The organism is Burkholderia sp. KJ006, assembly GCF_000262695.1.
Taxonomy (GTDB): Bacteria; Pseudomonadota; Gammaproteobacteria; order Burkholderiales; family Burkholderiaceae; genus Burkholderia; species Burkholderia vietnamiensis.
On the sequence record NC_017920.1, the window covers coordinates 2,845,947 to 2,903,186 of the forward strand.

The 57,240-nt window shown below is 69.2% G+C and carries 50 protein-coding genes and 1 pseudogene (2 of these 51 running past the window's edge); 24 read left to right on the forward strand and 27 right to left on the reverse strand.

The features are described 5' to 3' along the window. Together MYA_RS12845 and MYA_RS12850 are read right to left on the reverse strand one after the other, a co-directional pair. Positions 1-728: the 5' portion of an acyl-CoA dehydrogenase family protein gene (locus tag MYA_RS12845; RefSeq protein WP_014723714.1), read on the reverse strand. Its footprint begins 469 nt before the window's first position; 728 of the gene's 1,197 nt are visible here — the first part of the coding sequence; the start codon lies at positions 726-728; the stop codon falls past the left edge of the window. A gap of 29 nt (positions 729-757) precedes the next feature. After that, complete coding sequence (locus MYA_RS12850) at positions 758-2,893, reverse strand: 3-hydroxyacyl-CoA dehydrogenase NAD-binding domain-containing protein (protein ID WP_014723715.1); 2,136 nt, start codon at positions 2,891-2,893, stop codon at positions 758-760. Positions 2,894-3,153: 260 nt separating this feature from the next. On the opposite strand from MYA_RS12850, the gene MYA_RS12855 reads away from it, so the two are divergent. Continuing rightward, positions 3,154-4,116: a LysR family transcriptional regulator gene (locus MYA_RS12855; protein WP_014723717.1), complete on the forward strand. Its 963-nt coding sequence runs from the start codon at positions 3,154-3,156 to the stop codon at positions 4,114-4,116. A gap of 270 nt (positions 4,117-4,386) precedes the next feature. After that, a complete protein-coding gene (gene ggt, locus MYA_RS12860; protein ID WP_014723718.1) occupies positions 4,387-6,279 on the forward strand; it encodes a gamma-glutamyltransferase in 1,893 nt (630 codons plus the stop codon). Between the two features lie 60 nt (positions 6,280-6,339). Here ggt and MYA_RS12865 read toward each other — a convergent pair whose 3' ends face one another. The 7 genes from MYA_RS12865 to MYA_RS12895 all read right to left on the reverse strand — a co-directional run bounded on the left by MYA_RS12865 (position 6,340) and on the right by MYA_RS12895 (position 12,402). Further along, positions 6,340-7,068 carry a UPF0149 family protein gene (locus MYA_RS12865; protein WP_230945382.1) on the reverse strand — a complete coding sequence of 243 codons (729 nt, stop codon included), beginning with the start codon at positions 7,066-7,068 and terminating at the stop codon, positions 6,340-6,342. A gap of 96 nt (positions 7,069-7,164) precedes the next feature. Then, the gene (locus tag MYA_RS12870) at positions 7,165-8,115 is read right to left on the reverse strand and encodes an ABC transporter permease subunit (protein ID WP_041493897.1); all 951 of its coding nucleotides are present in this window, start codon (positions 8,113-8,115) and stop codon (positions 7,165-7,167) included. Then, the gene (locus MYA_RS12875; protein WP_011886135.1) at positions 8,115-8,912 is read right to left on the reverse strand and encodes a taurine ABC transporter ATP-binding protein; all 798 of its coding nucleotides are present in this window, start codon (positions 8,910-8,912) and stop codon (positions 8,115-8,117) included. Before MYA_RS12875 ends, MYA_RS12870 begins: the two co-directional genes overlap by 1 nt. 39 nt (positions 8,913-8,951) lie before the next feature. Continuing rightward, positions 8,952-9,968: a taurine ABC transporter substrate-binding protein gene (gene tauA, locus MYA_RS12880; protein WP_011886136.1), complete on the reverse strand. Its 1,017-nt coding sequence runs from the start codon at positions 9,966-9,968 to the stop codon at positions 8,952-8,954. A 283-nt stretch (positions 9,969-10,251) separates the two neighbouring features. Then, positions 10,252-11,244 carry a lipoyl synthase gene (gene lipA / locus MYA_RS12885; RefSeq protein ID WP_011886137.1) on the reverse strand — a complete coding sequence of 331 codons (993 nt, stop codon included), beginning with the start codon at positions 11,242-11,244 and terminating at the stop codon, positions 10,252-10,254. After that, positions 11,237-11,992 (reverse strand): lipoyl(octanoyl) transferase LipB, encoded by a 756-nt coding sequence (lipB, locus tag MYA_RS12890; protein WP_011886138.1) that lies wholly within the window; start codon positions 11,990-11,992, stop codon positions 11,237-11,239. The genes lipA and lipB overlap by 8 nt, the downstream gene beginning before the upstream one ends. 83 nt (positions 11,993-12,075) lie before the next feature. Beyond that, a complete protein-coding gene (locus MYA_RS12895; protein WP_011886139.1) occupies positions 12,076-12,402 on the reverse strand; it encodes a DUF2917 domain-containing protein in 327 nt (108 codons plus the stop codon). A gap of 102 nt (positions 12,403-12,504) precedes the next feature. On the opposite strand from MYA_RS12895, the gene MYA_RS12900 reads away from it, so the two are divergent. Beyond that, positions 12,505-13,476, forward strand: coding sequence for a transcriptional regulator GcvA (locus MYA_RS12900; protein WP_011886140.1), 972 nt, complete (start codon positions 12,505-12,507; stop codon positions 13,474-13,476). Positions 13,477-13,507: 31 nt separating this feature from the next. Here the strand turns inward: MYA_RS12900 and MYA_RS12905 are convergent, their stop codons facing one another. From MYA_RS12905 to MYA_RS12950, 10 genes are all read right to left on the reverse strand, one after another. Continuing rightward, a complete protein-coding gene (locus MYA_RS12905; protein WP_011886141.1) occupies positions 13,508-13,816 on the reverse strand; it encodes an HP0495 family protein in 309 nt (102 codons plus the stop codon). Beyond that, the gene (locus MYA_RS12910; RefSeq protein ID WP_014723723.1) at positions 13,816-14,742 is read right to left on the reverse strand and encodes a D-amino acid aminotransferase; all 927 of its coding nucleotides are present in this window, start codon (positions 14,740-14,742) and stop codon (positions 13,816-13,818) included. Before MYA_RS12910 ends, MYA_RS12905 begins: the two co-directional genes overlap by 1 nt. Before the next feature lie 48 nt (positions 14,743-14,790). Further along, on the reverse strand, positions 14,791-16,113 hold the full coding sequence (locus MYA_RS12915; protein ID WP_041493898.1) for a D-alanyl-D-alanine carboxypeptidase family protein: 1,323 nt from the start codon (positions 16,111-16,113) through the stop codon (positions 14,791-14,793). A gap of 708 nt (positions 16,114-16,821) precedes the next feature. Next, positions 16,822-17,466, reverse strand: a complete 645-nt coding sequence (locus MYA_RS12920; RefSeq protein WP_014723726.1) for an alpha/beta hydrolase — start codon at positions 17,464-17,466, stop codon at positions 16,822-16,824. 13 nt (positions 17,467-17,479) lie between these two features. Further along, a complete protein-coding gene (locus MYA_RS12925) occupies positions 17,480-17,797 on the reverse strand; it encodes a (2Fe-2S) ferredoxin domain-containing protein (protein ID WP_011886145.1) in 318 nt (105 codons plus the stop codon). Positions 17,798-18,027: 230 nt separating this feature from the next. Next, positions 18,028-19,179: a VanZ family protein gene (locus MYA_RS12930; RefSeq protein ID WP_034192530.1), complete on the reverse strand. Its 1,152-nt coding sequence runs from the start codon at positions 19,177-19,179 to the stop codon at positions 18,028-18,030. Between the two features lie 19 nt (positions 19,180-19,198). Then, positions 19,199-19,822, reverse strand: coding sequence for an ABC-type transport auxiliary lipoprotein family protein (locus MYA_RS12935; protein ID WP_011886147.1), 624 nt, complete (start codon positions 19,820-19,822; stop codon positions 19,199-19,201). Positions 19,823-19,940: 118 nt separating this feature from the next. Beyond that, positions 19,941-20,870: an MlaD family protein gene (locus tag MYA_RS12940; RefSeq protein WP_011886148.1), complete on the reverse strand. Its 930-nt coding sequence runs from the start codon at positions 20,868-20,870 to the stop codon at positions 19,941-19,943. A gap of 28 nt (positions 20,871-20,898) precedes the next feature. Next, positions 20,899-21,807, reverse strand: a complete 909-nt coding sequence (locus tag MYA_RS12945) for an ABC transporter ATP-binding protein (protein ID WP_014723727.1) — start codon at positions 21,805-21,807, stop codon at positions 20,899-20,901. Next, positions 21,804-22,928 (reverse strand): MlaE family lipid ABC transporter permease subunit, encoded by a 1,125-nt coding sequence (locus MYA_RS12950; protein WP_011886150.1) that lies wholly within the window; start codon positions 22,926-22,928, stop codon positions 21,804-21,806. Before MYA_RS12950 ends, MYA_RS12945 begins: the two co-directional genes overlap by 4 nt. Positions 22,929-23,195: 267 nt before the next feature. Here MYA_RS12950 and MYA_RS12955 point away from each other — a divergent pair, with 267 nt between their 5' ends. From MYA_RS12955 to MYA_RS12975, 5 genes are all read left to right on the forward strand, one after another. After that, positions 23,196-25,262, forward strand: coding sequence for a bifunctional 2',3'-cyclic-nucleotide 2'-phosphodiesterase/3'-nucleotidase (locus MYA_RS12955; protein WP_034192528.1), 2,067 nt, complete (start codon positions 23,196-23,198; stop codon positions 25,260-25,262). Positions 25,263-25,276: 14 nt separating this feature from the next. Then, a complete protein-coding gene (locus tag MYA_RS12960) occupies positions 25,277-26,122 on the forward strand; it encodes a tetratricopeptide repeat protein (protein WP_034192575.1) in 846 nt (281 codons plus the stop codon). 94 nt (positions 26,123-26,216) lie between these two features. Continuing rightward, positions 26,217-27,137, forward strand: coding sequence for a biotin--[acetyl-CoA-carboxylase] ligase (locus tag MYA_RS12965; protein ID WP_014723731.1), 921 nt, complete (start codon positions 26,217-26,219; stop codon positions 27,135-27,137). Continuing rightward, complete coding sequence (locus MYA_RS12970) at positions 27,134-27,922, forward strand: type III pantothenate kinase (RefSeq protein WP_014723732.1); 789 nt, start codon at positions 27,134-27,136, stop codon at positions 27,920-27,922. The genes MYA_RS12965 and MYA_RS12970 overlap by 4 nt, the downstream gene beginning before the upstream one ends. Before the next feature lie 63 nt (positions 27,923-27,985). Next, complete coding sequence (locus tag MYA_RS12975) at positions 27,986-28,228, forward strand: hypothetical protein (RefSeq protein ID WP_011886155.1); 243 nt, start codon at positions 27,986-27,988, stop codon at positions 28,226-28,228. Between the two features lie 19 nt (positions 28,229-28,247). On the opposite strand, the gene rfaE2 is transcribed toward MYA_RS12975, so the two are convergent. The 6 genes and pseudogenes from rfaE2 to MYA_RS13005 all read right to left on the reverse strand — a co-directional run bounded on the left by rfaE2 (position 28,248) and on the right by MYA_RS13005 (position 34,333). Further along, positions 28,248-28,733 carry a D-glycero-beta-D-manno-heptose 1-phosphate adenylyltransferase gene (gene rfaE2, locus MYA_RS12980; protein WP_011886156.1) on the reverse strand — a complete coding sequence of 162 codons (486 nt, stop codon included), beginning with the start codon at positions 28,731-28,733 and terminating at the stop codon, positions 28,248-28,250. Positions 28,734-28,892: 159 nt separating this feature from the next. Then, a complete protein-coding gene (locus MYA_RS12985; RefSeq protein ID WP_011886157.1) occupies positions 28,893-29,771 on the reverse strand; it encodes a ferritin in 879 nt (292 codons plus the stop codon). Between the two features lie 558 nt (positions 29,772-30,329). Continuing rightward, positions 30,330-31,556, reverse strand: coding sequence for a patatin-like phospholipase family protein (locus MYA_RS12990; protein WP_011886158.1), 1,227 nt, complete (start codon positions 31,554-31,556; stop codon positions 30,330-30,332). A 28-nt stretch (positions 31,557-31,584) separates the two neighbouring features. After that, a pseudogene (locus tag MYA_RS12995) lies at positions 31,585-32,299 on the reverse strand (PhaM family polyhydroxyalkanoate granule multifunctional regulatory protein). 76 nt (positions 32,300-32,375) lie between these two features. Beyond that, complete coding sequence (locus MYA_RS13000) at positions 32,376-33,203, reverse strand: enoyl-CoA hydratase/isomerase family protein (RefSeq protein ID WP_014723738.1); 828 nt, start codon at positions 33,201-33,203, stop codon at positions 32,376-32,378. A gap of 137 nt (positions 33,204-33,340) precedes the next feature. Then, positions 33,341-34,333, reverse strand: coding sequence for a fumarylacetoacetate hydrolase family protein (locus tag MYA_RS13005; RefSeq protein WP_014723739.1), 993 nt, complete (start codon positions 34,331-34,333; stop codon positions 33,341-33,343). 125 nt (positions 34,334-34,458) lie between these two features. Here MYA_RS13005 and MYA_RS13010 point away from each other — a divergent pair, with 125 nt between their 5' ends. From MYA_RS13010 to metH, 5 genes are all read left to right on the forward strand, one after another. Next, on the forward strand, positions 34,459-35,334 hold the full coding sequence (locus MYA_RS13010) for an IclR family transcriptional regulator (RefSeq protein ID WP_041493899.1): 876 nt from the start codon (positions 34,459-34,461) through the stop codon (positions 35,332-35,334). A gap of 117 nt (positions 35,335-35,451) precedes the next feature. Further along, on the forward strand, positions 35,452-36,762 hold the full coding sequence (locus MYA_RS13015) for a DUF3108 domain-containing protein (RefSeq protein WP_041493900.1): 1,311 nt from the start codon (positions 35,452-35,454) through the stop codon (positions 36,760-36,762). A gap of 245 nt (positions 36,763-37,007) precedes the next feature. Beyond that, on the forward strand, positions 37,008-37,265 hold the full coding sequence (locus MYA_RS13020) for a BTH_I0359 family protein (RefSeq protein WP_006477667.1): 258 nt from the start codon (positions 37,008-37,010) through the stop codon (positions 37,263-37,265). A 225-nt stretch (positions 37,266-37,490) separates the two neighbouring features. After that, entirely contained in the window at positions 37,491-38,558 is a 1,068-nt protein-coding gene (locus tag MYA_RS13025) for a homocysteine S-methyltransferase family protein (RefSeq protein WP_014723742.1), read from the forward strand. 46 nt (positions 38,559-38,604) lie between these two features. Then, positions 38,605-41,322 (forward strand): methionine synthase, encoded by a 2,718-nt coding sequence (metH, locus tag MYA_RS13030; protein ID WP_041493901.1) that lies wholly within the window; start codon positions 38,605-38,607, stop codon positions 41,320-41,322. 145 nt (positions 41,323-41,467) lie between these two features. Here the strand turns inward: metH and MYA_RS13035 are convergent, their stop codons facing one another. After that, entirely contained in the window at positions 41,468-41,791 is a 324-nt protein-coding gene (locus MYA_RS13035) for a DUF1840 domain-containing protein (RefSeq protein ID WP_011886166.1), read from the reverse strand. 201 nt (positions 41,792-41,992) lie between these two features. On the opposite strand from MYA_RS13035, the gene argS reads away from it, so the two are divergent. The 5 genes from argS to MYA_RS13060 all read left to right on the forward strand — a co-directional run bounded on the left by argS (position 41,993) and on the right by MYA_RS13060 (position 48,548). Then, positions 41,993-43,774, forward strand: a complete 1,782-nt coding sequence (gene argS, locus MYA_RS13040; RefSeq protein ID WP_014723744.1) for an arginine--tRNA ligase — start codon at positions 41,993-41,995, stop codon at positions 43,772-43,774. Positions 43,775-43,873: 99 nt separating this feature from the next. After that, positions 43,874-44,779 (forward strand): SPOR domain-containing protein, encoded by a 906-nt coding sequence (locus MYA_RS13045; RefSeq protein WP_011886168.1) that lies wholly within the window; start codon positions 43,874-43,876, stop codon positions 44,777-44,779. Positions 44,780-44,845: 66 nt separating this feature from the next. Next, a complete protein-coding gene (locus tag MYA_RS13050) occupies positions 44,846-45,484 on the forward strand; it encodes a thiol:disulfide interchange protein DsbA/DsbL (RefSeq protein ID WP_011886169.1) in 639 nt (212 codons plus the stop codon). 19 nt (positions 45,485-45,503) lie between these two features. Further along, complete coding sequence (locus MYA_RS13055) at positions 45,504-46,277, forward strand: SDR family oxidoreductase (protein WP_011886170.1); 774 nt, start codon at positions 45,504-45,506, stop codon at positions 46,275-46,277. A gap of 675 nt (positions 46,278-46,952) precedes the next feature. Then, positions 46,953-48,548, forward strand: coding sequence for an ABC transporter substrate-binding protein (locus tag MYA_RS13060; RefSeq protein WP_011886171.1), 1,596 nt, complete (start codon positions 46,953-46,955; stop codon positions 48,546-48,548). A 329-nt stretch (positions 48,549-48,877) separates the two neighbouring features. Here the strand turns inward: MYA_RS13060 and MYA_RS13065 are convergent, their stop codons facing one another. Continuing rightward, positions 48,878-49,957: an MBL fold metallo-hydrolase gene (locus MYA_RS13065; RefSeq protein ID WP_014723748.1), complete on the reverse strand. Its 1,080-nt coding sequence runs from the start codon at positions 49,955-49,957 to the stop codon at positions 48,878-48,880. Positions 49,958-50,372: 415 nt separating this feature from the next. On the opposite strand from MYA_RS13065, the gene aceK reads away from it, so the two are divergent. The 6 genes from aceK to bioA all read left to right on the forward strand — a co-directional run. Next, positions 50,373-52,193, forward strand: a complete 1,821-nt coding sequence (aceK, locus tag MYA_RS13070; RefSeq protein ID WP_041493902.1) for a bifunctional isocitrate dehydrogenase kinase/phosphatase — start codon at positions 50,373-50,375, stop codon at positions 52,191-52,193. Between the two features lie 66 nt (positions 52,194-52,259). Next, positions 52,260-53,027, forward strand: a complete 768-nt coding sequence (gene can, locus MYA_RS13075) for a carbonate dehydratase (protein WP_011886175.1) — start codon at positions 52,260-52,262, stop codon at positions 53,025-53,027. Positions 53,028-53,103: 76 nt separating this feature from the next. Beyond that, on the forward strand, positions 53,104-53,781 hold the full coding sequence (locus MYA_RS13080) for an SDR family oxidoreductase (protein ID WP_011886176.1): 678 nt from the start codon (positions 53,104-53,106) through the stop codon (positions 53,779-53,781). 39 nt (positions 53,782-53,820) lie between these two features. Next, positions 53,821-54,258 (forward strand): YchJ family protein, encoded by a 438-nt coding sequence (locus MYA_RS13085; protein WP_011886177.1) that lies wholly within the window; start codon positions 53,821-53,823, stop codon positions 54,256-54,258. A gap of 107 nt (positions 54,259-54,365) precedes the next feature. Beyond that, a complete protein-coding gene (locus tag MYA_RS13090; RefSeq protein ID WP_014723749.1) occupies positions 54,366-55,643 on the forward strand; it encodes a dienelactone hydrolase family protein in 1,278 nt (425 codons plus the stop codon). A 431-nt stretch (positions 55,644-56,074) separates the two neighbouring features. Then, positions 56,075-57,240, forward strand: partial view of an adenosylmethionine--8-amino-7-oxononanoate transaminase gene (gene bioA, locus MYA_RS13095; RefSeq protein ID WP_011886179.1) — the 5' portion only. It continues 181 nt past the right edge of the window; 1,166 of the gene's 1,347 nt are visible here — the first part of the coding sequence; its start codon is at positions 56,075-56,077; the stop codon falls past the right edge of the window.

Sequence of the window (57,240 nt, forward strand, 5' to 3'; positions counted from 1 at the left end):
TAGGTGAGCAGGTATTTCGCGTAGGTCCAGCCGCGGTTCTCCTCACCGACGCGGTTTTCCACGGGCACGCGCACGTCGGTGAAGAACACCTCGTTCACCTCGTGCTCGCCGTCGAGCGTGATGATCGGACGCACGTCGACGCCCGGCGCGTTCATGTCGATCAGCAGGAAGCTGATGCCTTCCTGCTTGCGCACGTCGGTCGCGGTGCGCACCAGGCAGAAGATCATGTTCGCGTAGTGGCCGAGCGTGGTCCAGGTCTTCTGGCCGTTCACGACGTAGTGCGCGCCGTCGCGCACCGCGCTCGTCTTCACCGACGCGAGGTCGGATCCGGCGCCCGGCTCCGAATAGCCCTGGCACCACCAGTCGGTGCCGTCGAGAATGCGCGGCAGCCAGTGGCGCTTCTGCGCCTCGCTGCCGTACTTGATGAGCACCGGGCCGAGCATGTTCACGCCGAACGGCACGATGCGCGGCGCGCCGGCGAGCGCGCATTCGTTGTCGAACAGGAACTTCTGCGCGACGCTCCAGCCGGGGCCGCCGTATTCGCGCGGCCAGTGGCTCGCCAGCCAGCCGCGTGCGTTCAGTATCGCGTGCCATTCGCGCATGTCGTCGCGCGTCAGGTGCAGGCCGCCCTTCACCTTGCGCGCGAGGCGCGCCGGCAGCTCGGCTTGCAGGAAGCGCTGCACGTCCGTGCGGAAGGCTTCCTCTTCGGGCGTGAAATTGAGGTCCATGTTCGGTCCGTGGCAGATGCGGTGGGCGTTCAGTCGATGCGGTTCAGGCTCGCGAAATCCGCGCCGCGCTCGACCAGCTCGACGAGCAGCGGCGACGGCCTCCAGAACAGCGGATCCTCGTTCGCGAACGCGCGGATGTCGGCGAGCACGTTCGCGAGGCCGACCGTGTCCGCGTAGTGCATCGGGCCGCCGCGATGGCGCGGAAAGCCGTAGCCGTACAGGAACACCGCATCGACGTCGAGCGGGCGCAGCGCGATCCGCTCGTGCACGACGTTCGCGCCTTCGTTGATCATCGCGGCGAGGTAGCGGCGCAGGATCTCGTCGTCGCTGAAGCTGCGCGGCACGATGCCCTTCTTCGCGCGCTCGGCGGCGACGATCGCGTCGACCTCCGGGTCCGGCGTGCCGACGCGTGCGCCGTCGGGATACAGGTAATAGCCACGGCCGCTCTTCTGGCCGAACCAGCCGCGCTCGCACAGCCGGTCGGAGATCTCCACGTAGCGCGCGCGCGGATCGCGCGTCGCCGCGCGGCGCTTGCGCGTGGCCCAGCCGATGTCGCCGCCCGCGAGATCGACGACCTGGAACGGCCCCATCGGGAAGCCGAAATCGCGCACCGCGCGATCGATCTGGTACGGCGACGCGCCGTCCTCCATCAGGTAGTCGGCCGCGGTGCGGTAGACGGCGAGGATCCGGTTGCCGATGAAGCCGTCGCACACGCCGGCGCGCACCGGCGTCTTCTTCAGTTGCCTGGCCAGCGCGAACGCGGTCGCGACGACCTCCGCGCTGACGCGCTTCGGCACGACGATCTCGAGCAGCTTCATCACGTTGGCCGGCGAGAAGAAATGCAGGCCGATCACGTCGGCCGGCCGGTCGATGCCGGCGGCGAGCGCGTCGATGTCGAGATACGACGTGTTGGTCGCGAGCACCGCGCCGGGCTTGCACACGCGCGCAAGCTCGGCGAACACCGCCTGCTTCACGGCCATGTCCTCGAACACGGCCTCGATCACGACGTCGGCCTGCGCGAGCGCGTCGTAACGCGTGCTGCCGTCGAAGCGCGCGACGCGCGCCGCGCGTGCGTCCGGCGTCATGCGGCCCTTCGCGACGAGCGCGTCGTACACCTTTTCGACGTGCGCGCGCCCGCGTGCGAGCGACGCGTCGTCGCGTTCGATCATCGTCACCGGCAGGCCCGCGTCGAGCGCCGCGACCGCGATCCCGGCGCCCATCGTGCCGCCGCCGACCACGCCGACCCGCTCGACGGCACGCGCGCTCGCGCGGCGCGCCTCGGGCGCCTTCGCGGCCTCGCGTTCCGCGAAGAACGCATGCACGAGGCCCGCGCGCTGCGGGCTGTCGAGGCATTGCAGGAACAGGCTGCGCTCGAGCTTCATTCCCGCGTCGAACGACAGCGTGAGCGCGGCCTCGACCGCGTCGACGATCTTCGCCGGCGAGAACAGCCCGCGGGACTTCTTCGGCAGCTCGGCGCGCGCCGCAGCGAGCGCCGCCTGCGCGGCCGTGCGCTCGGCGAGCCCCTGCGCATCGCGCGTGCGCCGTACCGGCGCGCCGAGCGACACGAGCTCCTGCGCATACGCGAGACCTTCGGCGAGCGTTTGGTCGCTGCGCGCGACGCGATCGACGAGGCCGAGCGCGCGCGCTTCTTCCGCGCTTGCGTGGCGCCCGGTCAGCATCAGGTCGAGCGCGGCCTTCGCGCCGATCAGGCGCGGCGTGCGCTGCGTGCCGCCCGCGCCGGGCAGCAGGCCGAGCGTGACTTCGGGCAGCCCGAGCTTCGCGCCGGGCAATGCGAGCCGGTAATGCGCGGCGAGCGCGACCTCGAGGCCGCCGCCGAGCGTCGCGCCGTGCAGCGCGACCACCACCGGCTTCGCGCTCGACTCGATCCGCTCGCACACGTCGGGCAGCGACGGCGGCACGGGCGGCTTGCCGAATTCGCGGATGTCGGCGCCCGCGATGAAGTTGCGGCCGGCGCCGACGATCAGCACCGCGCGGACTGCGTGATCGGCCTGCGCGGCGTCGAGCGCATCGGCCAGGCCGCGCCGCACGTCGGCGGACAGCGCGTTGACGGGCGGATGGTCGATCGTGACGACGAGCAGCGCGTCGCGGCGCTCGTGCGTGACGCTCCCGGCGCGGGCCGGTGCGGGGGAAGCGGTTGAATTCATCGTGTCTCCGGTTCGGTGCGCGCGGTGTGCCGGAACGTTTCCCCGGGCCGGACGGCGGCGCAGGTTCGCGCGACGGGCATCGCGTGCATGCCGTTCATGCCGCGCAGCGCAAGCGATCCGCTGCGACGGCCGGGCATCACTGGATTCTCGATTGATCGAGATTCATTGACAATTCCCGCATGCCTTTACAAGCTGTCAAGTCCGACTTGACATTGAATGCGTTCGAACCGTCGCACGGGACGGACCGGGAGACCTCGCGGATGGACCTGAATGCGCTGACGCTGCTCGTCGAGATCCTCGACGCGGGCAACCTGAGCAAGGCCGCGCAGCGGCTCAAGATGAGCCGCGCGAACGTCAGCTACCGGCTGAACCAGCTCGAACGCTCGATCGGCCAGCAGCTCGTGCGCCGCACGACGCGCCGCATCGAGCCGACCGAGATCGGCTTGAAGCTGTACGAGCACGGCCGGCGCATCCGCAACGAGTTGCTGGCCGCGCAGGAATCGGTGACGACGCTCGGCCAGGACCTGCAGGGCCGCGTGCGGCTGTCGGTGCCGAGCGGCTATGGGCAGATGGTGATGTCCGACTGGCTGCTCGCGTTCAAGCGGCTGCATCCCGGCATCGTGCTGGACGTGGTGTTCGAGAATCGCGTCGAGGATCTGATGCGCGACGAGGTCGACATCGCGATCCGCGTGATGTCCGAGCCGCCGCAGAACCTCGTCGCGCGCGACATGGGCGCCGTGCGCTACGTCGCCTGCGCATCGCCCGCGTTCGCCGCTGCGCACGGGATGCCGGCGAGCCTCGACGCGCTGAGCGCCGCGCCGGTCGTCACCGCGACGGTGCTCGGGCGGCAACTGCGGATCGCCGCGTATCTCGGCGACGAGCGCCACGAGGTGCTGCTCGAACCTACGCTGATCTCCGAGAACTTCCTGTTCCTGCGCCAGGCGATCCTCGCGGGGATCGGCGTCGGCATCGTGCCCGACTACGTGGTGCAGGACGACCTGCGGCGCGGCGCGGTAGTCACGTCGCTCGACGCGTACCGCTTGAGCATCTTCGGCACGCACATGTACATGCTGTACATGCCGAACCGCCACCACACGCGCGCGACCGCGACCTTCATAGAGTTCATCCTCGAACAGGCCGGCAAGGCCGGCCGGCGCGGGCCCGGCGCGATTCGTCAGGGTTTCCTGTCTGATGACAAGCGGCCGGGCGCGCGGCGAAAATAGCGCGCCGTTCAGTGTGGGATGGGCGCACGCGTGTCGGATGTCGCATGCGCTTGGCATGCTGGATGCGTTTCGCGTGTGTGCTGTGTGCGCCGTGCGGCGCATTGCAGCGCGCGTGCCGTGTGCCGTGTGCCGTGTGCCGTGTGCCGTGTGCCGTGTGCCGTGTGCCGTGTGCCGTGTGCCGTGTGCCGTGCGCCGTGCGCCGTGCGCCGTGCCCCGCGTGCATGCCCCCACACCCACACGTCCTTCGAATTCAACGTTGCCGAGGGTTCAATGTCCGACCCGATTCGTCCGCCTTCGCGTCCCCGGACGCCCGTTGCCGCGCTCGCGGGCCTCGCCTTCGTCGCGCTGGTCGCGTTCAGCGCCGGCTGCACGTCGCCGTCCGCATCGTCGGGCGCGGTCGTCCCGGTCGCCGCGGCGTCGGGCGGCGCGGTGCCGCTGCCGGGCGTCCAGGCACCCGAGCCGTCGTCCGGCTGGACCGACAAGCCGGGCTGGACCGCGCAGCACTTCATGATCGCGGCCGCGAACCCGCTCGCGGCGCAAGCCGGCTACGACATGCTGAAGGCCGGCGGCACCGCGATCGACGCGGCGATCGCGACGCAGATGGTGCTCGGGCTCGTCGAGCCGCAGTCGTCCGGGCTCGGCGGCGGCGCCTTCATGCTGTACTTCGACGGCAACGCGACGCAGGCGTACGACGGCCGCGAGACCGCGCCGGCCGCCGCGACCGAGCGGCTGTTCTACGGCCCGACGGGCCAGCCGCTGAGCTTCTACGACGGTGTCGTCGGCGGGCGCTCGGTCGGCACGCCGGGCGTGCTGCGGATGCTCGACGCCGCGCACCGCGCGCACGGCAAGCTGCCGTGGCGGCGGCTGTTCCAGCCCGCGATCCGGCTCGCGGAGCGCGGCTTCACGATCAGCCCGCGCCTCGCGATGCTGATCGCGAATGACAAGTACCTGATGAACGACCCGGTCGCACGCGCGTACTTCTACAACCCGGACGGCACGCCGAAGGCGGCCGGCACCGTGCTGAAGAATCCGGCGCTCGCGGCCGTGCTGCGCCAGATCGCCGAGCGCGGCGCGAACGCGTTCTACACCGGGCCGATCGCGCGCGACATCGTCGCGAAGGTACGCCGGCATCCGACCAACCCCGGCCTGCTGACGCTGCAGGATCTCGCGCGCTACAAGGCGAAGGTGCGTGCGCCGCTGTGTACCGACTACCGGCGCTCGGTGGTGTGCGGGATGCCGCCACCGTCGTCGGGCGGCCTCGCGATCGCGCAGATGCTGGGCATCCTGGAAGCAATGCCCGACTGGCAGCAGATCGGCGCGCAGAAGCCGGTGCGCAACGACGTCGGCTACGAGCCGACGCCGTTCGCCGCGCATCTGTTCAGCGAAGCCGGGCGCCTCGCGTACGCGGATCGCGCGCGCTACGTCGCCGATCCCGATTTCGCGCCGCTACCGGGCGGCAACTGGGCGAGCCTCACCGACAAGGCGTATCTCGCGCAGCGCGCGCGGCTGGTCGGCGAGACCAGCATGGGCGTCGCGCAGCCCGGCACGCCGCAGGGCGCGACGCTCGCGCTCGCCGACGATCGAAGCGCCGAACTGCCGTCCACGTCCGACATCGCGATCATCGACCGCTACGGCCACGCGCTGTCGATGACGACCAGCGTCGAAGATGCGTTCGGTTCGCGGCTGATGGTGCGCGGCTTCATGCTGAACAACCAGCTGACCGACTTCTCGTTCGTGCCGAGCGAGCACGGGCGCCCGGTCGCGAACCGCGTGCAGCCGGGCAAGCGGCCGCGCTCGGCGATGTCGCCGGAGCTCGTGTTCGACCGGAAGACCAGGCAGGTGACGATGATCGTCGGTTCGGCCGGCGGCCCCGCGATCATCAATCACGTCGCGAAGACGCTGATCGGCGTGATGGACTGGGGAATGACGATGCAGCAGGCGATCGCGCTGCCGAACTTCGGGTCGATGAACGGGCCGACGCAGCTGGAGCGCGGCCGCGTGTCGGACGCGCTCGTCGACGGGCTGAAAGGGCGCGGCCACGACGTGCGCGTCGTCGAGATGAACTCGGGGCTGCAGGGCATCCAGCGGCTGAACGTGCAGGGGCAGACGGTGTGGTTCGGCGGCGCCGACCCACGGCGCGAAGGCGTCGCGCTGGGGGAATGACGGCTGACGCCGGTCAGCGCCTGCCGTCGGCTGCGTGGATGCGTGAAGTAAGGCGCGCCCTCAGTGCAGCGTGGTGGCCGCGCCGCAGCATTTCTTGAACTTCTTGCCGCTGCCGCACGGACAGGGATCGTTGCGCCCGATTTTCGGTTCCGAACGCTGCGCTGTCGCGGCAACGCGCCGCTCCTGCACGGCGCGGCGATACGGCAACCAGTAACGATAGATGCCGGCGACGGCTGCGGGAATCCGGTCGGCCAGGGTTTCCCGCCCGGACGGATCGAGCATCAGCTGCGCGTCGTCGGGCGCAACTTCGTCGGCGGCCGCTTCGTCCCCGCCGAGCAGGCGAAGCGGCCGCATCCATGCCTGGCCTTGCGGATCGTCGAAGAGCGGCTGCCAGTATTCCTGGGACAGAGCGATCGCCTGCATGAAGCCGAATGCCCAGGCCTCGGCATCGCGATATTCACGCGCGTCGTCGGCATAGACGACCGTGTCGAACACCGGCCGAAATGCGTCGGCATTGCGCTCCAGGCTGCCGATAATGCCGTTGTAATGTCGCATCAGCAGACCCAGCACGCGCTGCGCCTGCTCCATCGTATCGAAAGCCGGTGCGTCGTCGTCCGTCGGCCCCCATACGCCGGCCAGCCATTGGCTCGGCAGCAGCGTGACAGGCCCGGCCGCGATCGCGGTCAAGTAGCCGTCGAGGCCGGCGAGAGTCAGCGTTTCTTCCGACGCGACATCGGAGATCAGGAATGTGCCGAGTTCGTCGAGTTCGGCTGGCGTGAGGGATTTCATCATGTCGGCATCGTATGACAGCAAGCGGCGACGGGCAACCTGCCCCGCCCGCTCATCATGCTCGCGAAGGCGGCTCCGGCACGGCCGTGCGACGCCTCACCCGCGCCCCTTCCACGGCACCGCACGCCGCTCGACCCACCGCATCGCGAGATCGAACAGCCACGCGATCGCGCCGATGATCAGGATGCCCATCACGACGATATCGGTGCGCAGAAAGCTCGACGCGTTGAGCACCATCTGCCCGAGCCCGGCCGTCGCGGCGACCATCTCGGCGGCGACGAGCGTCGTCCAGCCGAAACCGATCGCGATCCGCAGCCCGGTGAGGATCTCCGGCAGCGCGGCGGGCAGCACGACGTGGCGCACGATCTGCGCAAAGCTGCCGCCGAGCGAATACGCGGCGTTGATCTGCTCGACCGTCGCGGCGCGCACGCCCGCACGGGCGGCCATCGCGATCGGCGCGAAGCAGGCGAGGAAGATCACGACGAGCTTCGCCGTCTCGTCGATGCCGAACCAGATCACGACGAGCGGCAGATAAGCCAGCGGCGGCAGCGGCCGGTAGAACTCCAGCAGTGGATCCAGCACGCCGCGCGCGATCCGGCTCACGCCCATCAGGATGCCGGCCGGCACGCCGATCGCCGTCGCGAACGCGAACGCGCCGAACACGCGCGCGGCGCTCCACATCAGATGCTCGGACAACGGCAACCCGCCCTGGATGCGGCCGTGCGCCGCGTCGACGAACGCGCGCCACACCGCCTCCGGCGCCGGCAGGAACAGCGGCGGCAGCCATTGCCGATGCGTCGCGATCCACCACAGTGCGGCCAGCGCAGCGAGCGTCGCAGCGCTCAGCGCCGACGTGTTGCCTTGCCCCGGCAGCCGGTAGCGATGCGACGCGCGCACGCGCCGCTGCGGCGCCGGCCGGTTCCCGTCGAAGTCGGCGGCCGCTCGATCGGCCGCCCACGAATCCTGCATACTCATGTCGTCCTGCCTGTCCAATGTGGCGATGCGCACGCGCCCGACGGACGCGCCGTGCCGCGCGAGCTCCTGCATCACGCGGCCGGCGCGACGGCGTCGTCGCGGTGCAGATAGGCGATCAGCCGCTCGCGCCATGCGATGAATTCCTGCGACGACTTCACCGCGCGCGCATCGCGCGACGCGACGTAACGTCGCGCGAACGGCAGCTCGAAGGTCTGCGCGATGCGGCCGGGGCCGGGCGTCATCACGACCAGGCGCGTCGCGAGGAACAGCGCCTCCTCGACGTCGTGCGTGATGAAGAACACCGTCTTGCCGGTGCGCGCCCACACGTCGAGCACGAGCGCCTGCATCGTGCCGCGCGTCATCGCGTCGAGCGCGCCCATCGGCTCGTCCATCAGCAGCACGCGCGGCTCGCTCGCGAGCGCCCGCGCGATGCCGACGCGCTGCTGCATGCCGCCCGACAGCTCGTAGACGCGCGCATGCGCATGGCGCTCGAGGCCGACGAGTGCGAGCATCTCGCGCGAGCGCGCTTCGCGCTCGGCCTTCGGCATGCGCGCGAAGCGCAGCCCGAGCGCGACGTTCCCGAGCACGTCGAGCCACGGCAGCAGCGCATATTTCTGGAACACGACGCCGCGATCGGCGCCGGGGCCGCTGACCGGCACGCCGTCGACGCGCACCTCGCCCGTCGTCGGCGCGACGAAACCGGCCATGCAGTTCAGCAGCGTCGTCTTTCCGCATCCGGACGCGCCGAGCGCGACGACGAATTCACCGCTGTCGATGTGCAGGTCGACGCGCGCAAGCGCGTGCGTGGTCGGCCGACCGCGTTCGCCCGGATAGGCGACCGACAGCTGCCGAACTTCCAGCGTGCTCATGATCGAAGCCTCCGCGAGGGTGCGCCGGCGCGGCGGCGCTCAGCGCGCCGCCTTCTGCACGAACTGCGGATCGACGCCGACCGAATAATCGGCCAGCACCGTCTGGATCGTGCCCTGCGTCTTGAGGAATGCGGCGGTGGCCGCGAGCGACTTCGCGGCGCCCGACTGCGCGCCGCCGCCGAGCCACGTCGGCGACGCCTGCTCGGCGGGCGTCGGGAACGCGTACAGCGCGAGGCTGGCCGGCACGTCCTGCGCGTTCGCGCCCGACACCTTGGCGACGGCCGCAACCTGCGGCGAGCCGACCTTCCACGCGGCCGCATGGGCGCGGTAATCGGCATCGGCGGCGGCGAGCACCTTCACGAAACGCGCGACGAACTCGGGGTTCTCGCGCGCGAACTTGCGGCTCACGACGAAGCCGTCGAAGGTCGCCTTGCCGCTTTGCTTCGCGACCTGGCCCGAGGTCGTCAGCACGGTGCCCGACTGCTTGACCTTCGCGAGCACCGGATCCCAGATGTAGGTCGCGTCGATGTCGCCGCGCGCCCACGCGGCCGCGACTTCCGGCGGACGCAGGTTGACGATCTTCACGTCGTTCGGGTTCACGCCGGCGGCCTGCAGCGCGACCAGCGTATGAAAGTGCGACGTCGACACGAACGGCACGCCGATCTTCCGGCCCTTCAGCGCGGCGATGCTGGTCACGCCGGAGCCGTTGCGCGCGACCAGCGCCTCGGCGTCGTTGATGTTGTCGAGCACCCAGAACAACGAAATGTCGAGCCCTTGCGACAGACCGGCCGCAATCGGGCTCGAGCCGGCCTCGCCGAGCTGCACCGAGCCCGACGCAAGCGCGCGGATCACGTCGGCGCCGCTGTCGAGCTTGCGGAACGTGACCTTGTAGCCGGTCGCCTTCTCGACTTCACCGCTCGCCTGCGCGTAGCGCCACGGCACGACCATGTCCTGGTACGCGATCACGACTTCGCGCGATTCGGCGTGCGCCGCGCCGAGCGCGGCAAAGGCGGTCAGCGCGACGACGGCGCGGCGGATGAAGCTGAAACGGGACATGCGGCTCTCCTTCGAATACGGGCATTGCTGCGGGAGAGCCGACTTTACGAGCTTTGCGCGCGGCGGGAGCGAACTTATCCTGCGAAGCTATCGACGGCGTTTCAGCTTTGCTTTGCACGTTCGATTGGATCGCGCATCCGCACGGGCGACGATCGGCGTGCGCGGACAGCCGGTGCCTGTAACGCACCCCAAAACGAACAAGCCCGCATCGCTGCGGGCTTGGTTTGACTGCATGACGGGCGGCGCACACCTGCGGCGCCCGCATGATGCGAAGACGCGACGCTCAGACCACGCCGGCCCCATGCGCCTGCAGATCGGCGTGATAGCTCGAGCGCACCATCGCGCCGACGGCCGCGTGCGTGAAGCCCATCTTGTACGCTTCTTCCTCGTACATCTTGAAGGTATCCGGATGCACGTATGCACGCACCGGCAGATGGTGCTCCGACGGCTGCAGATACTGGCCGATCGTCAGCATGTCGACGTCGTGCGCGCGCAGGTCGCGCATCACCTGCAGGATTTCCTCTTCGGTCTCGCCGAGGCCGACCATCAGGCCCGACTTGGTCGCGACGTCCGGATGCAGCGCCTTGAAGTCCTTCAGCAGCTTCAGCGAATGCGCGTAGTCCGAACCCGGGCGCGCTTCCTTGTACAGGCGCGGCACCGTTTCGAGGTTGTGGTTCATCACGTCGGGCGGTGCGGCGTTCAGGATCGAGATCGCGCGATCGAGACGGCCGCGGAAGTCCGGCGTCAGGATCTCGATGCGCGTGTCCGGCGACTGCGCACGCGTTTCGCGGATGCACTCGACGAAGTGGGCGGCGCCGCCGTCGCGCAGGTCGTCGCGGTCGACGCTCGTGATCACCACGTACTTGAGCTTGAGCGCGGCGATCGTGCGGGCGAGGTTCTTCGGTTCATCCGCGTCGAGCGGATCGGGACGGCCGTGGCCGACGTCGCAGAACGGGCAGCGGCGCGTGCACTTGTCGCCCATGATCATGAACGTCGCGGTGCCCTTGCCGAAGCATTCGCCGATGTTCGGGCAGCTCGCTTCCTCGCACACGGTATGCAGGTTGTGCTCGCGCAGGATCGTCTTGATCTCGTTGAAGCGCGAGCTGCCGGTGGCCGCCTTCACGCGGATCCACTCGGGCTTCTTCAGCTTCTCGATCGGAATGACCTTGATCGGGATGCGCGCCGTCTTCGCCTGCGCCTTCTGCTTGGCGGTGGGATCGTAGGCAGGGGTCGCGGCCGGATCGGCCGGGGCGGGGGAAGCGGTAACGTCAGTCATTCGAATGTTCCAGTGCGTGCGGCTTGTCGGCGGCCGCGGATGCGCCGTCGAGGTTGGCGATCAGGCGCCCGACCAGCGTGCGGGCGACGTCGTTCCAGTCGGCGGCAACCTCGAGGCTCGCCATGTCGACGGTTTCCAGTCCGGCATAGCCGCACGGGTTGATCGCGAGAAACGGGCGCAGATCCATCTTCACGTTCAGGCTCAGCCCGTGGTAGCTGCAGCCGTTGCGGATCTTCAGGCCGAGGGCCGCGATCTTCGCGCCCCCGTGCACGCCGGATGCCACGTAGATGCCGGGCGCGCCCGCCTTGCGGACCGAAGCGAGATTATACGCCGCGAGGGTTTCGATCACGGCCTCTTCGATCCGCGTCACCAGCGTGCGGACCATCAGCTTGCGCCGGCGCAAGTCGAGCAGCAGGTAGGCGACGATCTGGCCGGGGCCGTGATAGGTGATTTGCCCGCCGCGGTCGACCTTCACGAGCGGCACGCCGCTGTCGGCCACCAGCAGATGGGCCGGGTCGCCGGCCTGGCCGAGCGTGTAGACGGGCGGATGCTCGACGATCCAGATCTCGTCGGGGGTCTCGGCGGTGCGTGCATCGGTGAACGCGCGCATCGCGTCGAAGCTGGTCTGGTATGCCTCGGTGCCGCGCCAGCGCACGGTGAGCGGCGCGTCGTGCTGAGCCGGCGAGCCGGCGGGCGATGCGGAAACAGCGACGGGCGTGGACACGATGGCAACCGGCGAGACGGACATGGACGGTAGTTTACCGAAAACCCACCGGTCCCGCCGGCAGCGGAAGGGGACGGATCGCACGCATCCGTCCGACGAAAGCCGCGTCAGACGGTGCGCCAGCCGTCGTGGAGCAACGCGCTCACGCGCTCGCGCAGCCGCGCGAGCGCACCGCGCGCGACCTCGGCCGCCGGGCGCGACACCGAGAACGCGACGTACGCGCCCTGCGCGCTTTCCGCGCTCAGCCACAGGCGCTCGCCGCGGCGCAGCCGCAGCGTCTCGCCGTCCACCAGGAAGTAGTCTTCGACGTCGTTGCTGCGCGTCGCCCACAACGGCCCGCGCTGCACCGTCAGGCGCGTGCTGCGTTGCACCTTCATCGGCACGGTTTCGCCCGCGGGGATTTCGAACGTGATGCTTGAGGAAATTTCTTGCATGATCGTCTCCGCCAATAAATGCTTCGATGGCTACAATCGTAGTCATCCAGGGGCGCCCGACCAAACGACCAATTTTCACGTCGATGTGAGGAAAATTAGCAAATGGACCTCCGCCAGCTGCCCGCGCTGAACGCGATCCGCGCGTTCGAAGCCGCCGCCCGTCACGAGAATTTCTCCCGCGCCGCCGACGAGCTGTACGTCACGCACGGCGCGGTCAGCCACCAGGTGCGCGCGCTCGAGGACGAGCTCGGCGTGCAGCTGTTCACGCGCAACGGCAAGCGGCTGTGCCTGACCGACGCCGGGATGCGCTATGCGCAGCAGGTGCGCGCCGCGCTGATGGTGATCGCCGACGCGACCCGCGACGTGCGCGCGAGCGACCGCGGACGGCGGCTGGTGGTGTCGATGCTGTCGTCGTTCGCCGCGCGCTTCATCACGCCGCGCATCGGCACGTTCATCGAGCGGCATCCGGAAATCGACGTCGAGCTGCAGTCGACCAACTCGCTGACCGATTTCGCGCGCGACGACGTCGATCTCGCGATCCGCTTCGGCTCCGGCAACTATCCGGGGTTGCATGTCGAGCCGCTGTTCGAAGAGGTGTTTTTTCCCGCATGCTCGCCGACGCTGAACGGCGGCAAGCTGCCGCAGACGCCCGCCGATCTCGCGCACTACCGGCTGCTGCGCTCGGACGACGAGCTGTGGCGGCCGTGGTTCAACGCGGCCGGGCTCGATACGCTGACCGAGCCGAAGCGGGGAATTCTGTATCAGGATTCGTCGAACCTGCTGCTGGCCGCGATCGAGGGCCAGGGCATCGCGCTGGTGCGCCGTTCGCTCGCGGTGGACGATCTGCTCGCCGGGCGGCTGGTGCGGCTGTTCGACATCGCCGGGCCGAGCCCGTGGCACTACTTTTTCGTGTGTCCGCCGCCGCTGATCGCCACGCCGCGCGTGCAGGCGTTCAGGGCGTGGCTGCTGCAGGAAGTCGCCGAATACCGGCGGCGCTGCGACGAACTGGACGCGCGGCACGCGGCGAGTGCGCTTCCCGCCGCGCGCGCACAGGAAAGGACGGGAAGCGCTTAGGGCGCGCGAACGAGAACGCGCACGCGCATCGTCACAGCACGACCTTGACCATCGGATGGCCGGTCAGCGCGCGATAGATGTCGTCGAGTTGCGCCTGGCTCGTGGCGCGCACGGTGATCGTCAGGCCCGTGTAGTTGCCGCCGCTCGATGCGCGCTCCTCGATCTTCTCGACGTCGATCTCGTTGTCATGCACGGACACGACCTTGAAGATCGTGTCCTTGAACTCCGGGTGCGCCTTGCCCATGATCTTGATCGGGAAATCGCACGGAAACTCGAGCAGCGACTCCTTCCGCGCATCGATCGCGCCGGTTACCTCGATGGTTTTGGTCGGTTCGCTCATCACTTTCTCCGGGTTAGGTCAAACTGTTCAAACTCGCGCGCCTTCGCGCGCTGGTACGCGTCGTACAACGCCGCGAATACCGGCCCAGGCGTGCCGCCGTGGACCGGCAGGTCGTCGAGCGACGTGACGGGCAGGATTTCCTTCGTGGCCGACGTGAGCATGATCTCGTCCGCCGCGCGCAACTCGACCTCGCTGATCTCGCGCGCGACGAACCGCACCTCGCATTCGCCGGCCAGCTGCTCGAGCAGCGCGTAGCGGATGCCTTCGAGAATCCTGTTGCTGCGCGGCGGCGCGAACAGCTCGCCGTTCTTCACGATCCAGACGTTCGACGACGATCCTTCGGTCACGTTGCCGTCGCGCAGCTGAATCGTCTCGAACGCGTCGCGCTCCGCCGCATGCTGCGCCATCAGCACGTTGCCGAGCAGCGAGATCGACTTGATGTCGCAATGCAGCCAGCGGCGATCCTCGGCCGTCACGCAGCGCACGCCGCGCGCGCGCTCGTCCGCCGACGGCAGGCGCAGCGGGCTCGTCATCGCGAACACGGTGGGCACCGCGTGCGCCGGGAACGCATGGCCGCGCTTCGCGACGCCGCGCGTGACCTGCAGGTAGACGAGCGCATGGCCGTCGCCGAGGCCGGGCGCGTTCGCCTCGACCACGCGCTCGATCAGCGCGCGCCAGCCGGGCGCGTCGTGCGGATCGTCGATGCCGATCTTCTTCAGGCTGCGCGCGAGCCGCTCCAGATGCTGATCGATCCGGAACGGCACGTGCGCGCCGTCGTGCGCGTAGACGGGCACGACTTCATACACGCCGTCGCCGAAGATGAACCCGCGGTCGAGCACCGGCACGCGCGCTTGCGACAGCGGCACCAGCTCCTCCTGCGACGACACGCTGAGGTACACGATCGGTTCGAATTCGGCTTGGCTCATGGCGATATCAGATGGGGATGAAGTCGTGGAAACAAAGGCCCGTCGCGCTTACTTCTTCTTGCTGAACATCAGCAGGATCGAGTCCCAGATGCGGCCGAAGATGCCGGCTTCCGGCACCGCCTGCAGCGCGACGACCGGGAATTCCGACAGCGCCTTGCCGTCGGCGACGATCTTCACCGTGCCGACCTGCTGGCCTTCGGCGAGCGGCGCGATGAGCGGCGCGTTGACGTCGACTTCCGTCTTCACCTTGTCGCCGAAGCCGCGCGGCACCGTCACCCACTGGTCGCCCTTCACGCCGACCTGCACGGTGTTGGCCTTGCCCTTGTAGATGCGCGGCGTCGACATCGCCTGGCCGCCCTTGAACAGACGCACCGAGTCGAACGCGCTATAGCCGTAGTTCAGCATCTTCATGCTGTCGGCGGTGCGGTCGCCCTCCTTCGGCTCGCCCATCATCACCGACACGAGGCGGCGCTGGCCGTCGACGCCCGGAATCGCGCGCTTGGCCGACGCGATCAGGCAGTAGCCGGCCGCTTGCGTATGGCCGGTCTTCAGGCCGTCGACGGTCGGATCGAGCCACAGCAGGCGGTTGCGGTTGCCCTGGCGGATGTTGTTGTACTTGAATTCCTTCTCCGAGAAGATCCCGTAGTACTGCGGAAAATCGCGGATCAGGTGTGCGGACAGCTTCGCGAGGTCGCCGGCCGTCGTGTAGTGGTTCGGGTCGGGCATGCCGTTCACGTCGGCGAAGTGCGTGCCCTTCATGCCGAGGCGCTGCGCCTCGTCGTTCATCAGCGTGACGAACTGCCCTTCGCTGCCGCCGACCAGTTCGGCCAGCGCGATCGCCGCGTCGTTGCCCGACTGGATGATCATCCCGTAGACGAGGTCGTGCACCGACACCGGCTTGTTCGCCTCGATGAACATGCGCGACTCGTCGCGGCCGACGCGGCGCACCGCCTCGCTCGGCGTGACGATCTGCTCCATCGAGATCTTCTTCTTGTCGAGCGCTTCGAACACGAGGTAGGCCGTCATCAGCTTGGTGAGCGATGCGGGCTCGACGCGTTCGTCGGCGTTGCCGGATGCCAGCACCGTGTTGCTGGTCGCATCGACGAGCACCCACGAGCGCGCGTTCACGCCCGGCGGCGGCACCGCGCCCGGCATGAAGGTCGCGGGCGCGCCGGTGGACTGCTCGGCGGCGGCCGGCGCGGCATGCGCGGCATGCGCGGCACGGGCCTTGGCGGCCGGCTTCGCCTCGGCGACGACGATCGTCGACGCGAGCGCGACGGGCAGCATCACGCCCAGCGCGACGTTGCGCGCGGCGGTGCCGAAGGCGATGGAAGAAGCGAGAGACTTGAGGCCGTGGGAAGACAGACGCATGATCGATTCAGGCTGATGGCAGAAAGTGCGGCGCGAAATGCGCACGGTTGAACGGCAAGGCGGCGGGCGTTCCGGGCATGCGCCCGACTGCGTCGGACGGCGCGAAACGCGGCGGTTGGACTCGTGCGGACGCGTTCGGTTCGCGGCCGCGCGCGAGCGGGCGCAGCGGCGGAGAAACGAGCGCCGCATGGGCCAGCCGGGCCGCCGGCGACGCGAAATGCGGCCATTATACGTGGCCGCGAACGGCGTTTTCGCGAACCGGGCGTCGAGTCGGGCGGCAAGTCGGCGCACATCGGCTCGCGCAGGATAGCGCGGCTGCGTAGCGGGCAAGCGTCGTCGAAGCCGCGCGAAAGGCGCGTGCAGGCGGCGTGCAAGTTGCGCGGCCGTTCGGATTTCGAAGCGTGGCGGCGGGGGTGGACGGTGGGGGGCGGGGGTGTGCGGGATGGGGATGTGCGGGGGCGGGCTCGTAGACGGGCGGTCGTTCTATTGCCCTGCCCGGCTGTCGCCCTGTCGCCCTGTCGCCCTGTCGATCCGTCGATCCGTCGAGCCATCGAGCCATCGAGCTATCGGACTCTCGCTCTGTACGGCTGTACGGCTGCCCATCGCTCTGTCGAGCCGCAAGACTACCGGGCAGTCGATCCGTCGGACGGCAACCCAAGAACCCGACAACCCAGCCGCGAGACATCGCGGCCGGTTCGGTTCAACCGCTCAACGCCACGCGTCGACGATGATGCGCTTGAGCACGTGCAGCTTGCGATGGAAGAAATGCTCGGCGCCGGGGATCACGACGACCGGCAGCTCCTGCGGCCGCGCCCAGTCGTAGACCGATCCGATCGGCACGGTGTCGTCGGTTTCGCCGTGGATCACGAGCGTGTTTTCCGGCACCTCGGCCACCTGCCAGCGGCTCGCCGCGGTGCCGACGAACACCATCCGCTCGATCGCCTCGCCCGCGTCGCGCAGCCGCTTGCCGACATGCGACAGCACGAAGGTGCCGAACGAGAACCCGGCGAGCACCAGCGGCAGCTCCGCGAGGCCCGGCTGCGCGCGCATGTGCGCGAGCACCGCGAGCAGGTCGTCGGCCTCGCCGATGCCGTTGTCGTGCACGCCCTCGGTCGCGCCGACGCCGCGGAAGTTCGACCGGTACACCACGTAGTTCAGCTGGACCAGCGTGCGCGCGAGCGTCTGCGCGACCTTGTTGTCCATCGTGCCGCCGAACAGCGGATGCGGGTGCGCGACGAGCGCGATGCCGCGCGGCGCGGCGCGGCGCTCGCGCACGGCGTCGGGCAGGTCGACCGCGATTTCGATCTGGCCGACCGGGCCGGCGATCAGCGACTTCTGCGTATGAACGTTCATCCGGGCCGCCCGCTCAGATCTTCAGGCGCTCGACGACCTTGCCGTCGCGCAGGTGCGATTCGACGATCTCGTCGATGTCCGCCTGATCGACGTACGTGTACCAGGTGCCTTCCGGATACACGACCATCACCGGCCCCTCCTCGCAGCGGTCGAGGCAGCCGGCCTTGTTGATGCGAACCTTGCCGGGCCCCGCGAGGCCCAGTTCCTTCACGCGCTTTTTCGCGTATTCCTGCATGGTCTGCGCGTCGCATTGCGCGCAGCTCGGACGCTCGGCGCCCGGTTCGCGCTGGTTCAGGCAGAAGAAGACGTGGTGCTGGTAGTAGGAATCCATGATGGTGACGAGCGGCCCGGCGCGATGCCGGACGCAAAGAGGGGCGAGAGCCGTCGCAGCTGCAACGGAGGTGCGCTCGATTATAGCGACCGGCGCGCGGCGGCGTCGGCGGCCGGAACGCCGGGCGGCGAGCCGGCGCCGCCCGGGCGCAGCACCAACCCGGCTCCGGTCAAGCTCCGGTCAGCACCGATCAGCTCCGGTCAGCTCCGGTCAGCTCCGGTCAGCTCCGGTCAGCGCCGCCCCCGCCCCGGCAGCCACGCATGCTCGACGCGCTGGCCGAGCCAGAGCAGCGCCGCGTACGGCCAGATCCATGCGAGCCAGCGCGCGAGGCTGTTGAAGTGCACGTAGCGGCCCTGCCGCCAGCCCGACAGCGTGAAGTCGAAGAACGGGTTCACCGGCAGCAGGTTCACGAGCGCGACGCCCGCCAGCAGCGCGACGGCCGCCAGCAGCGCCCGCCACGCGGGCGGCACGCGCAGCGCGACGAGCGCCGCCGCGAAGCCGAGCTCGATGCCGAGCCGCGCGCCGGGCGTCGCCCACACGACGACGAGGCCGGTGCTCGACTGCATGAAGGTCGCGGCCGCCTTCAGCGCGAGCGTGGCCGCGACGAACGCGATCAGCAGCCGCACGCGCGGCGCGCTCGCGCGCATCGGCAGCGATGCGATCGCGAGCGCCGCGAACAGCATCAGCGCGCCGAGCGCGGCTTCCCATCCGGAATCGGACAGCCAGCCGTCCACGCGCTCGGGCCATTCGCTCACGTGCCACGCGGCCGGCAGCCAGGCGAGCAGCGCGTCCTGCATCGACCGGTCCGCGCGCTCCCACAGCGCGGCCGGCCAGTCGCCGATGCCGAACAGGAACGGCGACGGAAACAGGATCGCGAACGGCCACAGCGCGCCGAGCAGCAGCGGCGTCGCGCCGTCGGCCTCGAACCACGCGAAGCGCAGCCGCCGCAACGCGCCGCGATCGAGCAGCGCGCCGGTGGCCGGCGCCGCGAGCGACGCGCCGAGCAGCGCGCCGAGCGCATTGGCGCCGAGATCGAGATTGGACGCGACGCGCGTCGGCAGATAGGTCTGCAGCGCCTCCATCGTTCCCGACAGCAGCACGCCGAGCCCCGTCACCACCAGCGTCGCGGCGACGCCGCGCCAGCGCGGATGCAGCGCGAGCACGCCGAGCGCGCCGAACGGCATGTAGCCGAGCACGTTGGTGGCCACGTCGAACACGGTCACGTAACGCTGCAGCGGCGCGAACAGATAGTCGAACGGCCCGATGCCGAGCGACACCCAGCCTTCGAACGGATACAGCGACGCATAGACGACGAGCGCCGCGTACGCGGCGAACGCCTGCAGCGCGAGCGACGAGGCGCGCGGCATGCGTATCGCGTTCATCGCGGCGGCGCGGCGCGCGTCACGGCGTGCCCGCGTACGCCTGCACGCCGACCCACGCGGCGATCTGCGCGACCAGCTCATCGCTCGCGGCGGCCAGCGCGCTCGCGCCGCCGGCCGCATCGGGCGTGCTCGACGGCGCGCGCGAGACGAACGTGTGCTGACCGAGCACCTTGCCGTCCTGCATCAACGTCGCGCGCGCGGTGACGGCGCCGTGACTCTGCGATTGCCCGTCGAACACCTGCTCGAACTCGGTGAGGTCGACCTTCAGCGTCGGCGCGCGCACGCCGTCGGAGCCTTCGAGCACCGCGCCGCGCGACGACAACGCCGCGCGCAGGCGCTGCGTGAGCAGTTGCGCGGGCGGCGCGGTCCAGCGGCTGTCGCGATAGACGGCCGTGCGCTGCGCGTCCGCATACGCGAGGCGGTAGACGAACTTGTCGGAGTCGAGCGCGTCGGGCGCGGCGATGTCGAGCACCTTCAGCGCCGAGCCCGTGCCGGTCGAGCCGACCGTCGCGGCCGGCCCGAGGTCGTAGCGGACGTTCGACAGCGCCGCACTGTTGCCGGCGCAGCCGGCGGCGAGGGCGAGCGTCAGCAGCGCGAGCGCGGTCGCGGCCGGGCGCAGCGCGCGTTCGAGGATTCGTGGCATGGCATGTTCCTGCATGAGGTTTCCGGTTTCGATGACGTCGTCGCGCGGGCGTCGCGGCCCGCCGACCGACGGCGGCCGCGGCGGCGGGTTACAGCGGGCGGCAGCGCATGGCGGCGCGCTACTTCGCGGCCGTCGTACCCGGCCAGACGAAGCCCGCCTCGCCGGGGCCCGGCGCGGGGCCGGGCGAGCCGAACAACAGACTGCTCGGATTGCGGCCGAGTTCACCCGCGACGTCCTTCAATTGCCGCGACGCATCGCCGACGCTGCCCGCCAGCGCGTTGAAGCGCGGCAGCGTGTCGTACTGCACGCGTGCGTTCAGGTCGTTCAGCGCGACGCCGACCTGCTCGGCCGCCGAGCCGGCCTTGTTCAGGTTCGCGACGAGCGGGCCGTTCGGCTGCAGCAGCGTGTTCGCGGACGCCATCGCGCGATCGACCTGATGCATCGTGTCGGGCAGCGCGGCCACCGCCGGCTCGAGCTGCTTCGACAGGGCCGCCGCGCCGTCCGCCGCGTGCTGCAGGCTCGCGGCCGTCGCGAGCAGCTGCGCGCGCATCTCCGGCGACATCAGCTCGTTCGCGCTTTTGGCCGCCTGTTCGAGCTGCCGCAGCAGCACGTCGCCGCGCTCCTGGATCTGGTCGAACAGGCTCGGCCGCATCGGAATCTGCGCGATCGACTTCGACGACGACGGCAGCGGCGCGAGGTCGCGGCCGGTGTCCTCGAGCTGCACGAACGCGATGCCCGTCACGCCCTGGAAGCCCAGGCTGCCGTAAGTGGACTGCGTGATCGGCGCGTCGTGGTCGACGAGAATCCGGATGCGGATCTGGCCCGGATGGGTACGGTCGAAGCCGATCGACTGCACCTTGCCGACGTCGAGCCCGCGAAAGCGCACGGCCGCATCGGGGAACAGGCCCGTCACGTTGGTGCGCGCGAGCAGGTCGTACGGCACGCGCACGGTGCGGTCGACGTTGAACCAGAACACGGTGCCCGCGATCGCCAGCGTCAGCGCGATCGTGAACAGGCCGGCCCAGAACGCGTGTGATTTGTTTTCCATTCGCGGGTTCCTTGCTTGATGCGTTCGTCTACAGCTCGACGCTCGACAGCGCCGGTTCGAGGGCCGCCTTCGGCAGCTTCGCGCGCCGCTCGGGCGGCAGCGCCTGCAATGCGCGGCGCCCGCGCAGCCCCAGGAAATATTCGTGGATGAACGGATGGTCGACGCCCGCGGCCTCCTCGACCGGCGCCGCGACCAGCACCTTGCGATCGGCCAGCACCGCGACGCGCGTCGACAGCGCGACCATCGTGTCGAGGTCGTGCGTGACCATCACGACGGTCAGCCCGAGCGTGCGGTGCAGCGTCCCGATCAGCTCGACGAATTCGTCGGAGGCCTGCGGGTCGAGGCCGGCCGTCGGCTCGTCGAGGAACAGCAGCTCCGGCTCGAGCGCGATCGCGCGCGCGATGCCGACGCGCTTGATCATCCCGCCCGACAGCGCGGCCGGCATCTTCGACGCATGCTTGCCCGGCAGCCCGACCATCTCGAGCTTGAGCATCACGATGTCGTGCAGCAGGTCGGCCGGCACGCGGCCGAGCTCGCGCAGCGGCTGCGCGATGTTGTCGAACACCGTCATCGACGAGAACAGCGCGCCTTGCTGGAACAGCATCCCCGAGCGCGTGCGCATCAGCCGCGCGCTCGCTTCGTCGATCGTCGACGTATCCTCGCCGAACACCTTGATCGTGCCCGACGTCGGCCGCTCGAGGCCGAGGATCTGCCGCACCAGCGTCGTCTTGCCCGAGCCGGAGCCGCCGACGATCGCGACGATCTCGCCGCGCCGTACGTCGAAGTCGAGCTTCTGGTGGACGATGTTGCGCCCGTAGCGCTTGGTGAGGTTGCGCACCTCGATCACGAGCTCGCCGCCGGGCGCGCCAGGTGCGGCGCCGGCCGCGCCCGCGCCGGCTGCCGCGGGCTGCGCGGCGGGATGGTCAGACGTGCTCATCCGAGCCCCACGTTCTGAAACAGGATCGCGAACACCGCGTCGGCGAGGATCACGACCGTGATCGACGTGACGACCGACGTCGTCGTGCCTTCGCCGAGGCTCTGCGAGTTCGCCTTGATCCGGAAGCCGAAATGACAGGCGACCAGCGCGATCAGCATCCCGAACACGACGCCCTTGCCGACGCCGATGTACAGGTTCGCGATCGGCACGACGCCCGGCAGCGAACGCACGAAATAGTTGAAGTCGATCGCGAGCACGAACTTCGCGGCGAGCGCGCCGCCGGTCAGCGCGATGATGTTGGTCCACATCACCAGCAGCGGCATCGCGACGCCGAGCGCCAGCACGCGCGGCAGCACCAGCCGCAGCCCGTGCGGGATGCCCATCACGCGCATCGCGTCGAGCTCCTCGGTCACGCGCATCACGCCGATCCGCGCGGTGATCGCCGAGCCCGAGCGGCCCGCGACCAGGATCGCCGACAACACGGGGCCGAGCTCGCGGATCACCGACAGCCCGAGGATGTTCACGATGTAGCGGTTCGCGCCGAACATCTGCAGCTGCTGCGCGGACAGATAGCTGAGCACGATGCCGATCAGGAACGCGACCAGCGCGGTGATCGGCAGCGCCTGCGCGCCGGCGCTGTAGATGTTCGCCGAGGTTTCCTTCCACGGCATCGTCTGCGGCCGGCGCAGCACCGACAACGCGTCGAGGATCACGCGGCCGAACATCGCGATGCCGCCCTGCAGATGCTCGCCGAACGTGAAGATCGCCAGCCCGAGGCGCGTGACCGGATCGAAGCGCACGACGCGCTCGGGCGCCTCGCGCTGGCTGTCGAGACGCTCGATGCGCTCGAAGATGGTGCGCTGCGTGTCGCTCAGCTCGACGCCGGCCGGCAGCTTGCGGCCCCATACGCGCCACAGCGCCTGGCCGCCGACGTGGTCGAGCCGCTCGATGCCCGACAGATCCCATTCGCGCGGGCGCGCGGACGCGAGGCCCGCGACGCGGCGCGTGATGGCGCCGCGATTGCGGGCGAGCGCGAGCGCGGTCCACTGGCCGTACAGGCGCACCGTCTGGCCCTGTTCGCCGGCGTCGACGGACAGCCCGGGAGGAGTGTCGATGTCCAAGGGCAGGTTGTTTGCAAAAAAATGTCAGCGCCCATTGTATCGAACCGCCCGGCGCCGCGACGTGACGATGTCCATCCCACGCCCGTGCGGCGGCGCATTGCCGCGGCGGCAGCGCGGCGAGCGCTGCCTGCGGCGCACCACCTTTCATTCTTCCGTCATGTTTCCTTTCGATACTCTCACGCGCCGCACATCAGGCCGTCGGCACCCGCGCCGCCATCGCGCCGCGCACCGCGTGACCCATAGAACAGAACCCGAACAGGACAATCGATGCGTCTCCCCCCGCTTTCCCGCCGCCGCGTGCGCACCGCCGCCGCGCTCGCCTCCCTCGCGTTCGCGCTCGCCGGTTGCGGCGGCGACGACGTCACCGCTTCGGCGCCGCAAACGCAGGCCCAGGCGCCCGCCGGCACGACGGCGACGCTCGCGCTGCTCGAAACGACCGACCTGCACACCAACGTGCTGTCGTACGACTATTTCAAGCTCGCCGCCGACAACTCGCTCGGCTTCGAGCGCGTGTCGACGCTGATCGCGCAGGCGCGCGCGCAGTATCCGAACTCGCTGCTGCTCGACAACGGCGACACGATCCAGGGCACCGCGCTGGCCGACTACCAGGCGCTCGTGAAGCCGCTCGGCTGCGACCAGACGCTCGCGATCTACAAGGTGATGAACGCCGCCAGATTCGACGGCGGCGGGATCGGCAACCATGAATTCAACTACGGGCTGCCGTACCTGTCGCAGGTCACCGGCAACACGTTCGACGTCGACGGGCTGCCGGCCCCCGCGCAGCAGAAGAAGTGCGCGGGGCCGAACTTCCCGCAGGTGCTCGCCAACGTGATCAGCGCGAAGACCAACGCGCCGCTGTTCACGCCGTACACGATCCTCACGCGCACGGTCACGGCCGTCACGCCCGACGGCAAGACGGTCAGCGCGCCGGTGAAGGTCGGCATCATCGGCTTCACGCCGCCCGCGATCATGAGCTGGGACAAACGCTGGCTCGACGGCAAGGTCTATACGACCGGCCTGAAGGAAGCGGCGGAGAAGTACATCCCCGAGATGCGCGCGAAGGGCGCCGATCTGGTCGTGGCGATCTCGCACGGCGGGCTCGACAACACGGCGTATTCGCCGACGATGGAAAACGGCAGCTGGTGGCTGTCGACCGTGCCGGGCATCGACGCGATGCTGATCGGCCATTCGCACCAGGTGTTCCCCGACGCGAACAGCACGGTCGCGCAGTTCAACCTGCCGGGCGTCGACAAGGTGAAGGGCACCGTCAACGGCGTGCCGACCGTGATGGCGAACTACTGGGGCAAGCATCTGGGCGTGATCAAGCTCGGGCTGAAGTTCGACGGCAAGACCTGGAGCGTCGACAAGTCGCAGACCACCGTCGAGGCGCGGCCGATCCAGAACGCCGACAAGAGCTACGTCGCGGCCGATCCGTCGGTGTCCGCGGCGATCGCGGCCGAGCACCAGGCGACCATCGACTACGTGAAGACGCCGATCGGCTCGACCGACTACCGGATGAACTCGTACTTCGCGGACGTCGGCGATCCGGGCGCGATCCAGATCGTCAACGAGGCGCAGGCCGACTACGTGAAGACCTACGTGCAGGCGAACCTGCCGCAGTACGCGTCGCTGCCGGTGCTGTCGGTGAGCGCGCCGTTCAAGAGCGGCTTCGGCGGCGGCAGCGACTACACCGACGTCGCGCCGGGCGCGCTGGCGATCAACAACGCGGCCGACCTGTACCTGTATCCGAACACCGTGTATGCGGTGAAGGTGAGCGGCGCCGACGTGAAGAACTGGCTCGAGACGGCCGCCAAGCGCTTCAACACGATCGACCCGACCAAGGCGACCGTGCAGCCGCTCGTCAGCAGCTTCCCCGGCTACAACTTCGACATGTTCACGTCGGCCGACCTCGCCTACGAGATCGACGTCACGCAGCCGGTCGGCAGCCGCATTCGAAACCTGACGTACAAGGGCGCGCCGCTCGACCCGAACGCGCAGTTCATCGTCGCGACCAACAACTACCGCGCGAGCGGCGGCGGCAACTTCCCGGGCCTCGACGGCAGCAAGACGATCTTCGCGTCGCCCGACGCGAACCGCGACGTGCTGATCGCGTTCATCAAGAAGCGCGGCACGATCACGCGCGCGGCGGACGGCGCGCAGCGCAGCTGGCGCTTCACGAAGCTCGCCAGCTCGCTCGCGCACGTGCGGTTCACGTCGGCGCCGAACCGGCTCGCCGACGCGACGGCCGCCGGCCTGACCGGCCTCACGCAGGTCACCGCCGACGACGGCTCGGGCAAGAACCTCGCCATCTACGAGATCGACCTCACGCAATGACGACGCGAGCCACGATGCAACCGATCCGCACCATGCGACCGGCCGAGGCCGGTTTCCCCGCCGCCGTGCGGCGTCTCGTGCGCGCGAAGCTGCCGCCGGCCGCGTTGCTGGCGGCGGCGGCCGTGACCGTCGCGGCGGTGGTCGCGGCGACCGGCTGGCGCGCGGCCGGCCCGGCGCCGAGCGCCGCGCAGATCGACGAGTGGCAGGCGATGGTCGCGCAGGCCGTCGAACCGCACGCGCTCGCGCAATTGCGCACGCTCGCGCGCCGCGGCTCGGCCGACGCGCAGGCTGCGCTCGGCATCGCGCTAGTCGACGCGCGCGAGGCGGGGCTGCGCGACGAGGGGCGCAACTGGCTCGAAACCGCGGCACGGGCCGACGGGCAAGCCGACGCACCGGCCGCACGACGGGCGCAGCTCGCGCTCGGCAAGGCACTGCTGCTCGGCAGCGGCGACCTGCCGAAGGACTACGCGCGCGCACGCGCGCTGCTCGGCGAAGCGGCCGGCCACGGCGAAGCGGCGGCCGCGTACTACCTCGGGCTGATCTACCGCAGCGGCTACGGCACCGCGGCCGATCCCGCGCGGGCCGCGCAGTGGTTCGAGCGCGCCGCGCGCGCCGACATCCCGGCCGCGGACTTCATGCTCGCGAACGCGTACCGCGACGGCAGCGGCGTGCCGCGCGACGAAGCGCGCGCGCTCGCGCTGTATCGCCGCGCGGCGGAGCATGAGCTGCCGGAAGCCGTGCAGACGCTCGCGATGGCGTATCGCAACGGCGAGCTGGGGCTGCGGCCCGACGCGACCGAGTTCCACGCGCAGTGGATCGAAACAGCGCATGCATTGAAACATCCGGTGATCGCGCCGTGATGGCGGGGCGGGTGCGTGCAACCGCCAATCGCAGGCACCCGCCCGACGCGCCGCCCGGCACGCGCGGCCGCGCCCTGTCGCTACAATAGGCGCCATGAACGCCCCGACCTCCTCCGACAAGCCCGAAGCCGGCGACGCGCACATCGCGCGCAACCGGCTCGACGCCCATCTGGACGCCGCGCCGCGCGCGTGGCCGCTCGACATCGTCGCCGCCACCGGCTCGACCAACGCCGACCTGGCAAACCGCCTGAAGGCGCTGCCGCGCACCGCGAACGCGCTGCCCGCGCCGCTCGTGCGCGTCGCGTTCGAGCAGACGGCCGGCCGCGGCCGGCAAGGCCGTCCGTGGTTCGCGCAGCCCGGCAACGCGCTGCTGTGCTCGGTCGGCTGCATCGTGCCGCGCCCCGTCGACGCGCTCAGCGGCCTGAGCATCGCGATCGGCGTCGCGCTCGCGGAAGGGCTCGCGACGCTGCCGCTCGACGGCGGCACGCGCGTCGCGCTCAAATGGCCGAACGACCTGCTGCTGACCAGCACCGAAGGCGACACCACGCGCATCGCCGGCAAGCTCGCCGGCATCCTGATCGAGACGGTGTGGAACACCGACGACGCCACCGCGGTCGTGATCGGCTTCGGCATCAACGTGCGCGGCGCGCAAGCGGTCGCCGCGCAGGTCGATGCGCTGCGCGCGCGCGACGCGGCGCTCGCGAGCGGGTTGCCGCCGGCCGCGCTGTCCGCGGCTTGCGCATCGGCGAATCTCACCGACACGCTCGCTGCGGCGCTGAACGCGCTCACGCCGGCGCTCGCCCAGTTCGCGAGCGACGGGCTGGCGCCATTCGTGCCGCGCTGGCACGCGCTGCACGCCTATGCGGGACGCGAGGTCGTGCTGCTCGAACAGGGCGTCGAGCGCGCGCGCGGCATCGCGACGGGCATCGACGCGACCGGCCGCCTGCTGCTCGACACGCCGGACGGCGTGCAGGCGATCGCCGCCGGCGACGTGTCGCTGCGCGAAGCGCAATGAGCGCACCGCATCTGCTGATCGACGCCGGCAACAGCCGGATCAAATGGGCGCTCGCCGACGCGCAGCGCGCGCTCGTCGCGAGCGGCGCGTTCGGCCATACGCGCGACGGCGGCGCCGATCCCGACTGGTCGGCGCTGCCGCATCCGCAAGGCGCGTGGATCTCGAACGTCGCGGGCGCCGACGTGGCCGCCCGCCTCGACGCGTTGCTCGACGCGCAGTGGCCGGCGCTGCCGCGCACGACGATCCGCGCGCGCGCCGCGCAGTGCGGCGTGACGAACGGCTATACGTCGCCCGAGCAGCTCGGCAGCGATCGCTGGGCCGGCCTGATCGGCGCCCATGCGGCGTTCCCGGACGAGCACCTGCTGATCGCGACGTTCGGCACCGCGACGACGCTCGAAGCGTTGCGCGCGGACGGCCGCTTCACCGGCGGGCTGATCGCGCCCGGTTGGGCGCTGATGATGCGTGCGCTCGGCACGCACACCGCACAGTTGCCGACGCTGAGCACCGACATCGCGAGCGGACTGCTCGCCGACGCGCGCGCCGAACCGTTTCAGATCGACACGCCGCGCTCGCTGTCGGCCGGCTGCCTGTACGCGCAGGCGGGTTTGATCGAACGCGCGTGCCGCGATCTCGCCGCCGCGTGGCAGGCGCCGGTGCGGCTCGTGCTGGCGGGCGGCGCGGCGGACGACGTCGCGCGCGCGCTGACGCTGCCGCATACGCGGCACGACGGGCTGATTCTGTCCGGGCTCGCGCTGATTGCCGCGGAGGGCGCGGCGCGGGACTGACGCACCCCGGACGGCATTGCGCCGGACGGCGGAACGACTGAACCATGAAGAGGAGTGTCGACGATGCTGCGCTGGCTGATCGCTGTTCTCTTTCTCGCCAACATGCTCGCGTTCGTCGCGGTGCGCGGCGTGTTCGGGCCGCTGCCGGCGGCCGGCCCGCGCGAACCGGGCGTGCTGGAGCGGCAGGTGCATCCGGAGGTGTTGCGGGCAACGCCGCTCGCGCAGGCGACCGATCAGCCGGTGATCGGCGCGCCGATCGCCGCGCCGGCCGTCACTGCGGAGCCGTTGCCGGCCTCGGCGCCGTGACGGTGCGGTGCGCGGCGGCTCAAGGCTGCTGCGCGCGCACCTTCTTCAGCAACGCCGTGGTCGACCGATCGTGCTCGAACGGAATCGCGAGCGCGCGCCCGCCCCAACCGCGCACGAGCGCCGACTCCGGCAGCGCATCCATGTCGTAGTCGCCGCCCTTCACGAGGATGTCCGGACGGACGGCCTCGATCAGCGACACCGGCGTCTTCTCCTCGAACTTCACGACCCAGTCGACGCTCTCCAGCGCCGCGAGCAGCGCCATCCGGTCGTCGTCGCGATTGATCGGGCGATCGTCGCCCTTGCCGAGCATGCGCACCGACGCATCGCTGTTCACGCCGACGATCAGGCAGGCGCCGAGCGCCTTCGCATCGGCGAGATACGTGACGTGGCCGCGATGCAGGATGTCGAACACACCGTTGGTGAAGACGACGGGCGAAGGCAGCGAGGCGCGCAGGGCGACCAGCGCGTCGCGGGTGATCAGCTTGCGTTCGAAAGTAGCGGGCATGATGAAGGTCGGATGGCGTGGGCGGCACACGCTGCGCGTCGCGACGCAACGCGGCGGCGCCAGATAAAAAGCCCGCCGGACCACCGGGCGGGCTTCATGCGTCGAACGACGGCGAACGCGGCCGGCGCAGCATCACGCCGGCTGCGACGCCGCGCGGCCTCAGGCCGGCTGCGCGGCCGACGACGGGCCGCTTTCGGCTTGCAGGCGGTTCGTGACTTCCTTGCGATAGCGGTTCAGCTCCTGCGCGGTCGCGAAGGTGCGCTCGAACAGGATCGACAGGTTGTGCAGGATGCGGTCGACGACCTTCTTTTCCCACTCGCCGTCGAAGCGGATCTGCTCGTCGAGCCAGCGCTCGAGCCATTCCGGATCGGGCAGGCGCGACTGCACGGTGTCGCGCGGGAACAGCGCCTGGTTCACGTGCAGGTTGGTCGGGTGCAGCGGCTTCTCGGTGCGGCGCGCCGACGCCATCAGCACGCCGATCTTCGCGAACGCCGCGCGCGCGACGTCGCCGCAGTTGTTCAGCGCCTTCTTCATGTAGCGCAGATACGCGCCGCCGTGGCGCGCTTCATCGCGCGAGATCGTTTCGTAGATGTGCTTGATCACCGGCTCGGTGTGCCAGTCGGCCGCGCAGCGATACCAGTGATTCAGGCGGATCTCGCCGCAGAAGTGCAGCATCAATGTTTCGAGCGGCGGCGCCGGATCGAACTCGAAGCGCACCGCGTGCAGTTCCTCTTCGGTCGGCACCATTTCCGGCCGGAAGCGGCGCAGGTATTCCATCAGCACCAGCGAATGCTTCTGCTCTTCGAAGAACCACACGCTCATGAATGCGGAAAAATCGCTGTCGTGCTGGTTGTCGCGCAGGAACATTTCGGTCGCGGGCAGCGCCGACCATTCGGTGATCGCGTTCATCTTGATCGTCTTCGCCTGCTCGTCGGTGAGCAGCGATGCGTCGAACTTGTCCCACGGAATGTCCTTCTCCATGTCCCAACGGACTGCCTCGAGCGACCTGTAAAGTTCCGGATAAAGCATGGTGTTCATGATGGTCCCACCCCTGTTCTGCGCAATGCGACTTCTCTAAACGTGACTGTTGCCGCAGCGGCGCGCGAACGCGCTTTTTGCAGCCAAGACTCTAATTTTACGCGGGAAACCGGCCCCCGGACGCAGATTCCACGTCCGGCAGCCGGGCGGCCGCGCTGCCGCCCTGAAGCACGCCGCGGCCCCGCTCCGTTCGAACGGAACCGGCTGCGCGTGCCCGATGTGGTGGCCGGCGCAAGCCGGCCCGTTGGCGAACCTGCCCGGCGCGACGCGGCTCCAGGCGGAATCGCGCACAGCGGCCGGCAAGCAGACTGCTCGATATGGTGTATACGGCGGCGGCCATGATAGCACGCGGGCATGACGGTTCCGAGACGCCCGTCCGGTCGCGCGCCGCCAATGGCGGTGCGACGAACGGTCGCGGGGCGCGCGTCGCGAAACACAACCAGCGCCTGCGCCGGCGCACTGCTCGCGGTCGCCGCGCAGCTGGAAAACGGTGGGGCGACTGTGCTCGACGTCACCGGCCTCGCACGGTCGCGCCGCGTCGAGCCGCGCGACATCGCATCAGACCCGCATTTCACCAGCCGGCCGACCGTCTTCGGACCGGGCGCCGGGCACCGCCGCGCTGCCGCCGTCGGCGCCCGCGATCCATGCGGCCAGCGTGTCGCGCTGCGCGCGGCCGTCGCGGTAGCCGAGTTCGATCAGTTCGCGCGTGAACGCCTCCTCGAACAGCAGATAGCTCGCGAACGACGCGCCGGCCGGCTGGCTGCCGCCGACCGCGCCGAGCAGCCCGCGCATCGTCACCGGCATCTGCTTCAGGTGCTTCGCGGCGATCAGCTCGATGCGCTCGGACGGCGCGATCGCGAGCACGTCGACGTGCCGCCAGCCGCTGTCCAGCTCGACCTGGTGCGGCAGGTGTTCGATCATCCGGTTGATGTGCTCGATGCGTTCGATGTCCGAGCCGATCGAGTCGAGAAACACGCTGGCGAGCACCTGCTGGCCGATCTGCGCGAGCGTCGGATAGCCGCGCACCAGCCCCGAGCCGTTCGGCGCCGGGATTTCCGGCCGCGGATCGGCCGCGCCGATCACGACGATCCGGTCCGCGCCGAAGTGGATCGCCGGCGACAGCGGCGCGACCTGCCGGATCGAACCGTCGCCGAAGTATTCGATCTGGCCGTCGAGCACGAGCGGCACCGCGGGGAACACGAACGGAATCGCCGACGACGCGAGCAGGTGCGACGCCGACAGATCGACGAGTCGCGCGGTGCGCTGCGCGCGCCGCCATGCCTGGATCGGCTCGGCGGCCTGGTAGAAGGTCAGATGGCGGCCGCTCGAGTAGCTCAGCGCGGTGATCGACAGCGCATGCAGCAGCCGGCTCTCGAGCATCTGCTCGATCCGGTGGAAGCTCAGCTCGCGCTGCAGCAGGTGCGCGAGCGGCGCGTTGTCGAGCAGCCCGCGCGGCGAGCGGCGCGCCGCCCAGCCGAACGTCATCGTCGCGAGCCAGCGCGCACCCGCCGCCGCGATGCCGAGCCAGTCGGTGCGATACACGTAGTCGGCGCGCAGCGGCTCCCAGAATTCGAGCAGGCGCCGCACGCCGTGCGAGAAATCGTCGGCGTGGCTCGCGATCGACGTCGCATTGATCGCGCCGGCCGACGACCCGCAGACCACCGCGAACGGCGTCGTATGGCGGAGCGGATCGGCCTCGCGCGCGATCTCGGCCAGCGCCTTGAGCACGCCGACCTGATACGCGGCGCGTGCGCCGCCGCCCATCAGCACGAGCGCGAGTCGCATGGTCGGCCTGCAGGCTAGGTGCGAAGCGTCACGTCGAGCGCTTCGGCGGACGCGTTTCCGGCGACGACGCCGCGGCCGCGCGCGCGGCCGCCGAGCCGGCCGGCTTCGCCCGCTTCGCGGCCGGCTTGCGTGGCGCGGCTGCGCCCGCGCCCGGCCGGCTCGGGCGCCGCGTCGGCCGGCGCCCCGGGCTGCGCGCCCGGCTGCGCCATCGCGAGACTCGCGAGCTGGTTGAACTGCGTCTGCAGCAGGTTCCACCAGCCGGCCGGATCGAACGGCTGCTGCGCGGCGTCGCCGGCCGCGGGCGCGTCGGCGTCCGGCGCCGGCTGGCTCGCCTCGGCGCGCGGCGCGGACGCGGCCTGCGCCGCCGCGACCGCGGCTTCCTCGGCGGCCGACATCGAGCTTTGCGCGAACGCGCCGAACGCGCGCAGCGTCGCGAGCGTCGCGCGTTGCACCTCGAGCGCCTGGATCGCCGATTGCAGCATGCCGAGATTGAGCTTGAGCCACTGCTCGACCGCGCGCAGATCGGTGATCCGCTTGTCGAGCTCCTCGACGCTCGTGAGCGGCGTCATCATGTCGGACATGCTCGACAGCGACGGCGGCAGCCCCGACGCGGCGCCGGGAAACGACGCCATCCCGCCGAACGGCGACATCCGCATCATGTCCCACATCCGGTCGAGCATGTCGGCGGGCTTGAAGCCGGCGAAGCCGGCGAAAGGATTGGAGCCGGGGGCATCGGTCGTCATACGGGCATCCTGGTTGACTGGGTGAGCGAAGCGGCCGGCACGGGCCGCGCCGCGTGTGATTCGATCATAGCGCGCGTCAGAACGGCGCGTCCGGGGAGAAATCGGGTGCGCGCCGCTCGCGCAGCGAACGGATGCCTTCCCGCACGTCCGGCCCGGAAAAACCCATGAATTCGAGCGCGAGCGACGAATCGAAGGTCGGCCCGGCGCTGCGCAGCCAGTTGTTCAGCGCGTACTTGGTCCAGCGGATCGCCGACTGCGAGCCGTGCGCGAGCCGCTCGGCCACTTCGTACGCCTTCGGCAGCAGCGCGTCCGGCTCGACTGCGAGCGACACGAGGCCGATGCGCTCGGCCTCGGCGCCGCTCACCGGCTCGCACAGCAGCAGGTAGTACTTCGCCTTCGCCATCCCGCACAGCAGCGGCCAGACGATCGCCGCATGATCGCCGGCCGCGACGCCGAGCCGCGTATGGCCGTCGATGATGCGCGCGTCGTTCGCGGCGATCGAGATGTCGGCGAGCAGGCCCGCGACGAGCCCCGCGCCCACCGCCGGTCCGTGCATCGCCGACACGATCGGCTTGCTGCAGTTGATCACGTTGTAGACGAGGTCGCGCGCCTCGCGCCACACGCGCGCACGCACGTCGAAGTCGTCGGCCATCGCCTCGACGAGCGCGAGATCGCCGCCCGCCGAAAAGCCCTTGCCCTCGCCGCGGATCACCGCGACCCGCGTGTCGGGATCGCGGTCGACGTCGCGCCAGATGTCGGCCAGCTCGCGATGCATCCGCGCGTTCGCTGTGGCGAGGCCGCTGCGGTTCGCGCCCTCGCCGCTCATCACGATGTCGAGCACGCCATGCGCGCGACGCGTCACCTTCAATGCTTCGTAACCGCCATAGGCGGCAAGATCGGCCATGCCCAGCTCCCGGGTTCGTGGGTCGGTTGAAACGCCTGAATCGAGTGTAGCCAAGCCCGCGCGGGCAAACATCGGGCGAAACCCGGCGCGCGGGCCGGCCGCGGCGCGCGCGTCAGACCGCGCGTCAGCGCCGTACGTCAGGCCGCGCCGTCGGGCGGCGCGACGGCCTGCTCGATCGCGCCGAAAATCGACTTGCCGGCCGCATCGAACATCTCGATGCGCACGGTGTCGCCGTAGCGCATGAAGTCGGTCTGCGGCGCGCCGTGCTCGATCGTCTCGAGGCAGCGCTTCTCGGCGATGCAGCAGTAGCCGCGCTTCGCGTCCTTGTTCGACACGGTGCCCGAGCCGACGATCGAGCCGGCGCGCAGGTTGCGCGTCTTCGCCGCGTGCGCGATCAGTTGGCCGAAATGGAACACCATGTCGGCGCCCGCGTCCGGCTGGCCGACCTTGCGGTTGTTCCAGTGGACGATCATCGGCCGGTGCACGCGGCCGTCGCGCCATTCGTCGCCGAGCTCGTCGAGCGTCACCGCGACCGGCGCGAACGCGGTGGCCGGCTTGCTCTGGAAGAAGCCGAAGCCCTTCGCGAGCTCGGCCGGAATCAGGTTGCGCAGCGACACGTCGTTCACCAGCGTGACGAGCCGCACGCCCTTCAGCGCGTCGTCCGGCGATACGCCCATCGGCACGTCGCCGGTGATCACCGCGACCTCGGCCTCGAAGTCGATGCCCCATTCCTCGGACGCGCACACGATGTCGTCGCGCGCGCCGAGGAAGTCGTCGCTGCCGCCCTGGTACATCAGCGGATCGGTCCAGAACTCCGGCGGCATCTCGGCGCCGCGCGCGCGCCGCACCAGCTCGACGTGGTTCACGTAGGCGGAGCCGTCGGCCCACTGGAAGGCGCGCGGCAGCGGCGCCATGCAGTTCGCCGCGTCGAACGCGAACGTGTGACGCGCGCGGCCGTGGTTCAGCGCGTCGTACAGCTCGCGCAGTTGCGGCGCGTAGAACGCCCAGTCGTCGAGGACGCGCTGCAGCGTCGGGGCGATCGCGTCGGCGATCGCCGCGGTGTGCAGGTCGCGCGACACGACGATCAGCTGGCCATCGCGCGTGCCGTCCTTCAGCGATGCAAGTTTCATGGGGGTCTGCCGTTGTAGTGACGATGGAGGGAATCTATTTTACGATGGTGAATCCGTGCGGCGCGCACGCTCGCATGCGCGCCGTTTTCGCTCCATCCTTGCCGCCTTGCCGCGCGCCGTTGCCCATGCCCGCCAGCCCGCTTCCCGACGACGATCTCGCCGATTCCGATTCCGACGACGCCGGCTCCGGCGAGCACGGCGAAGGCGGCGAGAAGCTGCGCTCCGGCATCCAGTCGATCGAGGTCGGCTTCCGCCTGCTCGACGTGCTGACGCGCGAGCCGCGCGCGATGATGCTGCGCGACCTCGCGCAGCGCGCGGGCATGAGCCCCGCGAAGGCGCACCGCTATCTGGTCAGCTTCTCGCGGCTCGGCGTCGTGTCGCAGGATCCGGTGTCGGGCCGCTACGAACTCGGCGGCTTCGCGCTGCAGATGGGGCTCGCGCGGCTCGCGCGCGTCGACGGCGTGAAGCTCGCGCGCATTGCGCTCACCGAGCTGCGCGACCGCGTCGACCAGACGGTCGGCATCGCAGTATGGGGCAACCAGGGCCCGACCATCGTGCACTGGATGGAATCGAGCCATCCGGCGAAGGCGTCGCTGAAGCTCGGCGACGTGATGCCGCTGCTCGGTTCCGCGACGGGCCTGCTGTTCGCCGCGTACCTGCCGCGCAGCAAGACGGCCGCGATGATCGAACGCGAGCTCGCCGATACGCGGCGCTCGCCGCATCACGGCGGCCCGCGCACGCTCGCCGAAGTCGACGCCGTGCTCGCCGACGTGCGCGCGCATCGGGCCGCGCGCGTCGAAGGCATGCTGCTGCCGACGATCCACGCGTTCTGCATGCCGGTGTTCGATGCGGTCGGCGAACTCGCGCTCGCGGTCGTCGCGCTCGGCCAGGAAGGCAGCTTCGACATCGCCTGGGGCGGCGAGATCGACACCGCGCTGCGCGCTTGCGCGCAAAAACTGTCGTACGAACTCGGCTATAGTCCGGACGCGCGCGACGCCTGACGGGCGGCGCGCGCCCCTGCCCGCGATGCACGCGAACGCGCGGCGCGCGCGGCGGTCCGAGCTGTGACGCGCGGCACGTCCGCTGCGCCATGGCCTTCCTTCCGCTCCATTTCGTCGATGCCGCCTGCCGCCACCCGTCCTCGTCACGTCCTGCCCCGCCGCTGGCTGCGCGTGGGCGTCGCGCTCGTCGTCGTGCTGGTGCTGCATGCGCTCGCCGCGTGGTGGCTCGCGCGCAATCGCGACGCGTTCACGCCGCCCGCGCCCGCCGAGATTCCGGTGCAGATCGAACTGTTGAAGCCGCAACCGATCGAGCGGCGGCCCGCGTCGAAACCGGTCGACGCTCCGGCCGCGGCCGCCGCCGCACCCGCGAAGCCGGCCCGCGCGGCGCGCAAGCCGGCGCCGGCGCAGCCGCGCGTGCTCACGTCGACGCAGACCGCCGAGCACGGCGAGCCGCCGCCTGCTGCGGCATCGGGAGCATCGGCCGCATCGGCAGCGAGCGGCACGGCGGGCGCGTCCGGCGCGCAAGCAGCATCGGCCGCGAGCGCCGCGACGCCAGGCCCCGCGACGAGCGGCGTGAAATTCGACGCGCCGCCGTCCGGCGACCTGCAATACGACACGTTCTACAACGGAATGCAGAACATGATCGGCACGATCCACTGGCGCAACGACGGACGCACGTACGATCTGTCGGTGTCGATGCCGGTGCCGTTCATCGGCCCGTTCACGTACCGCAGCGAAGGCCGCATCGACGCCTTCGGCGTCGCGCCCGACCGATATGTGGAACAGCGCGGCAAGCGCCCCGAGGACATTGCGATCTTCAACCGCGAGATTCACCAGGTCGTGTTCACGCGCACGCCGAACAACGCGCCGCTGCCCGACGGCGTGCAGGATCGCTTCAGCATGCTGATGCAACTGTCGGGCCTCGTGCGCGGCAATCCGTCGGCGTACCGGCCGGGCGTCACGCAGCAGTTCTTCGTGATCGACAACAACAACGGCGAGACCTGGCCGATCATGGTGATCGGCGACGAGGACGTGCACACGCAGGCCGGCATCGTGCGCGCCCGCCACTTCATGCGGCTGCCGCGCCGCGCGGGCGACACGCGCCGCATCGACATGTGGCTCGCGCCGTCGCTCGGCTGGCTGCCCGCGCGGCTGATGCAGACCGAACCGAACGGCGCGCAGATCGAGCTCGTGTGGCACGGCCCGCTCGCGCCGCCGGCTGCACCGGCTGCGTCGACCGTCCCGGCTGCACCGGCTGACCGCTCGGCGCCGGACGCAACGAACGCGCCTGCCCCGGCATCGGCATCTGCCGCGCCGGCGAGCGAGCCGGCTGGCCCTACGCAACAGCCGTCCGAGCAGCCGTCGGCGCAGCCGCCGATGCCCGCGCCGACGGACGCGACGCCTGCCTCCGCGCCGCCCGCACAATGAGGCGGCATCGATCGGCAATTTCGACCGATTAAAGGTATTGAAAAAATGGCCGATGACACTCTTTAACAACTATTTCAGTGCACCGGATCACAATAGGAAACGTTTTAGAGACATCGGCTTCTAACCCGATACACCCCACGCGAACGGGAGAACGGGGTGTGCAGCGCAAGCCCCTTGAAACCGGCAAAGGCTACCCCACCTACGGGACAACAAGGCCAGATGCCACTGCGAAGAGGAGTGCCGCCATGCAAATGATCTACAACAGCCCCAATTACTGCGTCGTCGAATTTGCGCCGCAGGCCGGCCACCATCTGATGAATGCCGGCGGATACGAAATCGTCGACAAGAACGCGCAGCGCGAGATCTTCATCGACGGCGAACTCGCGGAGCGATTCCGCGCCCACGTGAAGCAGCTGATCGAGGATGAGCCGTCGCTCGACGAAGTCGACGAGTTCCTCGGCCAGTTCGACAGCCTGATGATGATGCCCGTCGTCCTGCATTGACGACGCGCGGCCCGGCGCCACGCCGGGCCGTTTGCCGCGCTTGCGCGGCCCCGCGAGCACTCCGATCCAAGCCCCCGTCCGGTTCGCCGGGCGGGGGTTTTCGTTTGAGGCGGCCGCCGGCCCAGTCGGTGGCGCGCATCGCCGCCGCCGCCCGGCGCGAGCGCGGGCGACGCGCCGGCGCAGCGGCTACAATGGCGGTTTTCCCGTCTTCGCCGCTCTGCCGCCATGTCTGCGTCCCCTCTCGCCGCTTCCGCCCCGCCCGACGCGCGCTACACGCGCGGCGCCGAACTGCCCGCGCTGCTGAAATCGCGCATCCTGATCCTCGACGGCGCGATGGGCACGATGATCCAGCGCTACAAGCTCGACGAGGCCGCGTATCGCGGCGAGCGCTTCAAGGATTTCCCGCGCGACGTGAAGGGCAACAACGAGCTGCTGTCGCTCACGCAGCCGCAGATCATCAGCGAGATCCACGACCAGTACTTCGCGGCCGGCGCCGACATCGTCGAGACCAACACGTTCGGCGCGACGACCGTCGCTCAGGCCGACTACGGGATGGAAGACCTCGTCGTCGAGATGAACGTCGAATCGGCGCGCCTCGCGCGCGAATCGGCCGCCCGCCATGCGACGCCCGGCAAGCCGCGCTTCGTCGCGGGCGCGATCGGGCCGACGCCGAAGACGGCCAGCATCTCGCCCGACGTCAACGATCCGGGCGCGCGCAACATCACGTTCGACGAGCTGCACGCCGCGTACTACCAGCAGGCGAAGGCGCTGCTCGACGGCGGCGTCGACCTGTTCCTCGTCGAGACGATCTTCGACACGCTGAACGCGAAGGCCGCGCTGTTCGCGCTCGACGAACTGTTCGAGGACACCGGCGAGCGCCTGCCGATCATGGTCTCGGGCACCGTCACCGACGCGTCGGGCCGCATCCTGTCGGGCCAGACGGTCGAGGCGTTCTGGAATTCGCTGCGCCACGCGAAGCCGCTCACGTTCGGCCTGAACTGCGCGCTGGGCGCGGCGCTGATGCGCCCGTACATCGCCGAGCTCGCGAAGCTGTGCGACACCTACGTGTCCTGCTACCCGAACGCGGGCCTGCCGAACCCGATGAGCGACACCGGCTTCGACGAGACACCGGACGTCACGTCGGGCCTGCTGAAGGAGTTCGCGCAGGCCGGGCTCGTGAACCTCGCGGGCGGCTGCTGCGGCACCACGCCCGAGCACATCGCCGAGATCGCCAAGGCGCTCGCCGACGTGAAGCCGCGCCGCTGGCCGAGCCAGTACAGCGAAGCCGCCTGACCACCCGCATCAACGCCCGCCCTACCTCACCAGAATTCGCACCGCCATGACCGATCACATGATGCGCCTTGCCGGCCTCGAGCCGTTCAACGTCACGTCCGGGACGCTCTTCATCAACGTCGGCGAACGCACCAACGTCACCGGCTCGAAGGCGTTCGCGCGGATGATCCTCAACGGCCAGTTCGACGAGGCGCTCGCGGTCGCGCGCCAGCAGGTCGAGAACGGCGCGCAGGTGATCGACGTCAACATGGACGAGGCGATGCTCGATTCGAAGGCGGCGATGGTGCGCTTCCTGAACCTGATCGCGTCCGAGCCGGACATCGCGCGCGTGCCGATCATGATCGACTCGTCGAAGTGGGACGTGATCGAGGCCGGCCTCAAATGCGTGCAGGGCAAGGCGATCGTGAACTCGATCTCGCTGAAGGAAGGCGAGGACGCGTTCCGCCACCACGCGAAGCTGATCCGCCGCTACGGCGCGGCCGCGGTCGTGATGGCGTTCGACGAAACCGGCCAGGCCGACACCTACCAGCGCAAGACCGAGATCTGCAAGCGCTCGTACGACTTCCTCGTGAACGAAGTCGGCTTCCCGCCGGAAGACATCATCTTCGACCCGAACATCTTCGCGGTCGCGACCGGCATCGAGGAGCACAACAACTACGCGGTCGACTTCATCGAAGCGACGCGCTGGATCAAGCAGAACCTGCCGTATGCGAAGGTGAGCGGCGGCGTGTCGAACGTGTCGTTCTCGTTCCGCGGCAACGACCCGGTGCGCGAGGCGATCCACACCGTGTTCCTGTACCACGCGATCCAGGCCGGGATGGACATGGGCATCGTGAACGCCGGCCAGCTCGGCGTGTACGCCGACCTCGACCCGGAGCTGCGCGAGCGCGTGGAGGACGTGATCCTGAACCGCCGCGCCGATTCCACCGACCGGCTGCTCGAGATCGCCGACAAGTTCAAGACCGGCGCGGCCAAGAAGGAAGAGAACCTCGAGTGGCGCAACCAGCCGGTCGAGAAGCGTCTCGCGCATGCGCTCGTGCACGGCATCACGAACTTCATCGTCGAAGACACCGAGGAAGCGCGCGCGGCGATCGCCGCGGCGGGCGGGCGCCCGATCAACGTGATCGAAGGCCCGCTGATGGACGGGATGAACATCGTCGGCGACCTGTTCGGCCAGGGCAAGATGTTCCTGCCGCAGGTCGTGAAGTCGGCGCGCGTGATGAAGCAGGCCGTCGCGCACCTGATCCCGTTCATCGAGGAAGAGAAGCGCCTGCTCGCGGAAGCGGGCGGCGACGTGCGCGCGAAGGGCAAGATCGTCATCGCGACCGTGAAGGGCGACGTGCACGACATCGGCAAGAACATCGTGTCGGTCGTGCTCCAGTGCAACAACTTCGAAGTGGTCAACATGGGCGTGATGGTCCCGTGCAACGAGATCCTCGCGAAGGCGAAGGTCGAGGGCGCGGACATCATCGGGCTGTCGGGGCTCATCACGCCGAGCCTCGAGGAAATGGCCTACGTCGCGTCGGAAATGCAGCGCGACGACTACTTCCGCGTGAAGAAGATCCCGCTGCTGATCGGCGGCGCGACGACGTCGCGCGTGCACACCGCCGTGAAGATCGCGCCGCATTACGAAGGGCCGGTGGTCTACGTGCCGGACGCGTCGCGCTCGGTGTCGGTCGCGTCGAACCTGCTGTCCGACGAAGGCGCGGCCAAGTACCTCGACGACCTGAAGGCCGACTACGAGCGCATCCGCGATCAGCACGCGAACCGCAAGGCGCAGCCGATGGTCACGCTCGCCGAAGCGCGCGCGAACAAGACGAAGATCGACTGGTCGAGCTACCGCCCGGTGAAGCCGAAGTTCATCGGCCGGCGCGTGTTCAAGAACTACGACCTGAACGAGCTCGCGAACTACATCGACTGGGGCCCGTTCTTCCAGACCTGGGACCTCGCGGGCCCGTACCCGGCGATCCTGAACGACGAGATCGTCGGCGAATCCGCGCGCCGCGTGTTCTCCGACGCGAAGTCGATGCTCGCGCGCCTGATCCAGGGCCGCTGGCTGACCGCGAACGGCGTGATCTCGCTGCTGCCGGCCAACACGGTGAACGACGACGACATCGAAATCTACACCGACGACACGCGCTCGGAAGTGCTGCTCACGTGGCGCAACCTGCGCCAGCAGAGCGTGCGGCCGGTGGTCGACGGCGTGATGCGCCCGAACCGCTCGCTCGCCGACTTCATCGCGCCGAAGGACTCGGGCGTCGCCGACTACATCGGAATGTTCGCGGTGACGGCCGGCCTCGGCGTCGACGTGAAGGAAAAGCAGTTCGAAGCCGACCACGACGACTACAGCGCGATCATGCTGAAGGCGCTCGCCGACCGCTTCGCGGAAGCGTTCGCCGAAGCGATGCACGCGCGCGTGCGCCGCGAGCTGTGGGGCTATGCGAGCGACGAGACGCTCGACAACGACGCGCTGATCGCCGAAAAGTACGCGGGCATCCGTCCGGCGCCCGGCTATCCGGCCTGCCCCGACCACCTCGTGAAGCGCGACATGTTCGCGGCGCTGCACGCGGACGAGATCGGGATGAGCGTCACCGATTCGCTCGCGATGCTCCCGGCGGCGAGCGTGTCGGGCTTCTACCTCGCGCATCCGGACAGCCGGTATTTCTCGGTGGGCAAAATCGGGCAGGATCAGCTCGACGATTATGCGCGGCGCATGTCGCTGTCGCTCGACGACGCGCGCCGCGCGCTCGCGCCGCAGCTGTGATCCGGGCGCGGCGCGCGCATCGGCGCGCCCCTTTGGTCATACGAAATGAAAAAGCCCGCGCGATGCGGGCTTTTTCATGGCATTTTGGCCTGCCGGGCTGCGTCGGCCGGCCGGCGCGTGGCCACCGGCGACGGGCGACGGGCGTTCAGAAGCCCCAGTGCACGTCGGCCTGCGCGGCCTTCGCTTCACGCAGCATCGCGAGGAACGGTGCGACGCGCTGCGCGAGGCTTGCCGGCACTTCGTGGTGCGCGTGATCGTCGTCGTCCTCGTGGAAATGGCCGGCGTGCTCAGCGCGTTCCTGCTTCGCCTGCGCGACCGCGCCTTCCAGCTTCGCGATCGCGTGGTCCAATTCGTCGTGCGTAATGACGCCGCGTTCGCCCAGTTGCTTGCCGACGAGGCCCAGCACGTATACAGCGAAATCCTTCAGCACGTCTAGATCCTGTGCCGCCTTGCTCTTGAACGTAATCATGACAATTCCCTTTTCATCTTGTTGTGCCCGCGCGGCGCGGTGGGGAGGACGCCGGCAGGGCGGCGTCCGGCCTCGCGGACGCGGGGCGCCTGAGCGGCATATTAGCACCTGTTAAAATTCTGCGATCCCTGAAACGCGCGCTTAAAAAGCGCGCCGGCGGGCCGGCGCTTCCGGCCGCCACCAACGAAGCCTTCTACCAGCATGCTGCCAGCACACAAACAGACCCTCGAAGCCCTGCTCGCGGATAGCGTCGCGCAGGTCGCACACGCGCTCAAGGGCGCCGACGCCGAATTCGTCATCCCGGCCATCACGCTGGAGCGCCCGAAGGTCGCCGCCCACGGCGACGTCGCGTGCAACGTCGCGATGCAGCTCGCCAAGCCGCTCGGCACGAACCCGCGCCAGCTCGCCGAGCGGATCGTCGCGGCGCTGGTCGCGCAGCCGGCCGCGCAAGGGCTCGTCGACGCGGCGGAAATCGCCGGCCCGGGCTTCATCAACCTGCGCGTGAGCGCCGCCGCGAAGCAGGCCGTGATCGCCGCCGTGTTCGAGCAGGGCCGCGCGTTCGGCACGTCGGAGCGTGAAAAAGGCAAGCGGGTGCTGGTCGAATTCGTGTCGGCCAACCCGACCGGCCCGCTGCACGTCGGCCACGGCCGCCAGGCGGCGCTCGGCGACGTGCTCGCGAACGTGATCGCGAGCCAGGGCTACGCGGTGCACCGCGAGTTCTACTACAACGACGCGGGCGTGCAGATCGCCAACCTCGCGATCTCGACGCAGGCGCGCGCGCGCGGCCTGAAGCCGGGCGACGCCGGCTGGCCCGAAGCCGCGTACAACGGCGAATACATCGCCGACATCGCGCGCGACTACCTGAACGGCGCGACGGTCGCGGCGAAGGACGGCGAGCCGGTCACCGGCGCGCGCGACATCGAGAATCTCGACGCGATCCGCAAGTTCGCGGTCGCCTACCTGCGCCACGAACAGGACATGGACCTGCAGGCGTTCGGCGTGAAATTCGACCAGTACTACCTCGAATCATCGCTGTACAGCGAAGGCCGCGTCGAGAAGACGGTCGACGCGCTGGTCAAGGCCGGCATGACCTACGAGCAGGACGGCGCGCTGTGGCTGCGCACGACCGACGAAGGCGACGACAAGGACCGCGTGATGCGCAAGTCGGACGGCACGTACACGTACTTCGTGCCGGACGTCGCGTACCACGTGACGAAATGGGAGCGCGGCTTCACGAAGGTGATCAACATCCAGGGCTCTGACCACCACGGCACGATCGCGCGCGTGCGCGCCGGGCTCCAGGGGCTGCACATCGGCATCCCGAAGGGCTATCCCGACTACGTGCTGCACAAGATGGTCACCGTGATGCGCGACGGCCAGGAAGTGAAGCTGTCGAAGCGCGCGGGCAGCTACGTGACGGTGCGCGACCTGATCGAATGGTCGGGCGGCGCGGCGCCGGGCCAGGAGGCCGCGCCCGACATGATCGACGAAGCGACCATCACGCGCGGCCGCGACGCGGTCCGCTTCTTCCTGATCTCGCGCAAGGCCGACACCGAGTTCGTGTTCGACATCGACCTCGCGCTGAAACAGAACGACGAGAACCCCGTCTACTACGTCCAGTACGCGCACGCGCGGATCTGCTCGGTGCTCAACGAACTGAAGGCGCGCTACAACGTCGACGTCGCACAACTGCCGGGCGCCGACCTGTCGCAGCTCACGAGCCCGCAGGCCGTGTCGCTGATGCAGAAGCTCGCCGAGTATCCGGATCTCCTCACGCACGCCGCGAACGAGCTGGCGCCGCACGCGGTCGCGTTCTATCTGCGCGATCTCGCTGGTGAATTCCACTCGTTCTACAATGCGGAGCGCGTGCTGGTCGACGACGAAGCGCCGCGCAACGCACGCGCCGCGCTGCTCGCCGCGACCCGGCAGGTGCTGGAGAACGGCCTGGCGATGCTCGGGGTATCCGCGCCCGCCAAGATGTAAGCGGCCCGAACTGGGCAGCGAATGGCCGCGGCGGCGCCCGCCCGCAGGATCCCGCCTGCCGCAGCCTTTTCACGATTCTTTTTGCAGGTGACTCAAGCAATGGCACAACCACGCCGAACTTCGAAGCAATCGAAACAAGCCGGAGGAACATTTCTTGGAATCGTGCTGGGCCTGATCGTCGGCCTCGCGATTGCGGTGGTGGTGGCGCTCTACATCACGCGTTCGCCGTCGCCGTTCGTGTCGAAGGTGGCGCCGCCCGTCGACAACGGCGCGAGCCAGCCGCAGCAGTTCGATCCGAACCGCGCGCTGCAGGGCAAGACGCCCGGCCAGCCGGTGCCGCAGGCCGCGCAGTCCGCGCCGCCCAATACCGCGCCCGGCCAGGCCGCGAACCAGACCCAGGGCGGCCTGCTGCCCGAACCGCAGATCGTCGAGGTGCCGTCGTCGGGCAACGCGAACGGCGCGAACGGCTCCGGCAGCGCGAACAACGGCACCGCGTCGAACAACGCCTCGAACAACGCAGCGTCGGGCAACGGCGTCGCCGTCGCGCCGAAGCCGGCCGACAACCCGCCGCCGAAGAAGACGCAACAGGCGCAACAACAGCAGCAGTCCGGCGAGGACGACCTCGCGCGTTTCGCCGCGCAGAAGCAGGCGCAGCAGGCTGCCGCGCAAAAGCAGCAGCAACAGCAAGCCGCCGCGAACGCCGCGAAGCCGGCGCCGTCCGCGACGTCGTCCGCAGCGGCCAAAGCGCCGAGCGCCAGCGACGCGAACACCGGCTACTTCCTGCAGGTCGGCGCGTACAAGACGGAAAGCGACGCCGAGCAGCAGCGCGCACGGCTCGGCTTCCAGGGCTTCGAGTCGAAGGTGTCGAAGCGCGACGTCAGCGGCGTGACCTACTTCCGCGTGCGGGTCGGCCCGTTCTCGAAGTTCGAGGATATGAACTCGGCCCGTCAGCGCCTGTCCGATGCAGGTGTCGACACGGCGGTGATCCGCTTCACGAAGCAGTGAGCGCCGGCCGCGCCCACGCAGATTCCGTTACGTTCCGTAACCCGAGCAACTGACGACGTTCCCAACATGAAAAAACTGCTTAGCACGCTTCTCCTCTCCGTGGGCCTGGTCGCCGGCTTCGCGCACGCAACGCCCGCCGCACCGGTGTCGGGCAAGGACTTCGAAGTGATGAAGTCGCCGCAGCCGGTGTCGGCGCCGGCCGGCAAGGTCGAGGTCATCGAATTCTTCTGGTACGGCTGCCCGCACTGCTACGAATTCGAGCCGACGCTCGAGGCGTGGGTGAAGAAGCAAGGCGCCAACATCGACTTCAAGCGCGTGCCGGTCGCGTTCCGCGACGACTTCGTCCCGCATTCGAAGCTGTACTACGCGGTGTCCGCGCTGGGCATCTCGGAGAAGGTCACGCCGGCGATCTTCAACGCGATCCACAAGCAGAAGAATTACCTGCTGACGCCGCAGGCGCAGGCCGACTTCCTGGCGACGCAAGGCGTCGACAAGAAGCAGTTCATGGACGCGTACAACTCGTTCAGCGTGCAAGGCCAGGTCAAGCAGTCGGCCGAGCTGATGAAGAACTACGCGATCGACGGCGTGCCGACCGTCGTCGTTCAGGGCAAGTACAAGACTGGTCCGGCTTACACGAACAGCATTCCGGGTACCGCGCAGGTGCTCGACTACCTCGTGAAGCAGGTGCAGGACAAGAAGCTCTGATCCGCGAGCGCGCGCCGGCATGACTACTCCGCTGAAGGTTTTCATCACCGGCGCGTCGAGCGGCCTCGGCCTCGCGTTGGCCGACGAATATGCACGCCAGGGCGCGACGCTCGCGCTCGTCGCGCGCCGCACCGAAGCGCTCGACGCATTCGCGCGGCGCTTTCCGAAGCTGTCCGTGTCGGTGTATCGCGCCGACGTGCGCGATGCCGACGCGCTGGCCACGGCCGCCGCATCGTTCATCGCCGCGCACGGCTGCCCGGACGTCGTGATCGCGAACGCCGGCATCAGCCAGGGCGCCGTCACGGGCCAGGGCGATCTCGCCGCGTTCCGCGACGTGATGGACATCAACTATTACGGGATGGTCGCGACCTTCGAGCCGTTCGTCGGCCCGATGACGGCCGCGCGCCACGGCACGCTGGTCGGCGTTGCGAGCGTCGCCGGCGTGCGCGGGCTGCCGGGTTCGGGCGCCTACAGCGCGTCGAAGTCGGCGGCGATCAAGTACCTCGAGGCGCTGCGCGTCGAACTGCGGCCGGCCGGCGTCGGCGTCGTGACGATCGCGCCTGGCTATATCCGCACGCCGATGACGGCGCACAACCCGTACCGGATGCCGTTCCTGATGGACGCCGACCGCTTCGCGGCCCGTGCGGCCCGCGCGATCGCGCGGCAACACGCGTTCCGCGTGATCCCGTGGCAGATGGGCGTCGTCGCGAAGGTGCTGCACGTGCTGCCGCGCTGGCTCTACGACCGTCTGTTCGAAAAGGCGCCGCGCAAGCCGAAGGCCGGCGCGCACTGACGCGGCGCTCGCGGGGCGGGTGCCGCGGGACGGTTCTGCGTCGGCGCGGCGAGCGTGCCGTTGGTTCGGGCCGGATACCTCCGGCGCCGCGCATCGCGCATCGCGCATCGCGCATCGCGCATCGCGCATCGCGCATCGCGCATCTCGCATCTCGCATCTCGCTCTACGCTCTACCTTCGCCCTTCGCACTGCGCACTGCGCTGCACTCCACACTCCACACTCCACGCTTCACGCTTCACGCTTCACGCTCCACGCTTCACGCTTCACACTCCACGCTTCACACTCCACGCTTCACGCTTCACGCTTCACGCGCCACATTCCACGCTTCACGCTTCACGCGCCACATTCCACGCTTCACGCATCGCGCACCCCGCGCCGCGCCGTGCGCCAAACACACGCACGAAGCATCGCTGCCGCCAGCCAGCCGCGCCGGGCTTCTCGTTGCTTCCGCCACTTCCCTCCCCGCGCCACCGCACACCCCACCGCGCCGCCGCCCCAGCACGCATTCCGTCGCGAACGCACCCGTTTGTCGCGCAATTCGCCGCGTTCCGGCGCCTTTACCCACGCCGCGCGCGCTTTGACGGTATCCTATTCGCCAGCCGCGCCGGCCCGGCCTCGCCGGGCCGCGCCGCATTCCGACACCGCGCAAAAATCACAAGTCACGTGGGAGAACCTATGCACGTCAAGCTGTTCGCCGCGGCGGCACTGGCCGCCGCCGTCGCCGCTCCGGGCGTCGCCGCCGCCAAGCCGCTCACCGTTTGCACCGAGTCGAGCCCCGACGGCTTCGACGTCGTGCAGTACAACTCGCTCGTCACCACCAACGCGTCGGCCGACGTGATCTTCAATACGCTCGTGTCGTACGACGAAGCGACCAAAAAGGTCGTCCCCGCGCTCGCCGACAAATGGGAAGCGAGCGCCGACGGCCTCACCTACACGTTCCATCTGCGCCCGAACGTCGCGTTCCAGACCACGGACTACTTCAAGCCTGGCCGCCCGCTGAACGCCGACGACGTCGTCTTCACGTTCGCGCGGATGCTCGACGATTCGAACCCGTGGCACAAGGTGGCCGGCGCGAGCGGCTTCCCGCACGCGCAGTCGATGGGCCTCGCGAAGCTCGTGAAGTCGGTCTCGAAAGTCGACGACAGCACCGTGAAGTTCGTGCTGAACGAGCCGAACGCGACGTTCGTGCCGATCCTGACGATGGGCTTCGCGTCGATCTACTCGGCCGAATACGCGGACCAGCTGCTGAAGGCCGGCAAGCAGGCCGACCTGAACGCGAAGCCGATCGGCACCGGCCCGTTCGTGCTGAAGAGCTATACGAAGGACGCGCTGATCCGCTACGACGTGAACCCGAGCTACTGGGGCGCGAAGCCGAAGGTCGACCGGCTGATCTACGCGATCACGCCCGACGCGTCGGTGCGCATGCAGAAGGTGAAGGCCGGCGAATGCCAGATCGCGCTGTCGCCGAAGCCGCAGGACGTGCTCGCCGCGAAGGGCGAAAGCGCGCTGAAGGTCGTGCAGACGCCCGCGTTCATGACCGCGTTCGTCGCGCTGAACACGCAGAAAAGGCCGCTCGACAACGACAAGGTGCGCGAGGCGCTGAACCTCGCCTTCGATCGCGCGACCTATCTGAAGGTCGTGTTCGACAACACGGCGACGGCCGCGAACAACCCGTATCCGCCGAACACGTGGAGCTACGCGAAGGACCTCGCGCCGTATCCGTACGATCCGGCGAAGGCGAAGCAACTGCTCGCGCAGGCCGGCTTCCCGAACGGCTTCACGACGACGATCTGGACGCGCCCGACCGGCAGCGTGCTGAACCCGAACCCGAAGGCCGGCGCCGAGCTGCTGCAGGCCGACCTCGCGAAGATCGGCGTGAAGGCCGACGTGAAGGTGATCGAATGGGGCGAGCTGATCAAGCAGGCGAAGCTCGGCCAGCACGACATGCTGTTCATGGGCTGGGCCGGCGACAACGGCGATCCGGACAATTACCTGACGCCGCTGTTCAGCTGCAACGCGGTGAAGTCGGGCATCAACTTCGCGCGTTTCTGCGACGCGCAGCTCGACAAGCTGATCGCCGACGGCAAGGCGACCGCCGATCAGGCCAAGCGCGCGAAGCTGTACGAAGCGGCGCAGAAGATCATCCACGACCAGGCGCTGTGGATTCCGCTCGGCTACCCGACTGCGGCCGCGCTCACGCGCGCGAACGTGAGCGGCTATCGCGTGAGCCCGTTCGGCCGTCAGAACTTCACGACGGTGTCCGTGCAGTAGGCGTGTGCGGCGCACGTGCATGCCTCGCATGCACGGCGCGTCTCATCTCACCGCCAGCGGCACCCGCCGCTGGCCGCCAAGAGTCGGATGCGCGTTGCGGCACCGCACGCACGCGCAGTTAGTTGCTGCTGCTCGACAAGCTGACCACACGCCTCGATCTCGAATCGGCGCGCGCGATCGAAGCCGCGCTGGCCGGCATTCCCGACCCAATCGAGGCCGCGACGCACGACGCGTGCGTTCGCCGTCTCGCCCGCCCCAACCACACCACGCAACGACAGCGCGCCGGCCTGCGCCGCGCCGCGCCGCCGCGTAACGACGCCACCACGCCCTCAGCGCACGCCGCGGAACCGCAGCATGCCGTCGTCGCCCTGCTCGCGCACGAGCTCGCCGGCAAGCCACAGCAGGTTCAGGTGCGCGAGCGCCTCGCCGAGCGCGAACGTCATCTGATGGATGTCGAGCTCGCGGCGGCGGAACATGATCGGCACGATGTCGGCCGCGCTCGCCGGGCGTTCGGCACACTCGGCACGCACTTCGTCGAGACGCGCGTCGTGGTGCGCGCGCAGTTGCGCGATGCGCGTGCGCACGCCGCGGAACGGCTTGCCGTGCGACGGCAGCACGAGCGTGTCGGGCGCCATCGTCTCGTAGCGGCCGAGCGATTCCAGATACAGCGCAAGCGGGTTCGCTTCCGGCTCGAGATCGAACACCGACACGTTGGTCGAGATGCGCGGCAGCACCATGTCGCCGGAAATCAGCACGCCGTCCGCTTCGCTGTGGAGCGCGCAATGTTCAGGCGAATGCCCGTAGCCGGTGACGACGCGCCAGGTGCGCGCGCCGATCGTCACCGCGTCGCCGTCGCGCAGGCGCCGGTAGCGCGGCGGCACGGCCGGCACGAGGTCCGAGTAGTAGCTGCGGCGGCTGCGCAGCTTGTCGAGCGCGACCGGATCGGTGAGGCCATGACGCGCGAAATGCTCGGCCGCCGCCGCGCCGCCCGCGTTCGAGCCGTTGCCGGCCGCCATCAGGCAGCCGAACATGTATTCGCCGAGCGTCATCCACAGCCGCACGTTCCAGCGGCCGCGCTCGCCGCCTTCGCAGAGCCAGTTGGCGAGACCGAAGTGATCGGGGTGGCAATGCGTGACCAGCACGCGCAGCACCGGCAGCCCGTCGAGCTGCGTGTCGAAGATGTGTTCCCAGTGCGTGCGGATCGCGTCCGACGCGATCCCGCAGTCGACGATCGTCCAGCCGGCCTGCCCGTCGATCTCGTCGCGCAGCAGCCACAGGTTGATGTGGTCGAGCGAAAACGGCAGCGGCATGCGCAGCCAGCGCACGCCCGGCGCGACCTCGAACGTGTCGCCCGCGGCGGGCAGCGTGTCGGCGAACGGATAGTCGAGTTGGTGTTCCAGTGCGTTCATCGGTGGGGTGTCTCGTCGTTATCGGTACACACGCGGCGCACCTGCGGTGCGAAAGGCGTGTAATGGTGGGCAATGGCGTGCCAATGCGCGGCGATCCGGGCGCGGGCGGCCCGAGCCCGAGCCCGCACCCGGCGGACGACGCGCGCGCCGCTGCGCTTATCGCGTCGATTCTAGCGCCGCCGCGCGATGCGGGCCGTGCGGCGCGCGTTCGCCGCGCGAAAAAAGTTCGTGCCAGAATCGGTTCCGTACCCGCATCTTTGCGCGAAGATGCACCGAACCGCCTGCAACGGCGCACAACGCGCGTTGTGACGGCCGTCGGCGCGGCGTCGCGGAAATCATTGAAACGCCGACTTGGGCGCTAGAATGGCGAGTGCTTACGGTCCCTCTACGGTCCCTCTCGAACGAGCCTGCACGCATGAATCACTTCCCCAAACTGCTGTCGTCGCAGATCGGTTTCGACATCGCGCAGACGATGCTCGAATACTTCGACCGCCACTACCGGATCTTTCGGGAAGCCGCCGTCGAAGCGAAGACGCTGTACGAGCGCGGCGACTGGCACGGGCTGCAGCGCCTCGCACGCGAGCGGATCACGTCGTACGACGAGCGCGTGAAGGAATGCGTCGAGCTGCTCGAGGACGAATACGACGCCGAGAACATCGACGACGAAGTGTGGCAGCAGATCAAGCTGCACTACATCGGGCTGCTCACGTCGCATCGCCAGCCCGAGTGCGCCGAAACCTTCTTCAATTCGGTCTGCTGCAAGATCCTGCACCGTTCGTATTTCAACAACGACTTCATCTTCGTGCGGCCGGCGATCTCGACCGAATACCTGGAGAACGACGAGCCGGCCGCGAAGCCGACCTATCGCGCGTACTATCCGGGCACCGACGGGCTCGCGGCCACGCTCGAGCGCATCGTCACGAACTTCCAGCTCGAGCCGCCGTTCGAGGACCTCACGCGCGACATCGGCTGCGTGATGCAGGCGATCGACGACGAGTTCGGCCAGTTCGATGCGGCGCCCAATTTCCAGATTCACGTGCTGTCGTCGCTGTTCTTCCGCAACAAGAGCGCGTACATCATCGGCCGCATCATCAACGCCGATCGCGTGCTGCCGTTCGCGATGCCGATCCGCCACGTGCGCGCCGGCGTGCTCGCGGTCGATACGGTGCTGCTGCGCCGCGAGCTGCTGCAGGTGATCTTCAGCTTCTCGCACTCGTACTTCCTGGTCGACATGGGCGTGCCGTCCGCGTACGTGGATTTCCTCTGCACCATCATGCCCGGCAAGCCGAAGGCCGAAATCTACACGTCGGTGGGCCTGCAGAAGCAGGGCAAGAACCTGTTCTACCGCGATCTGCTGCACCATCTGTCGCATTCGAGCGACCGCTTCATCATCGCGCCCGGCATCAAGGGCCTCGTGATGCTGGTGTTCACGCTGCCGTCGTTCCCGTACGTGTTCAAGATCATCAAGGATCACTTCCCGCCGCCGAAGGAAACCACGCGCGCGCAGATCATGGAGAAGTACCAGCTCGTGAAGCGCCACGATCGGCTCGGCCGGATGGCCGACACGCTCGAATATTCGAGCGTCGCGCTGCCGGTGTCGCGGCTCGACCATGCGCTCGTGCGCGAGCTCGAGAAGGAAGTGCCGTCGCTGCTCGAATACGAGGACGACAACCTCGTGATCGAGCATCTGTACATCGAGCGGCGGATGACGCCGCTGAACCTGTACCTGCAGAACGGCAGCGACGCGGACATCGAGCACGGCGTGAAGGAGTACGGCAACGCGGTGAAGGAGCTGATGAAGGCCAACATCTTCCCCGGCGACATGCTGTACAAGAACTTCGGCGTCACGCGCCACGGCCGCGTGGTGTTCTACGACTACGACGAGATCGAATACCTGACCGACTGCAACGTGCGGCGCGTGCCGCCGCCGCGCAACGAGGAAGACGAACTGTCGGGCGAACCGTGGTATACCGTCGGCCCGCACGACATCTTTCCGGAAACCTACGGTCCGTTCCTGCTCGGCGACCCGCGCGTGCGCACCGTGTTCATGAAGCACCACGCGGACTTTTTCGACCCGGCGCTGTGGCAAGCGAGCAAGGACAAGCTGTTGCAGGGCGAATTGCCCGATTTTTACCCGTACGACACGTCGCTGCGCTTTTGCGTGCGCTATGCCGCCCGCTTCGACGCGACGCCGGACCATGACGACGGCGCCGGCGCCGCGCAGCGCGCCGCCTGACGCACGGTCGACGCAGCTCGCCCGCGCGCGCCGTCGCCCCGACTTCCGCCAACGGAATCCACATCGATGAACACCCAGGACAATCCGCTTTCGCATCTCTTCGCCAACAACGACGCGTGGGTCAAGCGCCAGCTCGCCGAGGATCCCGAATTCTTCACGCGGCTGGCCGACCAGCAGGCGCCCGAATATCTGTGGATCGGCTGCTCGGATTCGCGCGTGCCGGCCAACCAGATCATCGGCCTGCCGCCCGGCGAAGTGTTCGTGCATCGGAACATCGCGAACGTCGTCGTACACAGCGACCTGAACTGCCTGTCGGTGATCCAGTTCGCGGTCGACATCCTGCGCGTGAAGCACATCATGGTGGTCGGCCATTACGGCTGCTCCGGCGTGAACGCCGCGCTGCACAACCGCCGCGTCGGCCTCGCCGACAACTGGCTGCATCACGTGCAGGACGTGCGCGAGCGCCACGCGGCGCTGCTCGACGAATGGCCGGTGGGCGAAGCGCGCTATCGCCGGCTGATCGAGCTGAACGCGATCGAGCAGGTCGTCAACGTGTGCCGCGCGACGATCGTCAACGACGCGTGGGCGCGCGGCCAGTCGCTCACCGTGCACGCGCTCGTGTACGGCGTGCACGACGGCCGGATGCGCAACCTCGGGATGTCCGTATCGCGGTTCGACGCGCTCGAGGCGACCTACCGGCGCTGCGTCGCGGCGCTCACCGCCCGCGGCCAGCATGCGCCGGACAACGACATGGTCGCCGCGGACGCCGCGCATCTCGAACACGTCGCGCAGGCGGTCGCCGACACGCTCAAGCCGTGCGACGACGCGCAGTAACGGGCGCGGCGAACACCGCATCGACCCGACACACGGCGCTGCCGCGACGGCGGCGCAAACCAAAGGAGCGGCGAACATGAAAACCGTACTGATCGTCGGCGCATCGCGCGGCCTCGGGCGCGAATTCGTCCGGCAATACCGGCGCGACGGCTGGAACGTGATCGCGACCGCGCGCGACGACGCGTCGCTCGCGGCGCTGCGGGCCGCAGGCGCCCACGCGCATGCGCTCGACATCGCGCAGCCCGAGCAGATCGCGGCGCTCGGCTGGAAGCTCGACGGCGAGCGGCTCGACGCGGCCGTTCTGGTGTCGGGCGTCTACGGGCCGCGCACCGAAGGCGTCGAGACGATCGGCAACGAGGACTTCGACGCGGTGATGCACACCAACGTGCGCGGGCCGATGCAGCTGCTGCCGATCGTGCTGCCGCTCGTCGAGGACGCGCGCGGCGTGCTGGCCGTGGTGTCGAGCCGGATGGGCAGCATCGCCGATGCGACCGGCACGACCGGCTGGCTGTACCGCGCGAGCAAGGCGGCGCTGAACGACGTGCTGCGCATCGCGTCGCTGCAGACGCGCCACGCTGCGTGTATCTCGCTGCATCCCGGCTGGGTGCGCACCGACATGGGCGGCGCAGAAGCCGCGATCGATCCGGAAACGAGCGTGACCGGCATGCGCCGCGTGATCGCCGAGGCCGGCGCGGACGTATCGCGCGCCAACGGCCGTTTCCTCCAGTACGACGGCGTCGAGCTCAGCTGGTAAGCCGAGGTCGCAACCCGACGTCGTCAATTCACGATTCTCATGATTTCGAACCGACCCGATGCGTGCCCGTGCGGCGGCGCATCGCCGGCCCCGGCCGGCAAAACCGCGGCGCCGCGCTATGCGGCATGCTGCGGCCGCTTCATCGACGGCGGCGAAGCCGCGCCGAGCGCGCTGGAGTTGATGCGCTCCCGCTATAGCGCCTATGTACTCGGCGCGACCGACTACCTGCGCGCGACCTGGGACGCGCGCACCTGCCCGGCCGATCTCGACGCCGATCCGGCCGCGCCCGACGCGCCGCGCTGGCTCGGCCTTGCGATCAAGCGCCACACGCCCGTCGACGCGAGCCACGCGCAGGTCGAATTCGTCGCGCGCTACAAGGTCGGCGGCCGCGCGTACCGGCTGCACGAAACCAGCCGGTTCGAGCGCGACGAGCGCGGCTTCTGGCGCTATGTCGACGGCGAAGTAAGCGAACGCTGACAAATAGTTGCTGTGTCAGACGCCGGGTAATTCCCGCATTGCACAACCCGAATTTGTCGGGCTAGGATGGCTGTCAGATCGGTCATGTTGCATGGCAGGGCTTACGAATGGCGTTCAGCAAAGCATTGGTGGGATGGATGGCGGCCAGCGTGCTGTCGGCCGCTCAGGCCGGTACGCTGTCGACCGTCAACGTCGGTACGAACGCCGGTGCGACCGGCGGCTCGCTCGCACGCGCCGAGCGCTTCGATTACGGCACTTCGGGTCTCCCGCAGGTCGCCGCCAACCTCAACGAACAGATCATCAGCATTCCGGCCGATGCGTCGGGCTCGGTGATGCTCGAAGCCACGCTGTTCAAGCCGAACGGCCCCGGCCCGTTCCCGCTCGTCGTCTTCAATCACGGCAAGAACACCGGCGATCTGCATCAGCAGCCGCGCAGCCGGCCGCTCGCGTTCGCCCGCGAATTCGTGCGCCGCGGCTATGCGGTGATCGCACCGAACCGCCAGGGCTTCGCCGGCTCGGGCGGCACCTACCGGCAGGAAGGCTGCAACGTCGGCAAGAACGGCCTCGCGCAAGCGGCCGACGTCGACGCCACCGTGCGCTACATGTCGCATCAGCCGTACGTCGATGCGTCGCGCATCGTCGTCGCGGGCACGTCGCACGGCGGGCTCGTGTCGGTCGCGTACGGCACCGAAGCGGCGCCGGGCGTGCGCGGCATCATCAATTTCTCCGGCGGGCTGCGCCAGGATCTCTGCGACGGCTGGCAGCGCAACCTCGTCGACGCGTTCGGCCAGTACGGCGCGCATACGACCGTGCGCTCGCTGTGGCTGTACGGCGATAACGATTCGGTGTGGACGCCCGGGCTCGTCGCGCAGATGCACGACGCGTACGTGTCGCACGGCACGCAGGCGCAATTCGTCGATTACGGTCGCTACAAGGACGATGCCCACCGGCTGATCGTCGATCGCGACGGCGTGCCCGTGTGGTGGCCGGCCGTGCATGCGTTCCTCGCGGAGCTGAACCTGCCGACCTCGGTGCGCTACGCGGTCGCGAACCCGCACGAGCCGAAGGCGACCGGCTACGCGTCGATCGATTCGGTCGATGCGGTGCCGTTCCTCGACGAAGCGGGCCGCGAAGGCTATCGGCACTTCCTGAACCAGCATCCGAGCCGCGCGTTCGCGGTGTCGTCGGAAGGCGCGTGGTCGTGGGCCGAAGGCGGCGACGATCCGATGGCGCTCGCGCTCGACAACTGCTCGAAGCAAAGCGCCGGCGCATGCCGCCTGTACGCGGTGAACGATCGCGTCGTGTGGAACGGCAACACGACGCAAACCGCCGATAGCGGCGACGCTGAAACCACCACCGACACGCGCGCACTGGCTTCGCGCTGACGCTCCCGGGCGCGACGCCGCGGCGCGCGCCCGTCCCGCATCCTTTCCCGCCTCGCTTCGCCGCCTGGCTTTCCTGCCCCGCTTCCCCGCCCGCTCTGTCGAGCAGCTGCCGCTCAGCCACGCGGCGCCACACCACGCCCGTTTCTCCTTCCAACCCCGATTCTTCCGGCTCGCTCGCGCCGCTTTCCCACGATTTTTTTCTGTTGGGTGGGCTCACTCGAACGTCGTCATCTGCGGTCATTTCGGAGCATCTGGCGCGTACCGTTCCGAGCGCCCCCGATCTGCGCCGAACTCCCGTCCCATAAGGCTTTGCGGCGTTTGTAACCGGTAGTGCAACGGGCCGCGGAACACGCTAATCTCAGCGCGTTTTCCGTCAGTCGCCGCGCGGCATCCGGTTCGATGCCCGCCGCCGTTTGTCTCCCGGAGTTGCCTTGAGTACGCCAGCCACCGACGACTGGGTCGCGCGCAGCCTGCGCGCGGTCTGGCACCCCTGCACCCAGATGAAACACCACGAGCGCCTGCCGCTCGTCCCCGTCGCGCGCGGCGCCGGCGTATGGCTGTACGACCGCGACGGCCGCCGCTACTTCGACGCGATCAGCTCGTGGTGGGTGAACCTGTTCGGCCATGCGAATCCGCACATCAACGCCGCGCTGAAGGACCAGCTCGACACGCTCGAGCACGCGATGCTCGCCGGCTGCACGCACGAGCCGGCGATCGAACTCGCCGAGCGGCTGCATGCGCTCACCGCGCGCACGCTCGGCCACGCGTTCTTCGCGTCGGACGGCGCATCGGCCGTCGAGATCGCGCTGAAGATGAGCTTCCACGCGTGGCGCAATCGCGGCCAGGGGGACAAGCGCGAATTCGTGTGCGTCGCCAACAGCTATCACGGCGAGACGATCGGCGCGCTCGGCGTGACCGACGTCGCGCTGTTCAAGGATGCGTACGACCCGCTGATCCGCAACGCGCACGTGGTCGCCTCGCCCGATGCGCGCGGCGCGCAGCCGGGCGAGACGGCCGCCGACGTCGCGCAGCGCGCGCTCGGCGACGTACGCCGCCTGTTCGCCGAACGCGCCGGGCAGATCGCCGCGCTGCTCGTCGAGCCGCTCGTGCAGTGCGCGGCCGGCATGGCGATGCACGATCCGTCGTACGTGCGCGGGCTGCGCGCGCTGTGCGACGAGTTCGGCGTGCATCTGATCGCCGACGAGATCGCGGTCGGCTGCGGCCGCACCGGCACCTTCTTCGCGTGCGAGCAGGCCGGCGTATGGCCCGATTTCCTGTGCCTGTCGAAAGGGATCAGCGGCGGCTATCTGCCGTTGTCGCTGGTGCTCACGCGCGACGACGTGTACGCGGCGTTCTACGACGACGACACGACGCGCGGCTTCCTGCATTCGCATTCGTACACCGGCAACCCGCTCGCGTGCCGCGCGGCGGTCGCCACGCTCGAGCTGTTCGCGCGCGACGACGTGCTCGCCGCCAACGCGCGCAAGTCGGCCGCGCTGCGCGCCGCGCTCGCGCCGCTCGACGCGCATCCGCAGGTGCGCCACCTGCGCGAGCGTGGCACGCTGTTCGCGTTCGACGTCGCACTCGACGGCGACGC

Bases quoted from the DNA above. Each gene is read 5' to 3' on its own strand.
- MYA_RS12850 (WP_014723715.1), bottom strand. From the start codon at position 2,893: ATGAATTCAACCGCTTCCCCCGCACCGGCCCGCGCCGGGAGCGTCACG.
- MYA_RS12855 (WP_014723717.1), top strand. From the start codon at position 3,154: ATGGACCTGAATGCGCTGACGCTGCTCGTCGAGATCCTCGACGCGGGC.
- ggt (WP_014723718.1), top strand. From the start codon at position 4,387: ATGTCCGACCCGATTCGTCCGCCTTCGCGTCCCCGGACGCCCGTTGCC.
- MYA_RS12865 (WP_230945382.1), bottom strand. From the start codon at position 7,068: ATGAAATCCCTCACGCCAGCCGAACTCGACGAACTCGGCACATTCCTG.
- MYA_RS12870 (WP_041493897.1), bottom strand. From the start codon at position 8,115: ATGCAGGAGCTCGCGCGGCACGGCGCGTCCGTCGGGCGCGTGCGCATC.
- MYA_RS12875 (WP_011886135.1), bottom strand. From the start codon at position 8,912: ATGAGCACGCTGGAAGTTCGGCAGCTGTCGGTCGCCTATCCGGGCGAA.
- tauA (WP_011886136.1), bottom strand. From the start codon at position 9,968: ATGTCCCGTTTCAGCTTCATCCGCCGCGCCGTCGTCGCGCTGACCGCC.
- lipA (WP_011886137.1), bottom strand. From the start codon at position 11,244: ATGACTGACGTTACCGCTTCCCCCGCCCCGGCCGATCCGGCCGCGACC.
- lipB (WP_011886138.1), bottom strand. From the start codon at position 11,992: ATGTCCGTCTCGCCGGTTGCCATCGTGTCCACGCCCGTCGCTGTTTCC.
- MYA_RS12895 (WP_011886139.1), bottom strand. From the start codon at position 12,402: ATGCAAGAAATTTCCTCAAGCATCACGTTCGAAATCCCCGCGGGCGAA.
- MYA_RS12900 (WP_011886140.1), top strand. From the start codon at position 12,505: ATGGACCTCCGCCAGCTGCCCGCGCTGAACGCGATCCGCGCGTTCGAA.
- MYA_RS12905 (WP_011886141.1), bottom strand. From the start codon at position 13,816: ATGAGCGAACCGACCAAAACCATCGAGGTAACCGGCGCGATCGATGCG.
- MYA_RS12910 (WP_014723723.1), bottom strand. From the start codon at position 14,742: ATGAGCCAAGCCGAATTCGAACCGATCGTGTACCTCAGCGTGTCGTCG.
- MYA_RS12915 (WP_041493898.1), bottom strand. From the start codon at position 16,113: ATGCGTCTGTCTTCCCACGGCCTCAAGTCTCTCGCTTCTTCCATCGCC.
- MYA_RS12920 (WP_014723726.1), bottom strand. From the start codon at position 17,466: ATGAACGTTCATACGCAGAAGTCGCTGATCGCCGGCCCGGTCGGCCAG.
- MYA_RS12925 (WP_011886145.1), bottom strand. From the start codon at position 17,797: ATGGATTCCTACTACCAGCACCACGTCTTCTTCTGCCTGAACCAGCGC.
- MYA_RS12930 (WP_034192530.1), bottom strand. From the start codon at position 19,179: ATGAACGCGATACGCATGCCGCGCGCCTCGTCGCTCGCGCTGCAGGCG.
- MYA_RS12935 (WP_011886147.1), bottom strand. From the start codon at position 19,822: ATGCCACGAATCCTCGAACGCGCGCTGCGCCCGGCCGCGACCGCGCTC.
- MYA_RS12940 (WP_011886148.1), bottom strand. From the start codon at position 20,870: ATGGAAAACAAATCACACGCGTTCTGGGCCGGCCTGTTCACGATCGCG.
- MYA_RS12945 (WP_014723727.1), bottom strand. From the start codon at position 21,807: ATGAGCACGTCTGACCATCCCGCCGCGCAGCCCGCGGCAGCCGGCGCG.
- MYA_RS12955 (WP_034192528.1), top strand. From the start codon at position 23,196: ATGCGTCTCCCCCCGCTTTCCCGCCGCCGCGTGCGCACCGCCGCCGCG.
- MYA_RS12960 (WP_034192575.1), top strand. From the start codon at position 25,277: ATGCAACCGATCCGCACCATGCGACCGGCCGAGGCCGGTTTCCCCGCC.
- MYA_RS12965 (WP_014723731.1), top strand. From the start codon at position 26,217: ATGAACGCCCCGACCTCCTCCGACAAGCCCGAAGCCGGCGACGCGCAC.
- MYA_RS12970 (WP_014723732.1), top strand. From the start codon at position 27,134: ATGAGCGCACCGCATCTGCTGATCGACGCCGGCAACAGCCGGATCAAA.
- MYA_RS12975 (WP_011886155.1), top strand. From the start codon at position 27,986: ATGCTGCGCTGGCTGATCGCTGTTCTCTTTCTCGCCAACATGCTCGCG.
- rfaE2 (WP_011886156.1), bottom strand. From the start codon at position 28,733: ATGCCCGCTACTTTCGAACGCAAGCTGATCACCCGCGACGCGCTGGTC.
- MYA_RS12985 (WP_011886157.1), bottom strand. From the start codon at position 29,771: ATGAACACCATGCTTTATCCGGAACTTTACAGGTCGCTCGAGGCAGTC.
- MYA_RS12990 (WP_011886158.1), bottom strand. From the start codon at position 31,556: ATGCGACTCGCGCTCGTGCTGATGGGCGGCGGCGCACGCGCCGCGTAT.
- MYA_RS13000 (WP_014723738.1), bottom strand. From the start codon at position 33,203: ATGGCCGATCTTGCCGCCTATGGCGGTTACGAAGCATTGAAGGTGACG.
- MYA_RS13005 (WP_014723739.1), bottom strand. From the start codon at position 34,333: ATGAAACTTGCATCGCTGAAGGACGGCACGCGCGATGGCCAGCTGATC.
- MYA_RS13010 (WP_041493899.1), top strand. From the start codon at position 34,459: ATGCCCGCCAGCCCGCTTCCCGACGACGATCTCGCCGATTCCGATTCC.
- MYA_RS13015 (WP_041493900.1), top strand. From the start codon at position 35,452: ATGCCGCCTGCCGCCACCCGTCCTCGTCACGTCCTGCCCCGCCGCTGG.
- MYA_RS13020 (WP_006477667.1), top strand. From the start codon at position 37,008: ATGCAAATGATCTACAACAGCCCCAATTACTGCGTCGTCGAATTTGCG.
- MYA_RS13025 (WP_014723742.1), top strand. From the start codon at position 37,491: ATGTCTGCGTCCCCTCTCGCCGCTTCCGCCCCGCCCGACGCGCGCTAC.
- metH (WP_041493901.1), top strand. From the start codon at position 38,605: ATGACCGATCACATGATGCGCCTTGCCGGCCTCGAGCCGTTCAACGTC.
- MYA_RS13035 (WP_011886166.1), bottom strand. From the start codon at position 41,791: ATGATTACGTTCAAGAGCAAGGCGGCACAGGATCTAGACGTGCTGAAG.
- argS (WP_014723744.1), top strand. From the start codon at position 41,993: ATGCTGCCAGCACACAAACAGACCCTCGAAGCCCTGCTCGCGGATAGC.
- MYA_RS13045 (WP_011886168.1), top strand. From the start codon at position 43,874: ATGGCACAACCACGCCGAACTTCGAAGCAATCGAAACAAGCCGGAGGA.
- MYA_RS13050 (WP_011886169.1), top strand. From the start codon at position 44,846: ATGAAAAAACTGCTTAGCACGCTTCTCCTCTCCGTGGGCCTGGTCGCC.
- MYA_RS13055 (WP_011886170.1), top strand. From the start codon at position 45,504: ATGACTACTCCGCTGAAGGTTTTCATCACCGGCGCGTCGAGCGGCCTC.
- MYA_RS13060 (WP_011886171.1), top strand. From the start codon at position 46,953: ATGCACGTCAAGCTGTTCGCCGCGGCGGCACTGGCCGCCGCCGTCGCC.
- MYA_RS13065 (WP_014723748.1), bottom strand. From the start codon at position 49,957: ATGAACGCACTGGAACACCAACTCGACTATCCGTTCGCCGACACGCTG.
- aceK (WP_041493902.1), top strand. From the start codon at position 50,373: ATGAATCACTTCCCCAAACTGCTGTCGTCGCAGATCGGTTTCGACATC.
- can (WP_011886175.1), top strand. From the start codon at position 52,260: ATGAACACCCAGGACAATCCGCTTTCGCATCTCTTCGCCAACAACGAC.
- MYA_RS13080 (WP_011886176.1), top strand. From the start codon at position 53,104: ATGAAAACCGTACTGATCGTCGGCGCATCGCGCGGCCTCGGGCGCGAA.
- MYA_RS13085 (WP_011886177.1), top strand. From the start codon at position 53,821: ATGATTTCGAACCGACCCGATGCGTGCCCGTGCGGCGGCGCATCGCCG.
- MYA_RS13090 (WP_014723749.1), top strand. From the start codon at position 54,366: ATGGCGTTCAGCAAAGCATTGGTGGGATGGATGGCGGCCAGCGTGCTG.